Genomic DNA, 42,025 nt, shown 5'->3' with positions numbered 1-42,025 from the left:
GCCGCGTCGCCGACGACGCGGCCCGCCCCGGCCGGCTGGGTCAGCGGCTGAGTTCCGCCAGCGGGGGCCGCAGACGGTCGGTCTCCTCGGACACCCGGTCCGGTACGTTCGCCGCGTCCGGCACCGGCTCACCGGCCAGGGCACGTACGACCGACTCGGCGACCGTGACACCCGCCTTCTCCTGGGCCTCCGTGGTCCCGGCGCCCAGGTGCGGGGTGGCCACGACGTTGTCGAGGCCGAGGAGCGGCGAGTCGGTGCACGGCTCGTTCTCGAAGACGTCGAGGGCGGCGCCCGCGATCTCGCCGGCGCGCAGCGCGGCGTGGAGCGCGGCCTCGTCGATGATGCCGCCACGCGCGACATTGATCAGATACGCGCTCGACCTGGCGCGACGCAGCTCGGCCGCGCCGATCAGGCCGACGGTCTCCGCGGTCCTGGGAAGGTGGACCGTCACGAAGTCCGAGCGGTCCAGCAGCTCGCCGAGTGTGACCAGGGGGATGCCGCCTTCGGTGGACGTCACATACGGGTCGTAGGCGATGACCTCCATGTCGAAGGCGGCGAGGCGGGTTGCCACGAGGCGGCCGATGCGGCCCAGACCCACGATGCCGAGCGTCTTGCCGGCGAGTTCGACGCCGGTGAAGCGGCTGCGCTGCCAGGATCCCTGGCGCAGCGCCCCATCGGCCTGCGGCAGGTTGCGGGCCACCGCCAGGATCAGGGCGCACGTCATCTCCGCGGCGCTGACCACGTTGGCGGCCGGTGCGTTGACCACCCGGACTCCCGCGGCGGTGGCGGCGGGAATGTCGACGTTGTCGAGGCCGACCCCGGCCCGCCCGATGACCTTCAGACGGCCTGCCCTGCCGATCACTTCGGCGTCGGCCTGTGTGCTGCTGCGCACCAGAAGCGCGTCGGCGTCGGCGACGGCGGCCAGGAGCCGCGCGCGGTCCGTGCCGTCGCAGTGGCGGACCTCGACCTCCGGGCCGAGCGCGTCGACGGTGGCGGGCGAGAGCTGGTCGGCGATCAGTACGACGGGCCTGGGCATGGTGTTGCCTCCGGTGGGGAGCGGCCTTGCGGCCGCTGGGGGGTCGGTCGCGATGTACGGGGTGGGGTGTGCGGGAGGGCGGGTGCAGGTCAGCGCCACAGCAGGGCGATGGTGCCGAGCACCAGGAACACCGCGGCGTGCGTGCCGAGCACGGTGCGCAGCACCCGGCCCGTGCTCACCGGCGCGGCGTCTTGTGCGGTGGTCCGCTCGGTGGCCTCGCGGACCGCTGTCTTGGTGCCCGTGGCCGGGCCGGGCCGCTGTGATGCGGGTTCCGTGGGCGCCTCGGTGCCGTAAGAGCCGTGCGGGCCCGGCGCGTTGGTGGCGAGCTCGGCCGCGAGCACCACACGGGCCACCGAGCCTCCGGAGGCCAGGGCAGCGCTGACGTTCTGGATGCCGACGAGCTGGATCGCCGGGTAGCCGAGCACATGGGCGGTGGCCCCCTGGCTGGCGGCGAACATCGCGTTGGCCCCGGTGTTGGAACCGGCCAGGAACCCGCCGGCGGCACCGATCCAGGGGGCGAGCATCAGGTAGGCGGGGCCGAGTGCGGCGCAGGCTTCGGCCATCTCCCGGCTCATGCCGGTCACCGTCAGCAGGGTGCCGAGGACGAGAAAGACCATGGTCGTCAGGGTCACCTGCCACCAGCGGGCGGTGGCCGTGCGCGCCGCGTCGGCCAGCACCGGTCCCGGGGCGCCGAGCAGCCGCGGCGCGAGTGCCGTGGTCAGCAGCAGCCACCCGGCCGGACCGGCGATCACCGTCCACCAGCCCTCCTGGACGCCCGCCGCCGCCAGCGCCGCGCGGCCGATGAGCAGGCCGACCACGAGGAAGACGTACGGGGCCAGGGCGCGGCCCACCGGTTCCGGGCGCCTTCCGTCTGCGTCCGGGCCGTCCCGGTGCTGTTGCCGGCGGGAGAGGAGCAGCAGCACGGCGATGGTGGCGAGACCACCGAGGACACCGGCCAGCGGCACGCCGATGAAGGTGTTCACCGCCCACACCGTGACCCACAACGTGCCCGCGGCCAGCAGCAGTTCGCCTGCCGAGGCCACCGCGCGGCGCGCCCCGAAGGAGACGGCGAGCGCCGCGGCGCCGCAGATCAGGAAGACCGGGGCGGACAGCAGAGCCGATACGACACCGAGGTCCTGGAAGTCGACTCCGCCGAGGTCGGCGGAGACCAGGGTGCCCGGCGCGAGCGAACCCCAGGGCACCGTGACCAGCCCGAGGAGCCCTGCCACGGCGGCCTTGGCCGGTGCCAGGCCGAGTTGGCGCAGCAGCGGGATCGCGACGACCACGCCGATGCCGAACCCGGTGAGCGACTCGGCGAACGGCGTCACCCCGAACACGATGAGCAGCACGGAGCGGACGGGCGAGTGGCAGGCTCCGCCGAGCCGGTCGCCGAGCCGGGCCTGGGCACCGGAGCGGGACATCAGCTCGCTGAGCAGGATGCCGCCGAACAGGATCGCGGCCAGCTCGACGAGCGTGGGCAGCATGTGCAGCTGGGCCCCGGCGAGTTCGGCCAGGGGGGTGCGGAACACCGTGGCGGTGAGTGCCGCCGCGGTGCCCAGGGCGGTCAGCGCGGCGTACAGGGCGCGTACCTTGGCCGCCAGCAGGCCGAGGGTCACCAGGATGGGCAGAGTGGCCAGGATCGCGTTCATCGGGCGGCCTCCGCAACGGCGAGCGGGCGGTCGCCCGTGGGGCGGACCGCGTCGAGCAGGGCGCGGACGCAGCGGTCCGCGTCCAGGAGCGCGCGCGAGACGCCACCGGGCGAGGGGACGTAGTGGTTGTAGAACGTGGCACCTTCGCAGAGCGGACCGAGGATCCACATCCGGGTGTCCACGGAATCGTCACGGCCGACCGGGTGCTGGCCGGGGGTGATGTCGACGCCACGGCTGCTCGGTGCCTGTGCCGCGCGGTGGCGGCGTATGCGGCCGCTCTCGCGCAGGTTGGCGAGGAGCGCACTGCCGGTGTGTGCCACGTCGGGCTGACCCGAGGTCGCCTGGCACAGCCAGTGCGCGCGCTCGGTGCGGGCCTCGGCGAGACGGGTCGAGGTCAGGCGCCAGGACCCGGTGGTCTCGTCCCGGACCACCTCCGGCTCGGGGCCGAAGGGCACCTCGACGACGCCGGCGCGGACCAGGGCCAGCAGTTCGCCGTGCCGTTCCAGCTGCGGTCCGGTCACCGAGCGGTTGAGGACCGCGGTGAAGGCTCCGTAGAACTCGTCGTGCGACTTTGCGTCCAGGCCGCCGAAGTCGACGGCGTAGCGCAGGATGTCCCGCTGATCGCGCAGCACTTCGAGGGCGGACTTGAGCGGGCTGGCGCCAAGGCCCTTGGCGGCCTCCCGCAGATCGGCCTCCAGGGCCGCGGTGTACCAGTTCTGGTAGGCCGCGCTGTCGGTCAGGGTGTCGGGGACGGGGAACAGCACCCGCTCCGGGACGAACTCGCCGAATTCTGCGCGGTGTTCGGCATCCAGACGGTCGAGCTCCGCGTGCAGCGTCCCCGCGTGCGCCGCGGCCCGCAGGGACTCCTCGGTCGCGGCCGGGGGTCCGGGGGATGTCCCCCGGGACAGCACAGCCCGGTCGTCGCCGAGGAGGGCGGCGCAGCGGCGGTGGAAGGCGACGCGCATCTCGGTGCACACCAGCGGTACGAGGTCCCCGTGCAGGCTCAGGGCGCCGTCGGACGCCTCGGTGCGCAGCCGGTCGATGCTCTGCCCGGTGAGCACGAGCGGGGTGAAGGCGCCCTCGCGGTTGGCGGCGGGGCGGGCGCGGAACGGCAGCCCGGTGCGGGAGTACAGCAGGATGCGGGGCTCGCGGCCGCTGGGCACGTACTTCCGTATGCCGTCGTGGAGGGTATGGCGGCCGCCGCGGCCCAGGGTGAGCGCGGCCAGGGCGTCCATCCCGGACAGGCCGGTGCCGGCCAGGGCGATGGTGTGCTCGGGCGCGACCTGCGCGAACTGCCGCGCCGGCGGGTAGGGCGAGCGGATCCGGCGGTGCTCGCCGGGGGTCTGCGCCGGGGCCGGGGGCGGGGTGTGCCCGGTGGTGAGAAAGACGTAGCGGCTGCGCAGCACCGTGCCGTTGTCCAGGGTGATGGCGCGCAGGTCGCCGTCGGTGTCGGTCAGTGCGGTCGCGGTGGCCGGGTGCAGCCGGATGTTCAGGTGCGCGGGGGCGCGGTCCAGGGTCCGCTGCAGGAACCAGGACAGGTAGTCGCCGAGTATCCGGCGCGGAAGATAGTCGTCCGGGCGGATGTCGCGGCCCTGGGCCGCGAGGGTGAACCCGTCGTCGGCCAGGCGCAGTCCGCGCTCGCGCACCCACTCGTGCAGCGTGGGACCGCGGTCGCCGACGGCCCGGCCGACGGTGGCTTCCTCGGGGAAGAGCGAGACCTGGCTGCAGACCGTGTTGAGCAGGAGGTAGTCGGGCTGTTCCGGGTCGTGCAGACCGGTGCCGTCGCAGGTCGGGTCGACGAGGTCGACGGTGACGGGGCACTCGTCCCATTCGGGGGCGGAGGTCAGAGTGATGAGGCGCTCGAGTACGCCGATGCCACGGGAGCCGAGTCCGATGACGCAGATGCCGATCGCGGGGGCGTGGGCGCGCGCGGGGGTCGGGGCGGAGGTGCGGGTCATGATTACCACCGCTGGGTTTCGCCGAAGAAGTCGGAGATCTCGACGGCCTCGCCGGACTCCTGCGCCGTGCGGTAGACGTGGGTGCCGACCGCGAGGTCGAGCACGCCGAGACCGAACGGGGAGAAGATCACCGGCCGGTCGGTGGCGACCTCGACCTCGCCGCGGATCACCTGGGCGAGGGTGCCGGCGATGAACTCCCGGTGGCCGTACTTCTGTTCCGCCAGATGGGGGGAGGTGTTGGCCGTCATGCAGTGGCCGATGTCGTCCAGGACGTTCTGGGCGGCGGCGATGATCTCGGGGCCGATGTCCCGCAGCGAGATGTTCAGGACGATCTGGCCGGGCGCGAACGCGGCGGGGTCCAGGACGTAGGGCTCGCCCGCGGTGGTGGCGAAGACCACGAGGTCGGCGCCGTCCACGGCGGTCTTGAGGTCCGCTTCGATGCGCGCCGGGTAGCCGAGGTCGGCGCCGGCGTAGTCGGCGAACGCCTGGCCGTACTCGGGGATGCGGTCGTGGATGACGAGGTCGTCGACGTCCCACTCCTGGGCCTGGAAGAACTCCAGGATGTTCCGGGCGATGATCCCGGCGCCCACGATCGTCAGCCGCGCGGCGGTGCGCCGGCCGGTCAGCTCCTCGGCGGCAAGGACCGCGGAGGCGGCGGTGCGGGCCGCGCTGATCTGGGACGCCTCCAGGCAGGCGAACGGGTAGCCGGTTTCGTAGTCGTTGAGCAGCAGGGCCGCCGAGGCGCGGGGCACCTTGTTCTTGATGTTGCCGGGGAAGCTGCTGATCCACTTGATCCCCGCCACGTTGTACGCACCGCCGAGATAGGCGGGCAGGGCGATGATGCGGCTGTCCGGCTTCTCGGGGAAGCGCAGGAAGTAGCTGTTGGGGTTGACGGAGTCGCCGTCCTCGTGTGCCAGGTAGGTGGCGCGCACCTCCTCGACGATCTGCTTCCTGCTGCGCTTGATGATGTCCCGGGCGGTCCTGCCGCCGATGACACTGAACTCGAACATGGGTTATCCCTTCACTGCGAGGGCAGCGGCGCGCCCCGGCTCGTTGTCGGATTTCTGGTGGGTGTTCCGGGAGCCGCGCGGGCCCGAATCGAGTCGGCCGAACCGTTCGTAGACCCACACGTCGTCGTAAATGGTGTCGAGATAGCGGTCGCCGATATCGGGCGCGATGGCCACCACGCAGGAGCCCGGCTCGATGCGGTCGCTGCTGCGCTCGACGGCCGCAAGCACCGAACCCGTCGACCCGCCCAGCGCGATTCCGCGCTCCGTGGCGAGTCGCCGGCACATCCGCACCGCCTCGAACTCCGGGATCAAAATGGCCTCGTCGACCCTCCCGGACCGAAAGATCTCGGGCCGTCTGCTGGTACCGAGACCGGGAATGTGCCGCTTTCCGGGCGGCGCACCGAATGTCACCGAACCCACCGCGTCCACGGCGGTGATCCGGGTGTCCGGCGAATGCTCCCGGAAGTAGTCGGTGCAGCCCATCAGGGTTCCGGTGGTGCCGGCGCCGATGAAGAGGTGGTCGATCTGCCACCCCTGCTGGACGATGGATGCCGCGGTGCGTTCGTAATGGGCCCGCGGATTGGCCGGGTTGGCGTACTGGTTCGGCCAGACCAGCGAGGGGTCCTCGCGCAGCCGCTCGTGGAGGTAGTCGATCCGCGTCTGCAGATAGCCGCCGTTGGCGTCGCGCTCGGTCACCACGACGACATCCGCGCCGAATGCCTCCATCAGGCCGATGCTCTGCTGCGACGTGTTCGGGTCGGCGACACAGATGAAGGAGTAGCCCCGCGCGGCGCACATCGAGCTGAGGGCGATGCCGAGGTTTCCGGAGGACGATTCGATGACACGTCCGCCCGGTTTGAGGGTTCCTTTGCGCTCCGCGTCCTCGAGCAGCCCGACAGCGGCCTTGATCTTGATGGATCCCGCCGGATTGAGACCCTCGATTTTCAGTTTGAGATCAACATGCGGAATAAATCCGCTCAGGTCCAGGAAGACGCTGTCCAGGACCAGTTCATGAGCATTCCGATAAAGCATCGGACCTCGTCCTTCTGGGAAATGCGAACAGCGGATTCCCCGACCTTGCCGCGTCGTCGCCATGCCGATCAATCGGGCCTCGACACTTCATCAGACAGCGTCACCGGAAAAGAGGAAGGCGGATTCGGTAACCGGTGACCTGACATATTCCGGGCGGTAGTTGACCGAATGGCGGCGCCCGGCCCCGCCGCAGCACGACGAAGGGCCGGCCGCCTCCCCCGGGCAGGGGAAGGCGGCCGGCCCTTTCGGCACGGGCAGGTAAGCGTCAGGGTCAGGCGTCCGGGTGGGTGCCGTTGAAGTACTGCTGGGACTCGGCCCAGACGTCACGGGCGAGCTTGCGGCCCTGGGCGTCGGCCTCGGTGTGGTCGAACTCCCAGTGCACACCGCCCCACAGGCGCGAGTATCCGACCTCGGTGGCGGCGTCGGAGAACGTCGGCCAGCTGAGGTTCACATCGGTGGACGGCATCCCGGGCTCGATCGTCGAGGAGCCGGCCTTGATCACACCGGTGCCCCCGTAGGAGTCGGAGCCGGTGAACCGCTTGAGGATCTCGGCGCCCGCCGCGGTGAATCCGGTGTGCCCGGAGCCGTAGGCCGCGAAGGACGGGGTGTTCAGATACGGCCGCCACTTCGCGCCGTCGATGGTCTGCGTGCCCTTGCCGGGACCGGCCCAGCCCTTGATCTCCTGACCGGACTTGGCGTACCGGATCATCGTGATCGGACGGCCGTAGTCGAAGTCCCGCTTGGTCTTCCAGTCGACGACCGCCTCGTCCGCCTCGGCGATGTTCAGCGCGAAGAACAGCTTCACGTCCTCGTCGAGGGAGTGGTGGTCGCGCTGGGAGACGAACGTCGCCCAGACCTGGGGGATCGACGAGGAGGACTCTCCCGGCCACTGCCAGTGCTCGGCGATCGCCTTCTGCCGTTCGGTGAGGTGCGCGTTGCGCTCGATCTGCTTGTTGATCGCCGCATCGGCCTCGGGGGTGCCGTACTTGGGCGGGGCGGGCGGCACGTAGGCGGCGGTGTCGTTGATCAGGAACGGCTTGGCGTCGGCGAACTGCGGAGTGATGAAGGCCTGCGTCTTGCCGTCGGCGGTGATCAGCGGAGCCCAGCGGTCCGGGGCGACCAGCTTGTCCTTGTCGAAGTGGTTGACGTCCTGGGGTGCGTTGACCGGCGTGTAGGTGCCCGGGGGCGGGGAGTACGGGGGGTCGCCGAGCTGGTGGGAGCCGTCCTCGTGACGGACCTTGAGGAGGGCGTCGGTGGCGGCGAGGGCAACGCCCACCGGCGAGGTGGCCTTGGCCCCCTCCGCCTCGGCCGGGTCATAGCCCAGAGCGCGCAGCTTCTCGTCGAAGGTGGCCTTCTGGGCCGGGAAGAGGTCGCTGAGCGCACGGTGCGCCGCGAAGCTGATCGCCTTGCGCTTGTTGGCGTACGTCCGCTCGGCGTGCGGGCGGCGCAGGTCGTCGCCGAGCTGGGTGCCCACGGCACGGCGGTCGTACGCGGCCCAGGCGTCGTATATCGCGTTGTGGACGATGCCGAGGGTGCGGCCGCCGACCGGCGGCGGGGTGTTGTGCCCGGTGGCCTTCGAGTTGGCCTTCATGGCGGCGACGGTCTGCTCGTTCCACTGCACGACGGCATTGCCGGCGCCGGCGGCGGACCGGACCGCAGCCGGGTCCGCCGAGGTGTCGTCCGACGCCGCGGACGCGGGGCCGGTGACCGCGGTGGTGAGGGTCACGGCGGTGAGGGTGCCGAAGACTGCCCATCGCCGGAATGCGGCTGCCTGGGGCCGGAAGGACTTCATGAGGTGTCACACGGCCTTTCTCTGTGGGTGGTGTGGGTGCAAGGGCAGGCAGTCGGTCACTCGGACCAGCGCGAGCCGGTGATGACGTCGACGAAGTTCGGCCGCACATAGCCCTCGGTGTAGCGCTCGAGGACATCGGCCTTGACGTTGCCGAAGGTGGTGTCGGGGCGGTGGGCGATACCGCCGTTGAAGGCCTGCAGGATGCGGCGCTTGAAGTCGGGGCGCGGGTGGGCCGCAACCACGGCGGCGCGCTGCTCGTCGGTGATGTCGTCGTAGCCGATGCCCAGGACGTCGAGCTCGACGCCGGCGGTGACCAGGGCGGTCTCCGGGGCCATGTAGGCGGGGATCTCGGGAGTGGTGTGCAGGGCGATGGCCTCCCACACGACGCGGGCCGAGTCCTGCGGGACACCGTGCGAGAGCAGGAACTCCTTGGCGTCCTCGGCGCCGTCGATCTCGAAGCGGCGGGTGGAGCCGCGGTGCTTCTCGGTCAGGCCCAGGTCGTGGAACATGGCGCCCACGTAGAGCAGTTCGGGGTCGTACGCGAGATCGCGCCGGTTCCCCTGCAGGGCGCCGAAGAGGTAGACCCGGCGGGAGTGGTGGAAGATCAGCTCGTCGGCCGTGTCGCGCACCAGCTCCGTGGCCTCCTTGGCCAGGGCACTGTCGGGAACGGTGATGTCGGCGATGTCGGCACTGGTCATGGGCGCTCCTGAAATGAAGGCAGGGAAATCAGCAAGGAGTTGAGGGCCGACCGGGGCGTACGGGATACGGGGACGGCGGTGTCCGTACGTCCGGCGGACGCGTTCCGTGCCGCGTCGTCGGCGAACACGACAGTAGGGCGGCACCCGGCGCCCCGGTGTGCCGCCGAGGCGACTTCGTCACATGCCGTGGGGAGCCGGCGGAATGCGTGCCGTGCGGGGTGCGACCTGACACAGTCCCGGCGCGGACGGGACCGTCCGGCCCGGTCTGTCCGGGTAGGCGAGGCCGGTCCCGCCGGCCAGGTGACAAAGGACGGAAATCCGGCTGGCCGTGTCGACGGGCCCTGCCTAGGCTCCGGGGCATGATCAGCCAAACGGCGATCGGATTTCTTGAGCAACTCGCCTGCGAGGGCGTCCAGTCATGGCTGACGCCGGACCGGTCGACAAGTGGTGACCCGGCTCAGCTCCTTCCGTACGCCCTCGCCGCCACTCCGGGATCCGTGCGGGGCGTGGCCCTGCACGGCGATGTGCCGCCCGACCTCGCGGCCGTGCGCCTGCTGTGCGAACGCCTGGAAGATCCGCCCTCGCCACAGGGCGGCCCCGCCGGTCATGTGTCCGCGCCGCTCGACCCGGCACTCGCCCACGACGCGGACGGCCTCGTGTCGGCCTCGCGCGCGCTGCGGAGCGCCGTGGGCCGGGAGAACCTCCTGGTGCAGATTCCCGCCACGGAGGCGGGGGCCGAGGCCATGGCGGAGTGCCTGGCCCACGGTCTGCCCGTGGACGCCACGCTGATCTGCACCACGCGGCAGTGCGACCGGGTCTTCGACGCGTTCCTGACCGGGATGGAACGGGCCCTGATCACGGGCCATGCCCTGCAGAGCATCAGGACCGTCCTGTCGTGTCCGGTGAACCTCGTCGACGGTCTGGCGGCGCCCTCGGCGGCCGGTGTCGCCACGGCGCGGCTGCTCTACCGGCTGCGGGAGCGGCGCCTCGACAGCACCTGGTGGGGGGTCCTCAGGGCCGCTCAGGCCCCTCCGCCGGCGCTGCTGTGGACGGATCTGCGGCCCCACCACGCGGCCCGCCTGGTCGGCTGGAACACGGGGATGGTCTTCGCGCCCCGGACGCTCGAAGAGACGGCGTGGACCAGCGAGCTGGCCGGTGACGCGCTGTTGAACAGGCATCGGGAGGGCGAGCGCGAGCTGGCCGCGCTCACGCCCACCGGGTCCGGTCGCGTCACGGCCGACGAGGCCGTCACCGCGGAACTGATGCGCCGCCGCCGTGCCTGGAGCGCCGCGCTCCGACGATGACGAGGCCCCGCCGAAACCGGCACCGGTGGGGTTCCCCCGTGGCCGCCAGGGCACAGGGGGCGCGCCGGCGGGGCCGGTTTCGGCCGGATCTCACGCAGGTTCCTCGCCGCGGGAGTTCACGAGACGGCCTCACGCGCACCCGGCCGCGACAGCTCCGCCCCGGTCAGAATCCGCAGCGGCGCGGCCTTGACCACGGTCTCCTCGAACTCCGCCGCCGCGTCGGACAGCGTGACGATCGCGCCGCCGACGCCGTAGGTGACGCGCTCGGCGGTGACGACGGCGGTACGGATCACCACACTGAGGTCGGCCGCCCCGGAGAGCGAGAAGTAGCCGAGCGCACCGGAGTAGACACCGCGCGGTCCGCCCTCCAGCCGGTCGATGATGCGCAGGGTGCGCACCTTCGGGGCGCCGGTCATGGAACCGGCCGGGAACGCGAAGCGCACACAGTCCACCGCGCTGTGCCCCGGAGCGAGCCGGCCCTGCACCGTGCTGACCAGCTGGTGCACGGTCGCATAGCTCTCCACCTCGAACAGGCCGGTGACCTCGACGGTGCCGGGGCGGGCGCAGCGGCCGATGTCGTTGCGCACCAGGTCGACGATCATCAGGTTCTCGGCGCGGTCCTTCTCGCTGCCGAGCAGATCGGCGACGAGCGCGGCGTCCTCCCCGGCGGTGGCGCCGCGCGGCCGGGTTCCCTTGATCGGCCTGGACTCGATCAGGCCGTCGCCGCAGACCCTGAGAAACCGCTCGGGCGAGCTGCTGAGCACCGAGAGCCCGTCGAACTGCAGCAGCGCCGCGAACGGCGCGGGGGTGGCCCGGCGCAACAGCCGGTATCCCTCCCACGGGTCGACGCCGCCGCGCACTTCGGCCCGGTTGGTGAGGCACACCTCGTACGTCTCGCCGGCGGCCAGTTCCTTCTGGCAGGCGTCGATCAGCTCCAGGTAGGCGGCGCGGTCGTGGCGCAGCACCGCTTCGGCCGGTTCGGCGGGCGGCACCGGCGGGGCGAGCGGCGCGGGGGCGGGGCCGGTCAGGAGGGCGGCGGTGTCCGTGAGCCAGTCGTGGGCCCGCTCGTGGTCCTCGGCCGGCCCGTCCTCGTCGATCAGGGCGAGCAGATGGGTCCGGCCGGTGCGATGGTCGAGAACGAGGGCGCGGTCGGTGAACACCATGACGGCATCGGGCTCCGTGGCGCGGTGCACGGCGTCGCCGCCGCACTCGGCCTTGAGCTCATAGCCGAGATAGCCGACCCAGCCGAGCGCGAAGTCGCCCGGCAGGTCGGGGAGTTGGGTGTGCTGTGCGCGCAGGTCGCGATCGAGCCAGTCGAGGAAGCGGCCGCCCACCACCTCGGTGCCGGTCCGCGAGGTCACGGTGACCGTGCCGCTCCACACATCGGCGGTCGCCACCCGTGCCAGCGGCCCGGAGGCGTCGCCCATGACCGAGAAGCGCCCGCGCGTCGGGGCGTCACCGCTGCTGTCGAGCCAGAACGCATGCGGCTGCCCGCGAAAGAGCCGGTCGTACGTCTCCTCCTCGCCCCACAGCGTGGCCACCTGCCGGGTCAGCACTCGCAGCGCGCGCCGGGCCGCAGGCCGGGGGGGCGTGGGCGCCGCGGCCCGTGCCGTGGTCCGTGCCGGACGGGCCGGCGCGCGGCCGGCACGTTCACCGGAGAGGTCGACGAAGTTCCGGATGAGGCGCCTGCCGTACTCGGTGCAGATGGACTCGGGGTGGAACTGCACTCCCCACATCGGCCGGGTCCGGTGCCGCAGCCCCATCAGCACACCGTCCGGGGTGTGGGCGATGGCCTCGAGTTCGGGCGGCAGGTCGGTCACCGCGAGCGAGTGGTAGCGCACCGCCTCCAGCGGTGACGGTATGCCCCGGAACAGGTCATCGCCGTTGTGCAGCACGGGAGAGATGCGCCCGTGCCAGGGCTCGGGCGCCCGGCCCACCGTGGCGCCGTGGGCGAGGGCAATGCCCTGGTGGCCCAGGCAGATGCCGAGGAGGGGCACCTCGGCCCGCCCTGCCTGCTCGATGAGCTGCCGGCAGATGCCGAAGTCGCCGTCGCGTCCCGGGTTTCCGGGTCCGGGCGACACGATGACGGCGTCGAATCCGGACAGCAGGTCGGCGTGCCAGGCGGGGTCGTCGTTGCGGACGACGGCCGGCTCGGTGCCGGTCGCCTCGGTGACGTAGTGAAAGAGGTTGTAGGTGAACGAGTCGTAGTTGTCGACGAGCAGGGTGCGCGCGGGGTGGCTTCTTCCCGGGCCGGCGTCGGCGGGGACGACTTCGAGCAGCATGTGCTCGACGAGATCGCTGCCGTACTCGCCTTCGAGCACCTCGACGCACTCCACCGTGCGCAGCTCGCGACCGCACTCGGCAGCGATACGGCGCAGTGCGGTCAGATCGCCGCGGCCGCTGAAGTGGAGCAGCGCCCTGCCGCCCGGTGTGAGGCGGCCCGGAGCCTCGGCCAGGAACCGCTGGTGGGTGCGGTACCCGGCATCGACGTAGGCGCACTCGTGGAGGGAGCCGTATTCGTAACCCTCCGGCGCGAGCACGTAGTTGGAGCTCCAGAAGACCGTGTCGAAGCGCTCGTCGGGGTCGAGACGGTCGAAGAGGTCGCTGTGCAGGGCGCGTACCCGGTCCGCGACCCCGTGGCGTCCCGCGTTCAGCTCCGCGTTGCGCACCGCCTTCGGGCTGATGTCCAGGGCGACGACGCGGTCCGCGCCGGCGAGGGCCGCGAGGACCGCGATCACCCCGCTTCCGGTGCCGACGTCGAGAAACGAGCGCCCCACTTCGGCGGGAGTGTCGCCGGCGAGGCCGAGGAAGTCGACCCCCACCCCGGTGGACGGCGAATAGACAGGCGCGAACACCTCGTCGAGCAGGTCCCATTCCCTGTCGCACATGCGGAAGGTGTCCGGGCGGTCGTCCCTGGTCAAGGACATCTGGCTACGTTCGAGTGAGCGCTCATAACTCTGGATGTAAGGCATTACAGTCCCCCAATAGAGCTTTTAGCAGCCCTTTGTCGTAATCGCTCAACATCAGGTGTACGGCAGGACGATGACGTCTGACCTGGGGGCGACGGAAGGTGGTCCGGCAACAGGCCGATCCGCAAGGGACGGTGCTCCCGCCACCCACCCCCATGCTGACCTGGGGTTTAAATTCAACAATCTGTTGACTCGGCGTGTTTCGGTCATCTACTTTTCACAGACGCGGGCAGGCGTGTGCCGCGAAAATCGCCACACTGAAGGGACAGCGGACGTGCGCGAGCCCAGTGCATCGCACGAGCTCATCGAACTCCTGGAGTTGCTGGCCGAAAACGCGCCGTCGGACCGCTTCGAGGAGCCCGTGCGCCGGGCCCGCGCCGCGGACCCGGATCCCGCGCGCATCGAACATCTGGAACGGGCCAAGGGCCTGGCCCTGCAGGTGCACGAGGTGATGTCCCTGCACCACAGGCGTCAGATCGGCCTGTCGGCGCTCGTCGACACCGCCCGGGAGCTGACCCTGCCGTACGACCTGGACGGTCTGCTCAACGTCATCGCGCGCCGGGCGCGCTTTCTGCTGAACCTCGACATGGCCTGGGTCTCGATCCACGACCGCGAAAGCGGCGATTCGGTGGTGCGCGCCGCCGACGGGCACATCAGCATGCTTAGCGTGGGCATGCGGGTGCCGACGTCGGGCGGCCTCGGCAACCTGGTCACCGAACGCGCCGCCCCCGTCTGGACCGCCGACTACCTCAACGACCGGCGGATCCCCCAAGCGGACGTCACCCACAATGCGGTGCGGGCCGAGGGCCTGCGCGCCCTGATCGCCGTACCGCTGCGCAAGGAGGGCACGATTCTCGGTGTGCTCTACGCGGCGCAGCGGCAGGTCCGCCGGTTCACACCGGACGAGATCACCCTGATGTCGTCGCTGGGGGACCTGGCCGCGGTGGCCATCGAGAAGACCCGGCTGCTCGACCGGGCCCAGCACGAGCTGAGCGAACTCAGCCTGCACGCCTCCCGCGCCGAGGACTCGTCCACTTCGGCCCGGCGGCTGAACTCCGCGCACACCCGGCTGATCGATCTGCTGCTGCGCGGCGGCGATCTGCACACCCTGGTCGACGCGGCCGGCGAGCTGCTCGACGGCACGCTGCTGGTGCGTGACCCCAGCGGCACGCACCTCACCACGAACACCCTCCCCGGGCTCGACGAGACCGAGATCCACCGGGCCGCCATGGAGGCGCACTCGGGGCACCTGCCGGTCGAGGCCTCCGACGGCACCTGGGTCTGCCCCGTCATGGCGGGCGAGGAGCTGCTCGGCACGCTCGTCCTTGTCACCGAACAGTCCCTCGGCGAGCGGCAGTTCCCGCTGCTGTCCCTGGTCACCCAGGTCACCGCCGTGTCCATCCTGCTGATGCGCAGCACCAATCTCGCCGAGGGCCAGGTCCGCAGCGATGTGTTCCACGACCTCCTCAACGGGGGGCAGCTGTCGGCCAAACAGCTGGACGACCGCGCGCGCAGACTCTCGGCCGACCTCCGGCGGCCCCATGTCCTCGTGGTGGCACGGCCGGAGGACGCCTCCCCCGGCAGGGCCGCCTTCTGGGCCTCCTCCTACGCACATCAGCGCGCCGGCGTCACCAGCGTGGAGAGCGACGAGATCGTCCTGCTGCTGCCCGGGACCGACCCCGCGGCCGCCGGCCGTGCCGTGGCCGCGAAGCTGTCCGCGGCACTCGGCAAGCCGGCGACGGTCGGCTCGGCGGGCCCCGTCACCCACGCCAAGGACCTCACCGACATGTTCCGGGAAGCGCAGCGGTGTGTGGACGCGCTGATCGCCCTCGGCTCGGTCGGCGGCACCGCCTCGACACGTGAACTGGGCTTCCTGGGGCTGCTGTTGTCCGACCAGCCCAACGCGGAGGTCTTCCTCGCGGACGTCATCGGCCCGGTCCTCGACTACGACGCGCAGCAGGGCACCGAACTGACCCGCACCCTGGAGGCGTATTTCGCGCACGGCAGCAGCCCCACCCGTGCCGCCGACACCCTCCATGTGCACCCCAACACCGTGGCCCGCAGGCTGGAGCGGATCACCGAACTCCTCGGCGATGGATGGCAGGACGCCAAGCAGCTCCTTGAGGTCCAGCTGGCGCTGCGGCTGCACCGGATCCGCCACACCGTGACCGCGCGGGGCGCCGATTCGACCGTACGCCGCTGAACCGATGGGCGGGCAGCGCGTACACGGGGGCCATGGCCCGTGCCTCGCGCGACAGCACGGTCACGGCGTGGGCCACCGACGCCAGCGTCATATGGCGGTGCCAGCCGCCGAACGACCGTCCCTCGAAGTCCCGCAGCCCGACCCGACCGCCCACCGTCTCGGCGTCGTGCGCAACCCGTCCGCCCAGCTTGGTCAGGTGCAGCAGCTCGTGGGCCGGGAGCCGGGTCATGCCGGTGAGCCAGATGGCGGCCGGCGGCAGCGCGGGATCCTGCCACTCCCCCACGACGAGCAGCGGCCGCCGGTCCCGTGGCACACCGGGCGGCGCGAGGCGGCCCGTTGCCGGGTGTCCGCCCTCGGGCAGGGTCACCGGGATCGCGGCGACCAGGGAGGTGTGCCGACGCCCCGTGAGGTGGTCGGTCCACTCGACCGGGCGCCGCAGTCCCTTGACCGACTCCAGGATGTGGCGCACGCCGAGCGGCCCCGCGCCGTAGCCCGGCAGGGAGGGCTCGGCCACTTCGAGAACCGTCAGGGCGCCCACCCGGGCCACCAGCGGAACGGAGGCGGCGTCGAACCCGGTGATCAGACGACGGAAGTCGGCCCCGGCCACGTCGAAGACCACCGGCCGCGTCGGCACCTGCCAGGTCCGCATGGCCTCCAGGACGGATGCCGCCGCGCATTCCTCGCGCGTCTCGCTGATCACCTCCGCGGGAATGCCCGCACGCCGGCGCCGGGCCGGGTCCTCGGTCCAGCGGTTCGACAGAAACAGGCGCCAGTTGACGGGCGCGCTCAGCTCGTCGGACGCGAACCACACACCGTGGGCGTACTGCCCCGCCACCGGCCCGCCGGTCGCTGCGCCGGTGGGCGACTCCACGCCCACCGACCGGTCGCCCAGCTTGGGGATGGCAAGGGGCTGGACCACCCAGGCGCGCGGCGCCGCGCGCCGGTGCAGATAGTGCGCGAGCGCCTCCCGCACGGGCTTCCAGTTCCATGTGGAGGCGCTGATGAAGTGATGCATGCTCTGCTCCGCGGCGCTGCCGCCGATCAGGGTGGCGATGCTGCGCATGGACTTGCGCCCCTCGACCGTCAACAGGCCGCCCACATACTGCTCGCCCTTGGCGCGCTGGTCCCTGCGCTGCAGGGCGTGCGGCAGCACGCAGCCCATCAGCTCCGTGGCCACTGCCGCCTGGACCGGGTTCCCTCCCTGCCCGTCGGTACGTGTCGCTGGTCCGGTGGAAACAGATCCACTCACGACGTCCCCCTTCGCCTCTGTGGCTCGGTGCTTCCCGGCCGAAATCCACAGTGGTCTTCCGGACACGGCGGGGACGATGTGCCACCGGCACCCAGCTGTGTCGCCACGTGATGGGCCCTCCACCACCGCACGGCCCCACGTGCGCGGATACGGCCCGCCGCACGGACGACGGGGTGGTGGGCGGAGCACCGCCGGTCAGACCGGGACGGCGCGCACCTCGGGGCCGCCGAGGGTGCCGGCCTCGCGCAGCGCCGCGCGGCGCAGCTTTCCGGAGACCGTCATGGGCAGCCGGGAGGCGAACTCCAGCACCCGGACGGTCTTCTCCGGAGGAAGTTCGACGGCGGCGAAGTCGAACAGCGCGCGTGCGGTCTCGTCCGGGTCGAGCGTGCCGGGGGCCGGCACGACGAACGCCTTGGGCACCCACAGCCCGACGGGATCGGGCACGGGGACCACCGCGACCTGGGCCACGGCCGGATGGCGCAGCAGTACGCGTTCCAGCTCCAGCGGGGAGATGCGGTGGTCGAACGACTTGAACATGTCGTCGTCCCGGCCGGCATAGCGCAAGGATCCGTCGGCTCCCAGGGTGACCAGGTCACCGGTGTGGTACCGGCCGCCGGCGAACACCTTCGCGGTCTTGTCCACGTCGTCGAGATAGCCGGTCATCAGCCCGGCCGGCCGGTTCGTCAGATCCAGGCACAACTCCCCGGTGCCCCCGGGCGCGACGGGCCGGCCCGAGGCCGGGTCCACGACGACCACGTCATAGCCCGGCAGCGGGCGCCCCATCGTGCCCGGCTGCGGGCCGGCGCCCGGGGCGTGCCCGAGCTGCGCGGTGGTCTCGGTCTGGCCGTAGCCGTCCCGCACCGGTACGTCCCAGGCACGGGCGACCCGGTCGATCAGGGAGGCCTCCAGCGGTTCGCCGGCGCAGGTCGCCTCGCGCAGCAGCGGCGGCGGCGCGCCGAGCCCCGCGGCCAGCAGGGAGCGCCACACCGTGGGCGGGGCGCAGAAGCTGGTGATGTCACGGGTGCGCAGCACCTCCAGGATGTGGTCCGGCGTGGGCTGCGGCTCGGTCAGCGCGACGACGGTGGCCTCCGCGTTCCACGGCACGAAGAAGGAGCTCCAGGCGTGCTTGGCCCATCCCGGTGCCGAGATGTTCAGATGGGCGTCGCCCGGCGTGACCCCGTTCCAGAACATCCCGGACAGATGGCCCACGGGGTAGCTGGTGTGGGTGTGGGCCACCATCTTGGGCCGTGAGGTGGTGCCGGAGGTGAAGTACAGAAACAGCGGGTCGTCGGCCCGCGTGCGGACGTCCGGCACATACCGGCTCCGGTCCGCGGTCCACGAGTCCTCGTACGACAGCCATCCCGGCACCCGCCCGCCGGTGGCGATGCGCGTCCAGTCGCCGGGCAGCTCCGCGAACCGTTCGGTGAGGGCCGCGTCGGCGAGGACATGCCGTACCCGGGCGCGGCGCAGCCGGTCGGCGAGGTCGGCGGGGGTCGCCGTGGCGTAGGTGGGGACCACCACCGCACCCAGTTTCATCGCCGCCAGCATCGTCTCCCACAGGGGCCGGCCGTTGAACAGGGCGAGCAGCAGCCGGTCCCCGCGGCGGACGCCGATCTCCCGTAGCCAGCGGGCGACCTGGTCGGAGCGGCGGGACAGCTCCTCGAAGGAGAGGCGCTCGTCGTCCTCCGGGTGTCGGCCGACGAGATGGAGTGCGGTCTTCCGATTGCCCTCGGCGATCACATCGAACCAGTCGAAGGCCCAGTTGAAATGGGTGAGTTCGGGCCAGGCGAAGGCCGCGCGCGCTCCCTCGGGGTCGCCGTGGTGGGCGAGCAGGATGTCGCGGGCCGCCCTGAAGGTGCGGCCGGCCCGCTCGTCGTGGACGCTCATGACGGGCTCCCCGCACTCAGCGACAGGAGCTCCGTGGCGGGCGTGGCCCGCGGTATGCGCAGCATGTCGGCGGCGATCGCGTCCGCGTCCTGGCGGAACAGCGTGTTCAGACCGGGCTTGCCGCTGCCCACCTGGGTGAACCAGCGGGCGTGCTCGGTCGGGATGCCCAGGGCGTACAGGTCGTCGCGTACCGAGCCGTTGGCACCGATCACATGGAACGGCGCCGTGGTCACATGGAAACCGCCGGTGGGGTGGCGCAGGCCCGACGCCGGTTCCGTACGGAGGTATTCGCTCACCAGGCCCTCGGCGACCAGGGACCGGGTCAGCGAGGACTGGTCCCGGTGCAGGTCCGGCTGGGGGATACGGGCGTCGATCAGGGTCTGTGCGAGGCGTGCGGAGCCGGCCACCTGGGGCGAGTCGATCAGGAAGGCCCCCCGGTCCTCGTCGACGGTGAACCGTGTCGCGGGTCCGACGACCTCGACGAATCCGCCCTCGATGAGCGCGACCAGCTGTTCCACGCGCTCGGCCGGCGGACCGGCCGAGAGCAGCGCGTTGACCGGCAGGAAGTCCCGCTGGAACTCCTGCGCATGCGAGTCGGGGTGCAGCCCGCCGAAATCGACGGCCTCCCTGACCACATTGCGGATGTCGCGCAGGATGTCGAGCGCGGCCTTCAGCGGACCGTCCACATTGCCCAGCGCTGCCTGGGCCAGGTCCTCCCGCATGATCTCCAGGAGCCGGGTACGGAAGGCCCCGGGGCTGTCGAACCGGGCGTCCTTGAAGGGGCGGGCGAGCGCCTGGAGGTCCAGAGGCGGCAACGGCGCGCTACTGCCCGACGCCTCGTGGGCGGCGCGGTAGACCTGGTCGAGTTCCCTCAGCAGAAGCGGCAGGACGTCCTCGTGGAAGCGGAGCCGGTCGGTGCCCGTGGTCCGGAGGCGGCGCTCGCGCGCGGCGGCCACCGTCTCCTTGGTGAGGAACCGCGGCCGGTGTGTGTGGTCGGGGCGCTTCTGGTTGCGGCCCCGGGCCGGAATGGGCAGTCCGCTGCGCGATCCGGCGACGATCCGTGGTTCACGTCCGCCGGGTACGTAGCGGAGCCGGCCCTTGGCGTCGCGGTCGAAGGTGCCGCCGCGGCCCACGGTGAGCGAGAGCATCACGTCGTAGAAGGACAGGCCCATGCCGCGGATGCCGACGGTGCTGTCCGGCGCGATGTCCGCCACGGACAGGGGCATGTCGGCGGCGGAGTCGCCGCACAGGTAGGCGGTGCCGGGGTGCCGGTCCGCGAAGTCGAGCAGGGTCTGCTCGAAGGCGTCCGGGGCGTTCTCCGGGTGACCGGTGGCGATGAGGACCTTGTCGGCGTCGATGAGGTACGGGGAGCAGTCCAGCTCGAGGGCGTAGCCGCCTTCCGGGACCGCGACCATGGACGTGACCCGCCCCTGGGACTCGACGAGTTCGACGTGGGCCGGCAGATGGTCGACGACCGATTGGTGCACCGCGCGCAGATACTGGCCGTACCGGCGACGGGAGGCATAGTCGTCGGGCCCGAGCAGGGGCTCGCCGTGCTCCTTGGCCCGCTGTTCGATCCACTCTCCGAGGGAGGGGCCCGCGCCCGGCCGCGCGGGGCCGCCGTCGGGGACTCCGGAGTAGATGGTCACCTGGCCGACGACGGTGTTCATGGTGAACCACTCGTCCTGGTCGGTACGCCAGATGCGGCCGGCTCCCACCTCCACCGCGTCGATGACGTGGATGCGTACGGTGTGGTCGGCGAGTGCGCCGTCCGCGAGATGTACGGCGAGCCGTTCGAGCACGGACAGGCCGCGCGGTCCGGAGCCGATGACCGCAAGGGTGAGTGTCGGGCGTTTGCTGCTGTCTGCGAACACGATCGGTCAGTCCTTAGCGAGGGCGGTGGGGAGCGAAGGGAGCGGTGTTTCCGTGGGCAGCTCCTCCAACGCGGCGTCGTCATACCGCCGTTGGACGTGGCTGAGCATCTCCAGGAAGCCGTCGGCGCGCAGGCGCTGCGCTCCGGTCCCGGAGCCCACGGTCAGGGGCATCGATCCGACGGACAGCCACTGCAGGGTGCCGTCGGGGGCGATGTAGCTGCGCGAGCGCTGGGCGTTGTCGGCGTGCAGGCAGTACGGCACGTCCAAGTAGCCCTGGGCGAAGGCCCGCAGCAGGGCCTTGCCCACGTCGGCGTCGAGGTGGAGCACCGCGTCCACCAGCGCCCGCGCCTCGGCGTACACGGGGTTGTCGCCGCTCGCGGTACCGGCATCCGCGCCCAGGAGGCCGAGCGGCAGGCCGGCGGCCGCCTCCGCGGACCGGGCGGCCTCCTCCAGCGCCTGGATGTTGTCGGCCACGGTGGGGATGCGGTGCGCCTCCGCCGGGGTCTTGACGATCATCCGCTCCGTGCTGGTCACGGCGGCGAGCACCGCGCTGTCGCGCAGCAGGGACAGCGCGCCGGCCGGGGTCCGCGGGAAGACCCCCATGTAGGTGTAGAGCACGACGTGCCACTGCAGATCGCCGAGAAACTCGCCCGCCAGCCGGCGCAGGGCGCCGATCGCGTCGACGTCCTGGGCGAAGCTGGTGCCCTGGGCGTAGCTGAGCGACACACTGCGCAGGCCGTGCTGCCGGAAGAAGACTCCCTCGAGCAGCGAGATCGCGACGAGCAGGCTCGGCGGGCACAGCTGGCCGAGCATGCACCCGCCGAAGCTCTCCAGGTGTGCTCCTTCGACCTGGTCGGCGAGCATCCGGCAGCTGTCGGCCCAGGCGTCCACCGCTTGGGCCAGCGGGGTGCGGCTGTAGGGCAGGCAGTACGAGACGGGGCCGCCCTCGGTGGCGTCGAGCCCCGCGTCGAGCAGGGCCTGGACGATGCCCAGGGGCAGCGGCGAGCCGTGGCGCACCTGGATCGCGAAGCCGGTGCCCGCACCCACGGCGCCGATCATGCGGCGGGTGACCGGCGCGCCGTGGGCCACGATCGGAAAGCCGTTGAGGTCGCTGCGGTCGTCGAGGGCCTTGCGTGCGGAGGCGTGGTCGCCGACCCGGGTGTAGCTGTCGAGCGTGATGGTGCCGACGGTGGTGGCGTCGGCGGCGTGCACCGCCTGCAGGCCCGCCAGCATGCTCGGCACATCGGGAAACCCCATGCGCGGCTGGACGACCAGTCGGCCGGCCGCCGCGGCGGCGGCCACCGCGGTCCCGAAGGGCGCGGTGGCGCGCCGTCGCACCGTTGACGACGGGGCGCCGTCCGCCGGCAACGCCGTCATCGGGGATCCCCTGTGGCCGCGAGGGCAGGGCGGGCCGGCCCTGCGGATTCCAGGACGGGTCTCGCGGCCTCCTCCAGATAGCGGCGGAAGGGGGCGACACCGGCCGTGTCCTCGAAGACCGCGTCGAAACCGGCGGCGATCAGCTCCGGTCCGTACGCCCGGTTCTCCGCGCCGCGGGTGCCGAGCTTTCCGCCGATGACCACCGGCAGTTCGCTCAGGTCCGGCTCGGCGCGCAGCCGGGCGATGAGGCGGCGTCCGTCCAGATGGCCGTGGCCGTTGACGCTGCTGATCACCACCATGTCGGGGCCGGTGCGCCGGCATTCGGCGATCAGCAGGTCGTCGGGGACACAGGAGCCGATGTTGATCACCTCGTGTCCCAGCTCTTCCAGCATGAGCTGCAGGAAGACCAGGTTCCAGGTGTGGGAGTCGGAGGAGACACTGGAGACCAGGACGCGTTGACCGCCGCCTTGTCGAGCTTCGGGCAGGGCGTCGCCGGTCGGCGCGGGCGGATACATGAACCTCTCTCATTCGCTGGACCGTTGGGCAAGGGCGCTGGCCGGATGGCCTGATGACGTGCCGTAAGGACGCCGTCGGGTCAGCCGGCGGCCGCCCCCACGGGACGGATCGGGCCCTGCGGGACGCGCGCCTCGGCCGGGCGGGTCCGGATGGCGAGGACGGTGCATCCGGAGGCACTGGACATCTGGTGCCGGGTGCCGGGGCCCTCGACGACCAGGTCGCCCTTGGCGTACGACGTGCCGTCGCTGTGGTCCAGTTGACCGTCGAGCACAAGCATCAGCTCGTAGCCGAGGTGCTCGTGGAAGTCGCCGTGGGCGGCCGGCGGAAAGCGCAGCAGCAGGCCGACCGACTGCTCGCCGGTCTCGGGCTTCGGCGCCCACAGGACGTGGTGTTCCACGCCCGCGCGGCCCGGCTCCTCCCACGACGACCATGTGATGTCGTCCAGCTCGAAGCCGCTGCGGAGGACGTTCTTGATGTATTCGATCTCGGACACAGGTTATCCACCCTCTTGTCGAAGGAATGAGGCGTCGGCGGGTATGGCGTACCCGATTTCCGAATGACGGCCGGACGTTGCCGTTGCCGTTCGGAATTCGCGACGCCACCGGCCGAAAACGAATCTATGCAGACCGTCCGGGCGCAGATCACGCAGGAGTCCGATGGGGGGCAGTGGAAGAACCGATAGCGGAATGGGAACCCCCTGGGTATCCCGGGACTTTGTCGCACCGGACACACACTCCGTTGAGTTGACTAAGTCCGGGGACGGGCGGCCCGCATCGCATCGGGCGCGGCAAAATGGGTTGATGCATCAATCTGCGGGAGGGCGACGATGGAGATTGCGCTGTACCAGGTGAGAACCTTCCTGGAGGTCATGCGTACCGGCAGCCTCACAAAAGCGGGGAGGAACCTCGGTTATTCGCAGTCGACCGTGACGGCGCACATCCGCGCCCTGGAGTCCCAGGCCGGCACCGCGCTGTTCCAGCGGCTGCCGCACGGGGTGCGCCCCACGCCGGACGGTGAGATCTTCCACGACTACGCCACGCGCATCTTCGGCCTGGTCAACGAGCTGTCGGTGTCCGTGGCCGGCGGCCGCGAGATCAGCGGCCGGGTCTCCGTCGGCGCCTGTGCCCTCACCGTCGACCAGGAGTTGACCCGGCTGATCCTGGAATGCCGCTACCGCTACCCCAAGTTGGAACTCCGTCCGGTCGGAATGGATTCCGCACGGATCCCCGAGGAGATCGGTGCCGGCCACCTGGACATGGGCCTGGTGATTTCACCTCCCGATCGGAAATTCCACACCCAGGCCAGTCTCTACAGCGAGGATCTGCGCCCCGTCGAGGTGATTGCGGTGGCCGGCCGAGAACTCTCCGATTCCCTGGACAAGGACACGGATAACGCGCCCGGCAGATCCCGGGGTGACGTTCTGAGGAGGACCGCACGCATCCTGCGAGTGGATTCCGAGAGCGGTTCTTCGGAAAGGCTGCGCGAGGTCATCGGGCAACGTTACGGCGCTGACTCCGAGTTCATGTCGGTCGGTTCGGTGCGCGGCGCCCTTGAACTCATGCGCAACGGCCCCTGTATCGCGATGCTGCCGCGCGAGATGGTGGCCCGGGAAATCGAGAACGGCGAGGTGGGCATTCTGCGGGAGGTGCCGGGCGAGCGCCATGTCGTACGGATGATCTGGAACGACCAGGCCTGGCTGCCCCCGGTGCTCGCGGCCACGCTCGAACTGGCCCGCCGCGTGGCGCCTCCGGCCCCGGTGCCCTCCTGAACGGCGCCCGGCAGCCGCGGCAGACGACGAGTCCCGCACCGCTCACAGGCGGTGCGGGACTCGTGTGGCGCAGGGACCGGTCGACTCGGCGTCCGCAGGCAAGACGGCGGCGGCTACCACCAGTACGAGGGGTAGCGGGCACCGCGCCCGCTGCGGCCGGCCACCAGGCCCACGAGCACCAGAAGCCCACAGGCCAGGGCGAGCAGCGGCAGGAAGGTGACGGCAGGCGGTTCCGTCAGGACCACGATCACCGCGGTCGCCGCCGCCGGTGAGTGCGGCGTACGCGCGGCCATCATCACGCCCAGGGCAAGCCCGCCCGCCACGGCGGCCGCGGCGGCGGAGCTGCCGCCCACGGCGAGCACGACGAACCCGGTGCCGGCGGAGAGCAGTTGGCCGCCCACGACGCTGCGCGGCTGGGACAGCGGCAGCGCGGGCGCACCGAACACCAGCGCCGCGCTGGCGGCCAGCGGCGGCACGAGCATCACCTGGCCGATCAGCGAACCGACCCCCACCAGGAGCAGCAGGCCGGCCACGGCGAAGCCCGTGGCCAGGGCGATCACGAGCGCGCCCGGCCGCAGTGGCGCCCTGCTGGTCAGCCTCTTGGGCGCGGGGCTCTCGGCCCGGTCGGCTGCGGAACTCTCGGTCGTCGCGTCCGTGTTCGCGAGCGCACCATTGCTTGCGGTTGCACTGTCGGTTGCCATGCGGCCGACGCTAGAAGTCGCCCCCACCGGGCCGGAAACGACGAGGGGCCACTTCGTCATGTCGCCGCCCGGCGGCCCGGCCGGCCTGCCCCGCAGGCCGGCCGCCACCTGAGCGAACGGCCCCTCTGCGTACGGGCCATGGCCTACGATCGCCCGATGACCACAGTGCTGATCATTGGCGCAGGCGACATGGGCGAGCGGGTCGCGGACGGACTGGCCGCCGGCGGCCGGGTGCGGCGCCTGCTGGTGGCGGGCCGGTCATCGGCGGGCGATGCCGTTGCGGCGACCGTGGCCAGCGCCCGCGACTGCCTTGTCGACGCGATCCGCCTCGATGCGTCCCGGCAGGACGAGGTGGCCGAGCTGCTCACCACCACCCGCCCCGACCTGGTCGTGCACTGCGCCTCGCTGCGCAGCCCCTGGGCGATGTCCGGCCGCCTCGACCCGGCGGCCCGTGCTGTCGCCGCCGCCGGTCTCGGCCTGCGGCTGCCCTACCAACTCCCGCTCATCCTGTCCGTCATGCGGGCCGTGCGCGACGCCGGCTACACCGGGCCGGTGGCGAATCTGTCCTTCCCGGACGTGACCGGGCCGATCCTGGCCCGCCTCGGCCTGGCCCCCACCCTTGGCCTGGGAAACGCCGCCATGATGCAGCTGCGGGTACGCGCCGCGCTGCGCGCCGCACACCCGGAGCGGCCCACACCGCTGATCCGCGTGCTCGGGCATCACGCCCAGGTGTTCGACGTCATGCAGGCGCGCCGGCCCGCCGACCCGGAAGCGCGGTGCCGGGTCTATCTCGGCGAGGACGGGGAGCGGGGCGACGCGCTGGCCTACCAGGCGCCGCCGCTCGCGCCCGGACCGCGCTACAACGTCGTCACCGCGGCCGCGGTCCTCCCCGTCCTTGAGGCGCTGCTGCCCGGGGCCGGCCCGCTGCGCCACTCCACCGCGGCACCGGCGGGCCTGCCCGGCGGATACCCGGTCCGCATCGTCGACGGCTCCGTTGCCCTGGATCTGCCGCCCGGGCTCTCCGAGGCCGACGCGATCGCCTTCAACGCGCGCATGGCCGCGGGCGACGGTGTGGCGCGCATCGACGACGACGGCACCGTCCACCTCACCGCCGCCGGCCACCAGGCCGTCGCGGAGATCGCGGCGGACCTTGCCTCCCCCATCGCCATCGACGACCTCGCGGCCCGGGCGGCCCGGCTCGACGCCGTCCTCGCCTGACCCGGCGGCTCCCGCAACGCCGCAGGCAGGCACGGACCGTGCGCCGTGCGGTTGCCCTGCTCAGAGCGCATTCTCCGTCGCCCGCCGTCGCCCGCCCTCTCCCGTCATCGCCCGTCATCGCCCGCCGTCGCCCGCCGGTGACCCGGCAACTCCGGCCGCTGCCGGAGCAAGGGCGAAGAGCACGGCCGGATCACTTCGTCATGTCGACGCACAGCTGGGTCAGGTCCACGCCCTCCACGAGGTGAGGTGACACAGACCCGAGCGGCCCTTGGACGCCGCCGATCCGGCGCCGTTACACCTTTGGCATCCCCCAACGGATCGGGTTGCGACGCGGTTGCGACTCGCTGCGCAGGTGAGGAACCGCCGCAGACGGCTTCGGAAGGATCAAGCATGCTCACACAGGCGCCACCGGAGAAGGTGGCCGACCGACTCGCCGTGGACATCCGGCGAAAGGTCATCGAGATGAGCGCCTCGCCCAACGGTGTGCACATCGGCGGCAGCATGTCGATCGCCGACCTGCTCGCCGTTCTCTACGCCGAGGTGCTCCGGGACCCGGCCGGTGAGGGGCCGTCGGGCGATCGCGACTACCTGATCCTGAGCAAGGGACAGGCGTCCGCGGGGCTGTACGCGGCGCTCGCCGCGACCGGGGTGATCCCGGAGTCGGAGTGCGCGACCTACGCCGAGGAGAACAGCCGGCTGGGCGGTCACCCGATGAAGCGCCTTCCCGGCGTGGACTTCTCGACGGGTGCGCTGGGGCACGGGCTCTCGCTGGGCCTGGGCGTCGCCCTTGCCGGGCGGCGCTACGGGCACGACAGCCGGGCCTTTGTGATCCTGGGCGACGGGGAGCTGCAGGAGGGCTCGAACTGGGAAGCGGCGATGGCGGCGTCCCACCTCGGCGCCGACAACCTGACCGCGATCGTGGACCGCAACAGCTGGCAGATCAGCGGCCGGACCGAGGACACAATGTCGCTGGAGCCGCTGGCCGACAAGTGGGCCGGCTTCGGCTGGCGCGTGCTCACGATCGACGGACACGACCACGACCAGATCAGGAAGGCGCTCGACGGGCCCGTCGAGCCGGGCCGGCCGACGGTCGTCATCGCCCACACGATCAAGGCACGTGGGGTCCCCGGCCTGCACGACACCAAGAAGAGCCATTCGGCGACCCTCGACCGGGACGCGCGGCGGCTGGCCCTCGCGGTCCTGGACGGTGAGCCGGTATGAGCACCGACCTCGCTGCCCACCGCTCCGTCGCGGACGTCCTCGACCACGTCTGGCAGAACCGGTCGGCCATCCAGAGCCGCGACGCCTACGCCATGATGCTGCTCGCCCTGGGGCGGGAGAACCCGGACCTGGCGTGCCTGGCCACCGACATGGACTACGAGGACCACTTCGCGGCGGAACTGCCGCGCCAGTACGTGGACCTCGGCATCGCCGAGCAGAACATGATCAGTGTCGCCGCCGGAATGACGGTGGCCGCGCGGCCGGTGTTCGCCAACGGCATGAGCCCGTTCGCCATCGCCCGCGCCTTCGAACAGATCAAGATCGATGTGGCCGGGGCGAACCTGCCGGTCAAGATCGTGGGCACGCACGGCGGTCTCTCGTCGGGTCATTACGGCCCGACCCACCACTCGCTGGAAGACATCGGCGCGACCCGGATGCTGCCGAACATGACGGTGGTGGTGCCGGCCGACGCCTGGGAGGCCGCCCAGGCCACGGTGGCCGTGGCGCACTCGCCCGGTCCCGTGTTCCTGCGGCTGGGGCGGCAGGCCACACCGACGCTGTACGACGAGCGCACCGAGTTCGTCCTGGGCACCGCACGCGTCCTGCGCGAGCCCGGCCGGGTGCTGTTCATCGCCACCGGCCCCTACCCGAACCTGGTTGCCGCGGAGGCGGCACGAGAACTCGCCGCGCAGGGGGTGAGCGCCGGGCACCTGAACATGCACACGGTCAAGCCGCTCGACCGGGAGGCCGTCCTCGATGCGAGCGCCCGCGCCGAGGTGGTGGTGACCATCGAGGACCACCGCGCCGTGGGTGGCCTGGGCGGGGCGGTCTGCGAGGTGGTGGCCGAGGTCGGGGGCCCGCCGGTGCGGCGGATCGGAGTGCCCGACGTCCACTACGACCTGGTCGGCGGGGAGCAGTACCTGCTGGACCGCGCCGGGATCAATGCGGCCAACGCGATCGCTCAGGCGCGGGCAGTCGTGGCCTGACGCACGCCGGTTCGCCCGTCGCCGCGTCACCGCCGACCGGGCGTCCCCCGCTCGCCGTCCTGGCCGGCACCGGCTTCATCACCACACCGCCGACACCGGCAGCCGCCGGTACCCGCCACCCGCCGCCCGCCGCTGACCATTTTCCCATCAAGCACGGATTTGTGAGGACCCGATGAGTGAGCTGACCGCAGACAAGCACATCGAGCAGTGGAACCGCTTCGAGGAGGCGGCGCGCACGGACACGGGGCGCGCGGTGGGCGTCCTGGTCGACGCGTACGGGACCGGGAATTACCTGCCGGCCGCATTCGACCGCCTCGGGATCGACGTGGTCCATGTGCAGAGTTCGCCCGAACCGATAGCCCGCATGCAGCCGTGGAACAGGTCGAGTTACGTCGACGGGCTGGTGTACAACCCGGACGGCAGCACCGGGCTCGCGCTCAAGGAGCTCGAGCCGCGGTTCGTCATCCCCGGCCAGGAACCGGGGGTGCGGCTCGCGGACCAGCTGAGCGAGGCCCTGGGCGTGCGCACCAACGGAACGGAGCTCTCCGAAGCGCGCCGCAACAAGTTCAAGATGATCGAGACCGTCGCCGCCGCCGGGCTGCGCACCGCGGCTCAGCTCATCACCGATGACGCCGAGGAGGCCGTCGTCTGGGCCGAGGAGAGCGGGCACTGGCCGTGCGTCGCCAAACCGTTGTCGTCCGCGTCCACGGACGGGGTCTTCATCTGCCGCGACGCCGACGCGCTGCGCGCCGCGTTCCCGTCCATCCTCACCAGCACCACCGTCTTCAACGGCACGAACACGGAGGTCCTGGTACAGAGTTTCCTCGAGGGCACCGAATACATCGTCGACACGGTCAGCGTCGACGGCCACGCCTACGTATGCGGTGTGTGGCAGTACGAGAAGCGACTGCTGTCCAACGGAAAGCCGATCTACAACCGCGACATCCTGGTCTCGCCGACCGATCCCGCGGCCGTCGCGCTGATCGACTACACCCGCGCCATGCTCGACGTCCTGCGTATCCACAACGGCCCGGCGCACACCGAGTTGATCATCACCCAGGACGGGCCCGCCCTCGTGGAGGTCGGCGCCAGGGTCAACGGCCATCTGCATCCCGCCTTCCACGATGCCTGCCTCGGCACCAACAGTGCCGACCTGACGGCGCTGGCCTACGTCCGCCCCGAGCAGTTCCTCGCCGCGTACCGCGACGGCGTCTACCAAAAGCTTCAGCCCGCGGTCGTCTACAACGCGCCCACAGTGCTGGCGGGCGAAGTGGTCTCCGTCAACGATGAGTTGGTCGAAGAGATCCGCAGCCGGCCGTCGGTGGTGGACCTCACGCTCAAGCGCAGGCCCAGGGACGTCATGGTGCCGACCCATGACCTGCTCACCAGCCCGCTGCGGGTGTTCCTGACGGCTCCGGACCAGGCCACGGTGGACGCCGACTACCGCTTCATCGAGTCCGTTCGCGAAGCGATCTACGAGGTCCAGCCCTTCGGACCCCGGGTCACCTGCGGTGTCGTGTGATGTCCGCGCAAGGACATCCGCACCGACAGAAACCGGGACTGCGCGCAAACATCGCCGGCCTGCGGCCGATCCGCGGTCTGCTGGCAACGGTGGCCCTCTCCCGTAGCGCGGTCGTGCTCTACCCCTTCTACGGGGTCTACCTCGCCGCCGAGCGACACGGGCTGACCGTCGACGTGATCGGCCTGATCGTCGGCACGTTCGGTATCGGCGCGCTGGTCGCCGGTGTCGCGAGCGGCGCGCTCGCGGCCCGGATACGGGAACAGCGGCTCGCGGTCCTGGGACTCGCCGGCGTGGCCGGGGTCGTGCTGGTCATCTCGGTCACCACGGAGCTGTGGCTGCTCGCCGGGCTGACCGCGCTCTGGGGCTTCTGCTACGAGTTGGTCAACCCGATCGCCTACACGCTGGTGGCCCGCGTGATGCCGGAGGAGCAGCGGCGGTTCGCCTTCTCAGCAGTGCGGCTGGCCATCAACCTGGGCATGGGCATCGGGCCGGTGCTCGCCGGCATCCTGTTCCACCTCGGCCCCGGCCTCCTGCCCTGGGGCACCGCCATCGGCTACCTGGCCTCGGCGCTCATCCTGGCACGCGCCCGTATCGCCACGGGCCCGGACAACGATGACGAGCAGGCCACGGCCACGCCCGGCGACGACGGCGGGCCGGGCCGCCACGAAATGCGCTTCTGGACCTTCCTCGCCGCAACGACCCCGATCCATCTCGCCTACGCACTGCCGTCCACGGTGGCCAGCGTGTACGTGATCCACACGCTCGGCCGGCCGGCCGGCTGGGCGAGCGCGATCTTCGCCGTGAACGCCTTCATGGTGCTCACCTGCGAGATCGCCCTCAACCACGCGATGCTGGGCCTCAGCCGCCGCACCAGCCTGCTCATCGGCTACGTCTGCGCCACCGCCGGCTTCGTCCTCATGGGTTTCGGCGCGCACCAAACGTGGCTGCTGCTCGTCGCCACGGCGGTGTGGACGTTCGGCGAGATGATCGTCTACCCCGTGATGCCCGACCACATCAGCGCCATCACCCCCGACCGCCTCAAAGTGCGCAACATGGGCCTCTACACGGCCCACTTCAACCTGGGCGTGGTCCTCGCACCACTGATCTTCCTGCCACTGCTCCAGGCGCTCGGCCCGGTCACGTCATGGTCCCTCGTGGGCGGCGTCCTACTGATCGGCCTGCTGACCACCACCGCGATCAGCAACTCCCCCAGCATCTGGGGCACCGAGAACACCCACCCCACCCCCACACCGGCCAAGACGTCACAACACGCTCCACCCTGAACCGCGCGCCGGCATCCTCCGCCGTTCCGCAGAACCACACCCACATGGTGGTGAATTGACACAAAACCCAAAGCATTCTCTTCAAGGACGTAGCGGCCGGGGCAAGGGGGACACCCTCACCCCGGCCGCCGGCCTCTCGGCCATACGGAAGGCCTGATCGAAACCCAAGGCGATCTCGTCCGCGACCACGCCACACCTGCCCAGCCGGACGACGGCGGTTGCCACCACTTTCCGCACGTTCTCACTGCAGCCGCCCCTGCCCCCCCATCGGCCCCGATCGGCTGGATTCGGGGGCCGACCACCTCGGGCAGGCCCCCCGCTTCCCACAGCGGGGAGTCCGACCGGCCGGCTGCTTCCCGCATCCTCACCGTGCGCACCACCGATGGGCAGTCGACAGCCGCGCAAGGCATGTCCAGTGGCCATGCGCTGTGGACGGTGTCGCAGTTACGGCGACGGCACCGCAAGAGCTACCTGCTTGCGCGGTTCCTCACCGGGGCCCTGAAGCATGACGCCTCTGCCCCCTGCCGCCCACGCCTGGGAGCACCAGGAGCCATGGATCCGAATGCGGATCAAGCACCACCCGCTACACTGGCCGCGGTGGCCCGGCCTCACAGCCAGGCCTCCGCTCACTGTCGGCAAGCCGCTCTGGATCATCGCGTCTACCTGGACCGATTTTCCGACACGTATTCCGACAGATCCCCGCCTCCGTAGCTCAGGGGATAGAGCACCGCTCTCCTAAAGCGGGTGTCGCAGGTTCGAATCCTGCCGGGGGCACGCCGTCTGACCAGTGCGTTTACCTCCTCCAGGTAGGCGCGCTGTTCATTGTGGCCACGGCATTGCCCACGAATAGGTTCCGTTGTCATGGCGAACACGACATCCAAGCGATGTCAGCGCGGCAGCATTAGGCCCCCTGCGGTCACCTACCGTGTACACCCGTCGCTCCTGGTTGATGATGATGGCGCCGAGTAGCCATCGAGTCCTCATAACGGACGGCGGTGTCCTCGGGCTGTTGCCGCTCCGTCAAGGTATGCAACTTCACGAACGACCCGAAGCGGGCCGTCGGCGGGGCGTCGGGGCCGTCGGCTGCATCACCCCTTCTTGGCGATGTCGTCGTGCAGACGGCTTCGTTCCGCACTCCGCGCGGCCTTGCCGTACGAGAGCCGTGCGGTGTCGGTGAGTTCGCGTCGGATGGGTGGGGCTTACTGCCCGGGGGCTCACTTCGCGCCCATGAGTTCGAGGATCTTGTTGATGGCCTCGACGATCGGTACGCCGAGCGCGCCGATGGTCGCGGCGACGCCCGCGACGCCCGCGACGGCGAGCAGGGCGCGGTGCCGCTCCTGCGGTCGGACGTCCGACTCGGCTCGGAGTGCCGGCAGGGTCGTTGACGTTGTCTCCCGGCAGCCCTACCCATCGGCTGACCAGCTCTGACCCATATCCGGCGTACGCTTGAGCCAGGGCATCGGTGGTCTACCTTGCGGGGTGTTGAAGATGCTCGACTTGTCCTCCGCACTGTCGGACATTCCGCCGACACGAGGTGAGGCACCCTGGCCCCATCACGAGTACGTCAAGGGTTGGGGCGTGTTCGGGCTGCCCTTCGACTCCGGTCACGTCCTCGCACTGCGCGTCTTTCCTGAGAACTGCTTCGGTCCCTACCGCACGCTGTGGCACCGCGACCCGAGCGGCAGTTGGTCGATCCATGTGGACGGGGCACGACTCGACACTGCATGCCCCAGGTACTACGGCGCGGCCTGTGATCGCACGGGATACGCCCACATCGCTGTCACTTGGACAGGCCCGGCCTCTCTACGGGTCGTGATGGATTCACCCTCACTGGACTGGACCCTCACCGCCTCCTCGACCCGTCTCCTCAACGTCCTCAACAGCATCAGCGCAGCGCTGCCGCTCGCCACCTGGCGCCCTCGATCTCTGATTCGGGTTCGTGAGCTCTTGGCTCGCGCGCTGGGAATGGGGCACCTGCAGATGTCCGGCGTGATGCCAAGCGGCCACACCGGAACGCTCATGCCACAGCAGATGTACTTCGTGAATGACTCACGCGCCGAACTCGACGACGTCGACCTCGGGCTCCCCGTCCACCTGCCTGATAATCCGCGAATCGGTGACGTGCCCCTGCCGTCCCGCGGCGTCCTTGCTATCGGCCAGGCAGTCTGGGAGATCCTGGACCAGACCGAATACCAACGCACCCGTTCCGAGACCGCCCGACAGTCGTAGGTTCAGGTCTTCGCGGTCCTCGCGTGTGCGCTGTGCGCGGCGTTCACGCAGGCATCTCCGAGCGGGGACGACGGGTAGCGGCACGGGCCGGGCGCACAACCTGGCACACCGCGGCACCGCGCTCCCACAACCGATCAGCCAAGGCACACAGCCGCTCCAGCTCGGCAGGGGAACGCACCACGCGGACCCGGTCGGCCTCGTTGAACAGCACAGCCACCACCCCGTCCATTCGGTTGACAACCGGGCGGAGTTCACCGTTTTCGCCCGATGGGACGCGGATGACGTGGTGTGCGGACACCTTCCGGCGGCTCAAGGACGGCTACCGAGCCCCGCACTGTCCGGCCGCCAGGGTCGGTTCCCCGCGCGACGCACTCCGTCCTCTTCTTGATAACCGAACCACGATATCCAAAGGTGCGGCGACAGGAAGATGCCAGAATGATCGGTTTCAACAGACGCGATGCCTGATGGCACTGTTCAATCAGGGAATCCAGCAACAAGACCAGTTGCTGGAGCCTTTAATTCGAGGGGAATGCAGAGAATGCGCAAGCTTCTTAATGTCGCGGCTGTGACAGTCAGCGGAATGGCTCTTGTGGCGGGTGTCCAGGGTGTGGCGAACGCGGCCACCCCGTCGACTGCCTCCGCCGGGTCCGTTCCCAGCTGCGTGGTGGGCCACGAGCTCGCCATGGGCACGGTGGCGGTGGACATCATCAACAAGTGTTCCACCTCTCAGCGGGTGACGGTCAAGTACAAGAACGGCGTCGTTGACGAGAAGTGCTACGCGGTGAAGCCTGGTGAGACCAAGCGGACCTGGGTTCCGGTCAACATCTCGCACTTCGACAGGCTGATCAGCTGCTGAAAACCACGCCAGAACCGTTCGTGCGCGTATAGCGGTACACATAGTTGTGAATGGGTGCTCGGTGCCATGCGGTGTACCTTTCTCCGCATGGCACCGAGCGCATGTAGAGGGAATTTCGGCAACGCCTCCATGGAATCGGCCAGAAACGTATTCGTGTAGGTCCTGTGGCAAAGGTTGATCTTGTTCGTTCATGCTCACGTCCCGTGCGACGCGGGGGTCTGACGAACGGCCAGTGGGCCGGGCTGGAGCCGCTGCTGCCGCGGGCCATCCATGCGAGCCGTCCGCCTGATGTGCCAGAACGGTACGTGCCGCGGGAACGGGGCCATGACCTGTTCCGACGCCGGCAGCGGGATGGCACCTGGGCCAGGATCGCCACCCAGCTCAAGACGGAGGCAGACGCGAAGGGCCTGGTCACCTGGGTCGTGAACGTCGACTCCACAGTTTGCCGGGCCCACCAGCACGCCGTCGGGGCAGCGAAATCGGGGGATCTCCAGAAGGAGCCGCCCGGCGGGGTCTGCGCCGAGCCGGCCGATCACGGGCTCGGCCGGTCCTGGGGTGGCCTGCCGCCGCGCCCCCCTGCCGGCCCCGCCGGCTGCCGCCTGGATCGGTTCTGGTGCGCCGGCGTGCTGGGGCGGCCGGCTGACCCTGACCACGCTGAGCGCCCCGGCCGGTGACCCCAAGCTGCCCACCCCTCTGATGAGCCCGACCTTCTCTGTGCAGATGATCGTCGGGATGCTGGTGGCCGCGACCGGGGCCCGCTTCTTCGCCGAGCGGGATGCCGCACGGTGCGTGTGAGGGCGGGAGCCCAGGCCCGGCGAGGACCCCGCCGGGCGGACGTTTGCCCCGTCCGACGACACACCGCCGACCGGAAACGACACTGCCAGGGACCTGTTCCGGCCCAGAAAGCCACCGGTCGCCGACAGGCCCCCAAAAGCCCATCGGCGACCGGCACTTCCGAGATCAGATCAAGCCGACCTGCATGGCCCTGACACCCGCCTGGAAGCGACTGCGGGCATCGAGCGCGACCATCGCCGAAGCCACATCATTGCGCACAGTGCGAACACTGCACCCCAGGCGACGGGCGATGGCATCATCGGTCAGCCCCTCGGCGAGCAACCGCAACACGATCTCCGAGCGGGGACGACGGGTAGCGGCACAGGCCGGACGCACAACCTGGCGAACCGCGGCACCGCGCTCCCACAACCGATCAGCCAAGGCACACAGCCGCTCCAGCTCGGCAGGGGAACGCACCACGCGGACCCGGTCGGCCTCGTTGAACAGCACAGCCACCACCCCGTCCATGATCACCGCACGCAGCGGCACCGCGCCCGCCGAGCGCGGCGGAGCGTCCTGTTCGGCCAGCCACTTCGCGTGCATCATCGCGTCCGGCGACTGGAGCACGGACGAGGCCCATACGGCGCGTACTCGCGCCCCCCGACGCAGCGCCATATCCATGATCGACCGGGAGAGTTCGAAGGTACCCTCGACGTATCCGGGCACCAGGAAGTCGATGCCGCGCTCGACCTTGGCGACCATCCGCTCGATGGTGGAAGCGGCGTCGTCCCAGCTGTCGAGCGCACCGACGGCCTCCCCGATACGTTCGGCGGCCCGCTCATGCAGGGCGATGAACCGCTCGACCGCCAGCGGCCTCGGCTGCGGCTCCCCGTCCTCGCGCATGCGGCGGGCCACCAGCGCGGGCAGGGCGATGCACGGCTCGACCGCGCGCACCGCCTGGCCGTCATCCCCCGAGCGACTGGCCAGACCGTCGTCCTCGAGCGCCGCGAGGACCGCGGCGGTCTCGCCCTCCTGCCATCCGATTGCGCGGGCCAGATCCGGCGTCCGCCACCGCGTCCTAAGCAACAATTTCCGGTAGACGAGCTCTGCACGCCCGTCCAGACCGATCCCCGTTTGAGCCACGACCAACCTCGCCGAACCTCGTCGCGCAGGCGGATTCCCCGCCCGCTCCATCGAGGCTCAAGCTATGTCCCATGGGGGCCCACAGGCCTGGCCGACGTCCGTTTCGACAACTTGGTGCCACTGATGCACGTTTGAGGAGCGCCCAAACGGACGACGGCGGCGCAAAGTGGTCACGGCCACTGTGCCCCGGCCCGAAGTCGACGTACAGGGCGACGGGTTACGCATACACGGCGGGCAACGGGACCAGCCTTCGCGATCGGGGCCCACCGGGCAACGCCACTACAGGTCATTGCACATGATGGGTGCGTCATGCCTGGCCGTATCGCTCTCGGGGCGGGTCAGCCGCAGCCGCCCGCATGGCCCTCGTCGAAGCCGAGGCCTGCGGCGAGCGAGTCGATATGCTCCGTCAGCAGCCGCACCCACGTCTCGCAGTCGCTGTCATCGCTCTCGGCCGACCACCCCGAGTGGTCCCGCTCCATTGCGGAGAAGATCTCCGTCATCATCTCGCTGTTCATCTCGTCTCCGGTTGTCGTCATCGCTTCCCGACCTTCGCGGCGGGCCCTTCGGGCCACGCGACGGCAGGCGTGACATCACAGCCGCCTGCGGCCGCGGCCATCCCACAGAGACCGGTTTCGGCGAGCAATACCTCTGTCAACTTGGTGCCAGCCGCTGGCAGTTACCGGAAGATCTGGCGCAGCAAGCGGAATGCCCTGCGCGGCGCGGACGAGAATGAGCCGTGTCGGCGGAAGCCCCGCACGCTCCTCCCGCGCCACCGCGCGCTTCGCGCAACCACAGCAATCCCCGCGGAGCGGCCCCGGGCCGCCCGGAGGACCGGCATGCTGGAGACGCGACGGCCCCCGCGCCGGCCGCAACCGCCCGGCATGCAACCTTCCGCGCACTCGAGCGGAAACCCGTGCCGCAGTAACTCCCTTATATGGAAAGGAGGTTGCCGCACTTCGCGCCGCGGCAGCAGCGGCGGGCGAAACGGCACACCCCGCTATGCAGCAGGTCGTTCTCCTCGTCCTTGTCCCCGGCAGCTTCATCCTCGCGCTGACCGGCCTCTCGATGGGCGCACGGCGACTGCTGGGGATCAGAATCGGCAAGATCCGCGCGCTGCTGACCGGACTGGTGGGGGTGGCGGCCTCCCTCCAGATCAACTCGGCGATAGGGCCGCAGCGCCCGCAGGTCGCCCTGACCGTCGTCCAGGTCGGCTGCACACTGGTGGTCACCGTGCTGTTCCTGGCGCTGTCCGAGGTTTTCCTGCCGAGCAGTTCGCTGACCGGTATCGTCCGCTGGCCCGGGGAGCTGCGCCGCCGGGTGGCCCGGGTCCAGCGCTACGGGCAGCTCAGCGCGATAGCGGTGCGGCACGGCCTGTCCCCCTCGTTGCGCGGGCTGGGCCGGCGCGGCTCTGTAGGGGCCGGAGCAACTGGGCCCGCCGCGGGCCACCGCCGTACCGCGCAGTCCCTGCGGCTGGCCCTGGAGGAAGCGGGCGCCACCTTCGTCAAGCTGGGCCAGGTGCTGTCCACCCGCTACGACCTGCTGCCGGCACCCTACGTCGAGGAGCTGACCCAGCTTCAGCACCAGGTGGCGTCCGAACCGTGGGAGCGGGTACGGCAGATGCTCACGAAGGAGCTCGGCCGCGAACCGGACGAGATCTTCGCCAAGTTCGACCCCGAACCGCTGGCCGCCGGTTCGATCGCACAGGTGCACCGGGCCCGGCTGGCCGGTGGGCAGGAGGTCGTGGTCAAGGTACAGCGGCCCGGGGCCGATCAGGTCGTCCGCCGCGATCTGGACATCCTCTTCCGGATCAGCCGCAAGCTGGAGGAGCACACCGACTGGGCGCGCGGCATGGGCACCACCGAGCTGGCCAACGGCTTCGCGGTCTCGATCAACGAGGAGCTCGACTTCCGTATCGAGGTCCGCAATATGGCCGCCGTCGCCGCGGCCGCCGAGGCGACCGGCTCGACCTCGACGCTCCGCCGACCGAAGGTGTACGAGGAGTACTGCACCGAGCGGGTGATGGTGCTGGAGTGGCTGGAGGGCACCCCGCTGAACTCCGCGCAGGGCGAGATCGCACAACGTGGTCTGGACGGCCACAAGCTGGCGCAGGAGCTGCTTGCCTGTCTGCTGGAGCAGATCATGGTCGGCGGGATGTTCCACGCCGATCCGCACCCGGGCAACATCATTCTGCTGGAGGACGGCCGGCTGGGTCTGCTGGACTTCGGCTCGGTCGGCCGGATCGACCGGGTGATGCGCTCGGCGCTGCGCAATCTGATGCTGGCCATCCACCGCAATGACCCGGTGGCGCTGACCGATGCGCTGCTGGAGGTGGTCGACCGGCACGAGGACGTCGACGAGAAGCAACTCGAGCGCTCCCTCGGCCGGTTCATGGCCCGCTATCTGACGCCCGGCGCCAAGCCGGACCGGGAGATGTTCGCCGATCTGTTTCTGCTGGTCTCCCGGCACGGTCTGACCGTGACACCGGAGATCGCCGCGACCTTCCGGGCGCTGGCCACGATCGAGGGGTCCATCGCCCGCCTGTCCCCGGACTTCGACATCATCGCCGAGGCCCACACGTTCGCCGCCGGCCAGGTCCGCAAGCAGCTGCGCCCGGAGGCGGTGCGGGAGACGCTCTTGGAGGAGACGCTGGCGCTGGCGCCGATGCTGCGCCGACTGCCGCGCCGGGTGGACCGGATCACGGACGCGCTGGAGAGCGGCCGGCTGGGCGTGCAGGTGCGGCTGCTCGCCGACGAACGGGACCGGCGCTTTGTGCGGTCGCTGGTCCACGATGTGCTGCTGACGTTCCTGGGCGGCGTCATCGGGGTGGTCGGGGTCCTGCTGCTTGGCACCAAGGGCGGGCCGATGGTGGCCCACTCGCTGTCGCTGTTCCAGGTGCTGGGCTACAACATGCTGATGGTCAGCTTTGTGCTGGTGCTGCGCGTGCTCTTTGCGATCTTCCGTACCAAACGCTGAACGCGGCCGCCCCCCTGCGCCGGTACGCAGGGGGGCGGATGCGCGGGCTCGGGCTCGGGCTCAGACCAGGGAACAGGCCGGGCAGGCCTTGCGGTGGCGCTGCCAGAACGCCCATACCGCGGCGGCCATGCCGACGGCCATGACCAGCCAGCAGCCGTAGACCACGGCGAACACCCAGGCCTTGGTGTCCCCGTCGACCGCATGCACACCGTGGTCCGCGATCAGCTGCAGCGCGGCATAGCTGCCCGGCAGGCCGACCGTCACCAGCAGCAGCGCGCCGCCGGCGCCGGCGAGCAGCAGCAGCCGGTGCGGCAGCCGGCGGCCCCACTCCTGCACCAGGGCCAGTGCCAGCAGCACGCCGAGCGCGGCCAGGATGACGGTGCCCCAGCCGTCGGCAAAGCCCTTGATCAGCTTGCCGTCTCCGGTGCCCGCGGTGCCGCCCGCCGCCCAGTACGCCTTGATCAGCGGATACGGCAGGGCCGCCAGGAACGCCGCATAGCCGCACCACTTGGGGCTGGGCCGGGTCGACTGCGAGGGGCCGGTGCGGCCGCAGCGCAGACAGGCCTCCTGCGCCACCCGCCCGTACAGGGTGCCGGTGGCCGCCAGCGCCACGGCCGCGCCGAGCGCGGCCAGGCGGGTCACAAAGCCGAGCCAGTCGATGGACAGCGGGATCAGGCCGATCACCCGCAGCCCGTCCAGGGGCAGACCGCTGGCCCCCCAGACACCCAGCACGATCGCCGCGCCGGTGCCCACCCGCACGGTGCGCGCCCGCTCCGGCCGCACCTGTGCCGTCAGCACCAGCACCGCGACCGCCAGCCCGCAGACGGCGGCGACCAACGGGGCGGCCTTGGGCACGAGATGGGCGGTGTAGTCGTGGGACGGCGGGAGAATCCAGCGCGCCACGGACAGTGCTCCGGCGGCGAGCGAGAGCCATAGCGCCGCGGCGGCGGATCTCCGTAACCAGCTCTGGTCTCGGCCGGTCCCGGACTGCACTTCAGCGGTCACTTGCTCTCCTCCAAAGAGGTCACTTGCTCTCCTCCAGTTTCTCGGCCACCAGCCGGGCGATCTCATCGATCGATCCGGGCCGGGTGAGGTCGTTGTGGCGGGCGTCCGTCATCGGCACGACATGTACGCGGCCGTCGATGTACTGCTCCCAGACCTGCGCCGTGGGCATACTCGCAAGCCGGTCCTTCATCGCGACGAACAACAGGGCATCGCCACAGTATCGGCCGGGAACGTGCGGGTAGATGACGTTCGCATTGTTGGCCAGGACCTGCGCCAGCGCCGAGATGTGGTGCTCCTCGAGATTGCCCAGCGTGCTGTCGGACTCCCGCAACAGGGCCATGACATGGTCGTGCGTCAGCTGGTCGTCACGCATGCTCTGCCAGTCGATCCCGGCGAAGTCGAGGATGGACAGCAGCACCTGCTGGGTGTCCGCCTCGACCCGGGTGTCGGCATGCTCCGCCGCGGCGGGGAAGGAGTCCAGCAGCGCCAGGACGGCCACCTCCTCGCCGGCCCGCTGGAGCTGGACGGCCATCTCCTGCGCCAGCAGTCCGCCGACGGACCAGCCCAGCAAGTGGTAGGGGCCGGTGGGCTGGACGGAGCGCATCTGCTCGATGTAGTCGGCGGCCATCTCGGGGATGGAGCCGGGCAGCGGCTCCTCGCCGGTCAGACCGCGGGCCTGGATGCCATAGACCGGGTGCGCGGCGTCGATGCCGCGCAGCAGCCCGGAGTACATCCAGCACAGCCCGCCGCCGGGGTGGATGCAGAACAGCGGGGCACGCTCCCCGCCGGTGCGCAGCGGCAGCAGCACCTTGAACGACTCATCGGCGCCCCCCTCGCCCAGCGCCTCGGCGAGACCGGCCACGGTCGGGGCGGCGAACAGGGTGCGGATCGACACCTCGGCGCCGAGCACCGACCGGACGCGGCTGACCAGCCGGGTCGCGAGCAGCGAGTGTCCACCCAGGTCGAAGAAGGAGTCGTCGATACCGACCCGCTCGGCCCCCAGCACCTCGGCGAACAGCGCACAGAGCGTCTCCTCGCGCGGGCTGCGCGGGATACGGCCCGCCCCGCCCGCGTACTCGGGTGCCGGCAGCGCCCTGCGGTCCAGTTTCCCGTTGGCGTTCAGCGGCAGCGCGTCCAGGACGACCACCGCGGCCGGGACCATGTACTCCGGGAGGCCTGCGGCGAGTTCGGCCCGTAGTGCGGCCGGGTCGGCGTCTGCCCCCGTGGCGGGGACGACATAGCCGACCAGCCGCTTGTCGCCGGGCCGGTCCTCGCGCACCACGACGACGGCCTGGGCAACCGCCTCCTGTGCCGCGAGGACAGACTCGATCTCGCCGAGCTCGATGCGGAAGCCGCGGACCTTGACCTGGTGGTCGACCCGGCCCAGATACTCGAGGTGGCCGTCATCGGTCCAGCGCACCAGGTCGCCGGTACGGTACATCCGGGCACCGCCGGTCCCGTAAGGATCGGCAACAAAACGCTCCGCGGTCAGCCCCGCACGGCCCAGATAACCGCGGGCCAGACCGAAACCGGCGATATACAACTCACCCACCACCCCGGCGGGCACCGGCCGCAACTGCCCGTCCAGGACATACGTACGGCGATTACGGATCGGACCACCGATCGGCGGAGCCTGCGTCACCTCACCCTCAGCAAAATAAGCCGCCGTATACACAGTGGCCTCGGTCGGCCCATAAATATTGGCCACAGCACAGCCCGGCAACGCCTGCTGAATGTCCCGCGCCGCACGCAACGTCAACGCCTCACCCGCCAGCACCACCATCTCGGCACC

29 protein-coding genes, 1 tRNA gene and 3 pseudogenes are annotated in these 42,025 nt (G+C 70.7%); 13 read left to right on the top strand and 20 right to left on the bottom strand.

What is annotated here, in order from left to right; translation table 11 throughout:
- Positions 1-103: 103 nt before the first annotated feature.
- The 7 genes and pseudogenes from AB0D04_RS29120 to AB0D04_RS29090 form a co-directional block, all read right to left on the bottom strand.
- Positions 104-1,036: pseudogene (locus AB0D04_RS29120) on the bottom strand (hydroxyacid dehydrogenase); the annotation flags it as partial.
- A gap of 89 nt (positions 1,037-1,125) precedes the next feature.
- Positions 1,126-2,685, bottom strand: coding sequence for an L-lactate permease (locus tag AB0D04_RS29115; RefSeq protein WP_362709144.1), 1,560 nt, complete (start codon positions 2,683-2,685; stop codon positions 1,126-1,128).
- Positions 2,682-4,643: an FAD/NAD(P)-binding protein gene (locus AB0D04_RS29110; protein ID WP_362709142.1), complete on the bottom strand. Its 1,962-nt coding sequence runs from the start codon at positions 4,641-4,643 to the stop codon at positions 2,682-2,684. The genes AB0D04_RS29115 and AB0D04_RS29110 overlap by 4 nt, the downstream gene beginning before the upstream one ends.
- A gap of 2 nt (positions 4,644-4,645) precedes the next feature.
- Positions 4,646-5,653 carry a 2,3-diaminopropionate biosynthesis protein SbnB gene (gene sbnB, locus AB0D04_RS29105; protein ID WP_362709140.1) on the bottom strand — a complete coding sequence of 336 codons (1,008 nt, stop codon included), beginning with the start codon at positions 5,651-5,653 and terminating at the stop codon, positions 4,646-4,648.
- Between the two features lie 3 nt (positions 5,654-5,656).
- Positions 5,657-6,685: a 2,3-diaminopropionate biosynthesis protein SbnA gene (gene sbnA / locus AB0D04_RS29100; RefSeq protein ID WP_362709137.1), complete on the bottom strand. Its 1,029-nt coding sequence runs from the start codon at positions 6,683-6,685 to the stop codon at positions 5,657-5,659.
- Between the two features lie 271 nt (positions 6,686-6,956).
- A complete protein-coding gene (locus tag AB0D04_RS29095; protein ID WP_362709134.1) occupies positions 6,957-8,411 on the bottom strand; it encodes a vanadium-dependent haloperoxidase in 1,455 nt (484 codons plus the stop codon).
- Positions 8,412-8,533: 122 nt separating this feature from the next.
- Positions 8,534-9,175, bottom strand: a complete 642-nt coding sequence (locus AB0D04_RS29090; RefSeq protein WP_362709132.1) for an HD domain-containing protein — start codon at positions 9,173-9,175, stop codon at positions 8,534-8,536.
- 359 nt (positions 9,176-9,534) lie between these two features.
- On the opposite strand from AB0D04_RS29090, the gene AB0D04_RS29085 reads away from it, so the two are divergent.
- Positions 9,535-10,479, top strand: a complete 945-nt coding sequence (locus tag AB0D04_RS29085; protein ID WP_362709129.1) for a transaldolase family protein — start codon at positions 9,535-9,537, stop codon at positions 10,477-10,479.
- 116 nt (positions 10,480-10,595) lie between these two features.
- Here the strand turns inward: AB0D04_RS29085 and pabB are convergent, their stop codons facing one another.
- Positions 10,596-12,761, bottom strand: a complete 2,166-nt coding sequence (gene pabB / locus AB0D04_RS29080; RefSeq protein WP_362709147.1) for an aminodeoxychorismate synthase component I — start codon at positions 12,759-12,761, stop codon at positions 10,596-10,598.
- Between the two features lie 267 nt (positions 12,762-13,028).
- Positions 13,029-13,367: pseudogene (locus AB0D04_RS29075) on the bottom strand (50S ribosomal protein L11 methyltransferase); the annotation flags it as partial.
- 355 nt (positions 13,368-13,722) lie between these two features.
- Between AB0D04_RS29075 and AB0D04_RS29070 the strand changes: the two are divergent.
- Positions 13,723-15,651 (top strand): helix-turn-helix domain-containing protein, encoded by a 1,929-nt coding sequence (locus tag AB0D04_RS29070; protein WP_362709126.1) that lies wholly within the window; start codon positions 13,723-13,725, stop codon positions 15,649-15,651.
- Positions 15,652-16,075: 424 nt separating this feature from the next.
- Here AB0D04_RS29070 and AB0D04_RS29065 read toward each other — a convergent pair.
- The 6 genes and pseudogenes from AB0D04_RS29065 to AB0D04_RS29040 all read right to left on the bottom strand — a co-directional run.
- Positions 16,076-16,813: pseudogene (locus AB0D04_RS29065) on the bottom strand (transposase); the annotation flags it as partial.
- A gap of 282 nt (positions 16,814-17,095) precedes the next feature.
- Complete coding sequence (locus tag AB0D04_RS29060; protein ID WP_362709124.1) at positions 17,096-18,787, bottom strand: AMP-binding protein; 1,692 nt, start codon at positions 18,785-18,787, stop codon at positions 17,096-17,098.
- Positions 18,784-20,661 carry an FAD/NAD(P)-binding protein gene (locus AB0D04_RS29055; RefSeq protein ID WP_362709122.1) on the bottom strand — a complete coding sequence of 626 codons (1,878 nt, stop codon included), beginning with the start codon at positions 20,659-20,661 and terminating at the stop codon, positions 18,784-18,786. Before AB0D04_RS29055 ends, AB0D04_RS29060 begins: the two co-directional genes overlap by 4 nt.
- A 6-nt stretch (positions 20,662-20,667) precedes the next feature.
- On the bottom strand, positions 20,668-22,038 hold the full coding sequence (locus AB0D04_RS29050) for a methylaspartate mutase (RefSeq protein WP_362709120.1): 1,371 nt from the start codon (positions 22,036-22,038) through the stop codon (positions 20,668-20,670).
- Complete coding sequence (locus AB0D04_RS29045) at positions 22,035-22,553, bottom strand: cobalamin-dependent protein (RefSeq protein WP_362709118.1); 519 nt, start codon at positions 22,551-22,553, stop codon at positions 22,035-22,037. Before AB0D04_RS29045 ends, AB0D04_RS29050 begins: the two co-directional genes overlap by 4 nt.
- Before the next feature lie 80 nt (positions 22,554-22,633).
- On the bottom strand, positions 22,634-23,047 hold the full coding sequence (locus tag AB0D04_RS29040; protein WP_362709116.1) for a cupin domain-containing protein: 414 nt from the start codon (positions 23,045-23,047) through the stop codon (positions 22,634-22,636).
- Positions 23,048-23,380: 333 nt separating this feature from the next.
- Between AB0D04_RS29040 and AB0D04_RS29035 the strand changes: the two genes are divergently transcribed.
- Positions 23,381-24,322, top strand: coding sequence for a LysR family transcriptional regulator (locus AB0D04_RS29035; RefSeq protein WP_362709113.1), 942 nt, complete (start codon positions 23,381-23,383; stop codon positions 24,320-24,322).
- Between the two features lie 113 nt (positions 24,323-24,435).
- Here the strand turns inward: AB0D04_RS29035 and AB0D04_RS29030 are convergent, their stop codons facing one another.
- On the bottom strand, positions 24,436-25,023 hold the full coding sequence (locus tag AB0D04_RS29030; RefSeq protein WP_362709111.1) for an HPP family protein: 588 nt from the start codon (positions 25,021-25,023) through the stop codon (positions 24,436-24,438).
- 156 nt (positions 25,024-25,179) lie between these two features.
- Here AB0D04_RS29030 and AB0D04_RS29025 point away from each other — a divergent pair, with 156 nt between their 5' ends.
- The 9 genes from AB0D04_RS29025 (at position 25,180) to AB0D04_RS28985 (ending at position 35,133) form a co-directional block, all read left to right on the top strand.
- The gene (locus AB0D04_RS29025) at positions 25,180-26,241 is read left to right on the top strand and encodes a saccharopine dehydrogenase NADP-binding domain-containing protein (protein WP_362709109.1); all 1,062 of its coding nucleotides are present in this window, start codon (positions 25,180-25,182) and stop codon (positions 26,239-26,241) included.
- A gap of 390 nt (positions 26,242-26,631) precedes the next feature.
- Positions 26,632-27,462 (top strand): transketolase, encoded by an 831-nt coding sequence (locus AB0D04_RS29020; RefSeq protein WP_362709106.1) that lies wholly within the window; start codon positions 26,632-26,634, stop codon positions 27,460-27,462.
- Entirely contained in the window at positions 27,459-28,448 is a 990-nt protein-coding gene (locus AB0D04_RS29015) for a transketolase C-terminal domain-containing protein (protein WP_362709103.1), read from the top strand. Before AB0D04_RS29020 ends, AB0D04_RS29015 begins: the two co-directional genes overlap by 4 nt.
- A gap of 172 nt (positions 28,449-28,620) precedes the next feature.
- Positions 28,621-29,970 (top strand): ATP-grasp domain-containing protein, encoded by a 1,350-nt coding sequence (locus AB0D04_RS29010; RefSeq protein WP_362709101.1) that lies wholly within the window; start codon positions 28,621-28,623, stop codon positions 29,968-29,970.
- Positions 29,970-31,253 (top strand): MFS transporter, encoded by a 1,284-nt coding sequence (locus AB0D04_RS29005; protein ID WP_362709099.1) that lies wholly within the window; start codon positions 29,970-29,972, stop codon positions 31,251-31,253. The genes AB0D04_RS29010 and AB0D04_RS29005 overlap by 1 nt, the downstream gene beginning before the upstream one ends.
- A gap of 701 nt (positions 31,254-31,954) precedes the next feature.
- A tRNA-Arg gene (locus AB0D04_RS29000) sits at positions 31,955-32,027 on the top strand.
- A 708-nt stretch (positions 32,028-32,735) separates the two neighbouring features.
- Positions 32,736-33,482: a hypothetical protein gene (locus tag AB0D04_RS28995; RefSeq protein WP_362709097.1), complete on the top strand. Its 747-nt coding sequence runs from the start codon at positions 32,736-32,738 to the stop codon at positions 33,480-33,482.
- Between the two features lie 580 nt (positions 33,483-34,062).
- Positions 34,063-34,338: a hypothetical protein gene (locus AB0D04_RS28990; RefSeq protein WP_362709095.1), complete on the top strand. Its 276-nt coding sequence runs from the start codon at positions 34,063-34,065 to the stop codon at positions 34,336-34,338.
- A gap of 555 nt (positions 34,339-34,893) precedes the next feature.
- The gene (locus AB0D04_RS28985) at positions 34,894-35,133 is read left to right on the top strand and encodes a hypothetical protein (protein ID WP_362709093.1); all 240 of its coding nucleotides are present in this window, start codon (positions 34,894-34,896) and stop codon (positions 35,131-35,133) included.
- A gap of 165 nt (positions 35,134-35,298) precedes the next feature.
- Here the strand turns inward: AB0D04_RS28985 and AB0D04_RS28980 are convergent, their stop codons facing one another.
- Positions 35,299-36,255, bottom strand: coding sequence for a LuxR C-terminal-related transcriptional regulator (locus AB0D04_RS28980; RefSeq protein WP_362709091.1), 957 nt, complete (start codon positions 36,253-36,255; stop codon positions 35,299-35,301).
- 338 nt (positions 36,256-36,593) lie between these two features.
- Complete coding sequence (locus tag AB0D04_RS28975; protein WP_362709088.1) at positions 36,594-36,791, bottom strand: hypothetical protein; 198 nt, start codon at positions 36,789-36,791, stop codon at positions 36,594-36,596.
- Between the two features lie 463 nt (positions 36,792-37,254).
- Here AB0D04_RS28975 and AB0D04_RS28970 point away from each other — a divergent pair, with 463 nt between their 5' ends.
- On the top strand, positions 37,255-39,228 hold the full coding sequence (locus AB0D04_RS28970) for an AarF/UbiB family protein (protein ID WP_362709085.1): 1,974 nt from the start codon (positions 37,255-37,257) through the stop codon (positions 39,226-39,228).
- A gap of 60 nt (positions 39,229-39,288) precedes the next feature.
- Here the strand turns inward: AB0D04_RS28970 and AB0D04_RS28965 are convergent, their stop codons facing one another.
- Together AB0D04_RS28965 and AB0D04_RS28960 are read right to left on the bottom strand one after the other, a co-directional pair.
- Positions 39,289-40,233, bottom strand: coding sequence for a hypothetical protein (locus AB0D04_RS28965; protein ID WP_362709082.1), 945 nt, complete (start codon positions 40,231-40,233; stop codon positions 39,289-39,291).
- Positions 40,234-40,252: 19 nt separating this feature from the next.
- A partial coding sequence (locus tag AB0D04_RS28960; RefSeq protein WP_362709079.1) for an alpha/beta fold hydrolase occupies positions 40,253-42,025 on the bottom strand: 1,773 nt, incomplete at its 5' end.

The sequence above is a fragment of the Streptomyces sp. NPDC048483 genome (genome assembly GCF_040651455.1).
GTDB lineage: Bacteria > Actinomycetota > Actinomycetes > Streptomycetales > Streptomycetaceae > Streptomyces.
The sequence above is the reverse complement of the archived record's forward strand: the minus strand, read 5'-3'. Positions and strand labels throughout refer to the sequence as shown.

Excerpts from the sequence above, each read along its gene's own strand:
- AB0D04_RS29115 (WP_362709144.1), bottom strand. The coding sequence starts at position 2,685 with ATGAACGCGATCCTGGCCACTCTGCCCATCCTGGTGACCCTCGGCCTG.
- AB0D04_RS29110 (WP_362709142.1), bottom strand. The coding sequence starts at position 4,643 with ATGACCCGCACCTCCGCCCCGACCCCCGCGCGCGCCCACGCCCCCGCG.
- sbnB (WP_362709140.1), bottom strand. The coding sequence starts at position 5,653 with ATGTTCGAGTTCAGTGTCATCGGCGGCAGGACCGCCCGGGACATCATC.
- sbnA (WP_362709137.1), bottom strand. The coding sequence starts at position 6,685 with ATGCTTTATCGGAATGCTCATGAACTGGTCCTGGACAGCGTCTTCCTG.
- AB0D04_RS29090 (WP_362709132.1), bottom strand. The coding sequence starts at position 9,175 with ATGACCAGTGCCGACATCGCCGACATCACCGTTCCCGACAGTGCCCTG.
- AB0D04_RS29085 (WP_362709129.1), top strand. The coding sequence starts at position 9,535 with ATGATCAGCCAAACGGCGATCGGATTTCTTGAGCAACTCGCCTGCGAG.
- pabB (WP_362709147.1), bottom strand. The coding sequence starts at position 12,761 with ATGCTGCTCGAAGTCGTCCCCGCCGACGCCGGCCCGGGAAGAAGCCAC.
- AB0D04_RS29060 (WP_362709124.1), bottom strand. The coding sequence starts at position 18,787 with ATGAGCGTCCACGACGAGCGGGCCGGCCGCACCTTCAGGGCGGCCCGC.
- AB0D04_RS29050 (WP_362709120.1), bottom strand. The coding sequence starts at position 22,038 with ATGACGGCGTTGCCGGCGGACGGCGCCCCGTCGTCAACGGTGCGACGG.
- AB0D04_RS29045 (WP_362709118.1), bottom strand. The coding sequence starts at position 22,553 with ATGTATCCGCCCGCGCCGACCGGCGACGCCCTGCCCGAAGCTCGACAA.
- AB0D04_RS29035 (WP_362709113.1), top strand. The coding sequence starts at position 23,381 with ATGGAGATTGCGCTGTACCAGGTGAGAACCTTCCTGGAGGTCATGCGT.
- AB0D04_RS29030 (WP_362709111.1), bottom strand. The coding sequence starts at position 25,023 with ATGGCAACCGACAGTGCAACCGCAAGCAATGGTGCGCTCGCGAACACG.
- AB0D04_RS29025 (WP_362709109.1), top strand. The coding sequence starts at position 25,180 with ATGACCACAGTGCTGATCATTGGCGCAGGCGACATGGGCGAGCGGGTC.
- AB0D04_RS29020 (WP_362709106.1), top strand. The coding sequence starts at position 26,632 with ATGCTCACACAGGCGCCACCGGAGAAGGTGGCCGACCGACTCGCCGTG.
- AB0D04_RS29015 (WP_362709103.1), top strand. The coding sequence starts at position 27,459 with ATGAGCACCGACCTCGCTGCCCACCGCTCCGTCGCGGACGTCCTCGAC.
- AB0D04_RS29010 (WP_362709101.1), top strand. The coding sequence starts at position 28,621 with ATGAGTGAGCTGACCGCAGACAAGCACATCGAGCAGTGGAACCGCTTC.
- AB0D04_RS29005 (WP_362709099.1), top strand. The coding sequence starts at position 29,970 with ATGTCCGCGCAAGGACATCCGCACCGACAGAAACCGGGACTGCGCGCA.
- AB0D04_RS28990 (WP_362709095.1), top strand. The coding sequence starts at position 34,063 with ATGGCTCTTGTGGCGGGTGTCCAGGGTGTGGCGAACGCGGCCACCCCG.
- AB0D04_RS28975 (WP_362709088.1), bottom strand. The coding sequence starts at position 36,791 with ATGACGACAACCGGAGACGAGATGAACAGCGAGATGATGACGGAGATC.
- AB0D04_RS28970 (WP_362709085.1), top strand. The coding sequence starts at position 37,255 with ATGCAGCAGGTCGTTCTCCTCGTCCTTGTCCCCGGCAGCTTCATCCTC.